The following is a 56540-nucleotide window of genomic DNA, read 5'->3' as shown; positions in this document are numbered from 1 at the left end:
CGGCGGTCACGTGCACGTGGTCGAGCCCGGCGACGTGTACGCCGGCGGCACCAACCGCCCACTCGTCGTGGTGAAACTCGAGATCCCGAACATCGCGCTCGGCAGCGTGGAGCTGCGCGCGGCCTTCGTGCGGGCCGCGACCGAGATCATCCGGTCCTGCGCCGTGCCGGAGCACGAACCCGCGGACACCTGGGTGACCATCTTCAACGCCCCGGACGGCGGCTGGGGCATTGCCGGGCGCGCCTACACCGGCGACGACCTCGTCGCCGAGATCACCGCCGCGGCCTGATCCAGTTCGACGGCGGCGTGGCGGCCTCAGGGTCAGGTCCGGGGAAACGCCCCGATGCGTCTCGGCCGCCGCGCGGGCGAGGCTGACCGGATGATCCTTCCCCGCCTCCCGGCCAGGTCCGGCAGTTCACGGTCCGACCTTTGGGTCCTGGCCGGGTCCGGGATCGCCACCGTCCTGCTGACCCGCTGGTTCCTGGCCACGGCCGGCTACCCGAAGATCGGCGGCGGCGGGCTGCACATCGCCCACGTGTTGTGGGGCGGGCTGCTGCTGGCCGCCGCGCTGGTGATCACGCTGACCTATCCGGGCCGGGCCGCCCGGCGGGTCGCGGCGGCAGTGGGCGGCGCCGGGTTCGGGCTGTTCATCGACGAGGTCGGCAAGTTCGTCACCGAACGCACCGACTACTTCTACCGGCCGGCCGCCGGCATCATCTACCTCAGCTTCGCGGTGCTGGTCGCCTTCGTCGTCCGGCCCCGCGACCCCGGCCGCCGCACCCCGGAGGAGCGCACCGCGGAGGCGCTGCGGCTGGCCCTGGACGGCGTCCCGACCGGCCTCACCGCCGCGCACCGCGCCGAGGCACTACGGCTGCTGACCCCAACCGGACGATCCCCGGCGGACGCGGCGGATGCCGCGGTGCGCGCGTTGGTCACCGCGCTGCCGGACCGCGACGACCCATGGGCGGCCCGCCGGCACGCCCTCGCGGCGCTGGCCCGCCGGCTGGTGACCCGGCCGGTCGTCGCGGTCGCGGTGGCAGGCGTCTACCTCCTGCTGGTGCCACCCCTGGTCGGCGGCGCGGTCGAGGCCGCCATGGGCGACCTGTGGCAGACCCGCGAACTCGGCGCGAGCCTCGCCATGGTCGCCGCCGCGGCCGTCGCCGCCGTCATCGCCGTGCGCGCCGCGTTCCTGCTGCGCGCCGACCGTCCCCGAGCGCTGCGGCTGCTGCGCGCGTCGGTCCTGGTCGACCTGCTCGCCGGGCAGGTCTTCAAGTTCACCGCCCTGCAGTTCGACGCCACCGTCGGCCTCGGGCTGTCGGTGCTGCTGCTCGCCGTCCTCACCGTCGAACTGGACCGGCGGCGCATACCTCTCAATGCCGGCCACACCCCGCCGATGTAGCAGTCGGGTAGCAGAACCATGCGGTGGAGGGTACTCATGGGCGTGTTCGCCAACATCGGCATCGTGCAGAAGATCGGCCTGCTCTGCGCGGCCGGGGTGGTCGTCTCCGCGGTGACCGGCACGACGGGCATCGTCGCGCAGGTGAAGCTGACCGACCAGGCGAGAATCGTACGTGACCTGCAGCAAGCCAGCGGTCTCATGCACCATCTCGACACCCGCGAGGCGGAGCTCAAGGTGGACGCGTACCGGGCCCTCGCCGAGAAGGACATCGCCGCGATCATCGCCGACCTGCCGGGCGACCTCGCCTCGGTCACCGACACCATCGCCGAGCTGGACACGCTCGACCTGCAGGACGCGATCCGCGCGCAGATCGACGACATCAAGGCCGACGCGCTGGCCTTCAACACGTTCATCGACACGTTCGTCCGCGACGCCGCCAAGGATCAGGCGTCCGTCCAGGAGCGCGAGCCCGAGATCGCCGAACGCAACCACGCCGTCGACGACAAGCTCGGCGCGCTGCAGGACGCGATCGACGCGCAGGTGGCGAAGGAACGCGACATCATGACGACGGCCCAGACCACCGTCCGCTGGGCAACCGGCGGCGTGATCGGGATCGGCATCCTGTTCTTCCTGCTGCTGTCGGTCCCGGTGATCCGGGCGATCAGCGGCCCGGTCCGCCGGGTCCGCGACGTCATCGAGGCGCTCGCGAAGGGCGATCTTACCCACCGCTCCGGCGTCACGGGCCGGGACGAGATCGGGCAGATGGCCGTCGCGCTCGACAACGCCATCGACAGCATCCGCGGCTCGATCGCCGAGGTGAACAACAGCTCCGACGCCCTGGCCGGCGCGTCGCGCAACCTCGCGCAGGTCAACGAGGGGATCTCGAACGCCGCCGTGACGTCCAGCGCGCAGATGACCGAGGCCTCCAACGCCTCGGAGGCGGTGTCGCGGCACGTCAACGTGATCGCCGCGGGCGCGGAGGAGATGGGTGTCTCCATTCAGGAGATCGCCCGCAACGCCGCCGACGCGGCCGGCGTCGCCTCCGGCGCGGTCCGCGAGGCCGCCGCCGCCAACAGCACCGTCGACCGGCTGGCGGAGTCGTCGAACGAGATCGGCTCGGTGCTGAAACTCATCACCGCGATCGCCGAGCAGACCAACCTGCTCGCCTTGAACGCGACGATCGAGGCCGCCCGCGCCGGTGAGGCCGGCAAGGGCTTCGCGGTCGTCGCCAACGAGGTCAAGGACCTGGCCCAGGAGACCGCGAAGGCCACCGAGGACATCCGGCAGCGCGTCACCACGATCCAGGCGGACACCGGCGCGGCGTCCGAGGCGATCCGACGGATGTCGGAGGTCGTGGAGGAGATCAACCAGTACCAGGCGACGATCGCCTCCGCGGTCGAGGAGCAGTCGGCCACCACCGCGGAGATGAGCCGCTCCGTCGCCGAGGCCGCCGTCGGCGCGGAGAAGATCGCCGGCAACATCGCCGGGGTCGCGGACGCGGCCACCGTCACCACCGACGGCGTCACCGCCACCCAGCGCGCCGTGTCGGAGCTGGGCTCGACGTCCCAGGACCTGCGCCGCCTCGTGGGCCAGTTCCGCCTGTGAGCCGTCGACCTCGACCCCGGCTCGACCCCGACGTCGAGGCCGCGGCATGCCGGCGACGGCCCGCACCGCGACCGCCTCCGCCACGAGCTGGACCTGGCCGCCGTGTTCCTCCTCATCGGGCGCCGCTCACGCCGTGTGCAGCCGCCCGAACTTGCTGCGGTGGAACACCAGCGGTGACGGATCCGGCAGCTGCGACCGCCCGGCCGCACTGAGCCGCAGCAGGATGATCGTGTGGTCGCCGGCGGGCACCTCGTTGTAGATCGTGGTGTCGAAATGGGCCAGGCCGTCGTCGAGCGTGACCGCGCCCTCGGCCGTCACGATGAGCGGCAGCCCGTCGAACCGCCGCTCGACCGCCCCGGCGAGCTGGCGGGCGACGGTCGAGTGGTGGTCGGCCAGGATCGTGACCCCGAGGTGCGGCGCGCGACGCAGGTCCGGCCACGTCTTGGAGGTGTTGGCGATGCAGAACGACACCAGCGGCGGGTCGAGGCTCACCGAGGTGAACGAGCTCGCCGCCAGGCCGACCGGCACGCCGTCGACCAGCGCCGCGACCGCCACCACCCCGCTGGGAAAGATCCCGAACACCTCGCGCAGCCGGTCCGGGTCGAGGTCCTGGTTGGTCCGCAACGTGGTCACGTCTGCTCCCTGCTGATCGCGGAAAGGAACGTCGTGACGAGAGGCTTCGTCGCCGCCGCTCCGCTGCGCTGCGCGCCGCTCATGACGCCACCCGCGTCCCGAACGGCACCGCCGCGACGGCGTGCCGGCCGGGTGCCGGATGTTGCCACCGCCCGCGCGCCGCCAGCTCCGGCAGGACACCCTCGCCGAAGCGGTACGCCTCCTCCAGGTGCGGGTAGCCGGAGAGCACGAACTCGCTGATGCCGGCCTCGACGTACTGTTCGATGAGGTCGGCGACCTGCTGGTGGCTGCCGACCAGCGCGGTGCCGGCGCCGCCGCGCACCAGCCCGACCCCGGCCCACAGGTTGGGGTGGATCTCCAGGCCGTCCTTGGTCCCGCCGTTGAGTGCGAGCATCCGCTGCTGCCCCTCCGATTCGCTGCGCCGCAGGCCGTCCTGGACCTTGCGGATCTGTTCCTCCGAGATCCCGGCCAGGAGCCGGTCCGCCTCCGCCCAGGCCTCCTCGGCGGTGTCCCGGGCGATGGTGTGCACCCGCAGCCCGAACGCCAGGGTCCGGCCGTGCTCGGCGGCCAGCGAGCGGACCCGGTCGACCTTCGCCGCGACGGCGGACGGCGGCTCGCCCCAGGTGAGGTACACGTCGACGTGGCGGGCGGCGACGTCCAGCGCGGCCGGTGACGACCCGCCGAAGTACACCAGCGGCAACGGATCCGGGATCTGCGCCAGGACCGCGTCGGACAGCTGGAAGTAGGCGCCCTCGAACGTGACGGGCTTGCCGGACCAGAGGTCCCGGACGATCTGCAGGAACTCGCCGCACCGCTCGTAGCGGGCGTCCTTGTCGAGGAAGTCGCCGTACATGCGCTGCTCGTGGCTCTCCCCGCCGGTGACGACGTTGAGCAGCAGCCGGCCACCGGACAGGTTCTGGAAGGTGCCGGCCATCTGCGCGGCGAGGAACGGCGCGGTGAGGCCGGGGCGGAAGGCCACGAGGAACTTCAGCCGTTCGGAGACCGAGGCCAGCATGGCGGTGCTGATCCAGGCGTCCTCGCACCACGCGCCGGTCGGGGTGAGCGCGGCCTCGAAGCCGAGCTGCTCGGCGGAGCGGGCGATCTGGCCGAGGTACGCGACCGAGGCGGGGCGCCCGGCGGCACCGGCGGGGGTGCCGTGGCCGCCGCCGACCACCTGCCGGCCGTCGCCGCCGTTGGTGGGCAGGAACCAGTGGAACTTGAGCGCTGTCATTTACACCTGTCCGTGGTTTGGGGGTGGGGTGCCGTCCACGGCCCAGCGGCCGAGGTGCTGGATCTTCCAGGCCGCCGGGTCGTGCAGGGTGTGGGTGCGGGCGTTGCGCCAGTGCCGGTCGAGGCCGAGGCCGGCGGCGGCCGAGCGGGTGCCGGCCACCTCGAACAGCCGGCTGCCGGCCTCGACCGCGGCCTTGGCGGTGGCCGCCCGCGCCGCGGCGACGGCGAGGGACGCCGTGGCCGCGGTGGCGGCGGTCAGGTCCGCGTCGGCGCGGTCGATCGCCCGGGCGGCCTCCGCGAGCAGCGCCTCGGCGGCCCGGACGGTCAGCTCGATCTCGCCGAACGCCTGCACCACGAGCGGGTCGTCGGCGGCCCGCTCCACCTGCGCGTCCGGGTAGGGCCGGCTGCGCTCACGGACGAACCGGGCCGCTTCGGTGATCGCGGCGCGGGCGATGCCGGCGTCGATCGCCGCGTGCAGCACCTGCGCGAACGCGCCGTAGGTCTGCGGCCCGTCGAAGGTGGCCGCGTACGGGGTGATCAGCTCGTCGGGCACCTCGACGTCGTGCAGGACGACGGAGCCACTGGCGGTGGTCCGCTGCCCGAGGCCGTTCCAGTCGTCGATCACCTCGAGACCCCCGGCGTGCCGGTCGACCCAGGCGACGTGCAGCGGCCCGTCCGGCCCCAGGTGGGCGAGCACCGGGACGCGGTGGGCGAGCAGCGCGCCGGTGGCGTAGAACTTGCGGCCGTTGAGCCGCCAGCGTCCCGGCCCGGCGGCGGTCAGGGTGGTCCGGATGTCGCGGACGTGTTTCGTGCCGGCCTCGGACTGGGCGTTGCCGAAGCGCCGGCCGGCGAGGACCTCGCCGAACAGGTGCCGCTGCTGGGCGTCGGTGCCCTGCAGGCGCAGGTGGTTGACATACGCGAAGTGGCTGTGCGGGATCTGCCCGATGTTGGGGTCGCCGGTGGACAGCAGCCGGATCACCTCGGCCACGACCTCGACGGGCAGGCCGGCGCCGCCGTGCCGGGCGGGGACCGTGATCGCGAGCAGCCCGGATCCGCTGAGCTCGTCGAGTTCGGCGTGCGGGAGGGTCCGTGCGGCGTCGCGGTCGGCGGCGCCGGCAGCGAAGCGGGCGGCGAACCCGGCGGCGGCCGCGACCGCGTCGGCGGCGCCGAGGACCGGGGCGAGCACCTGGGTCACGATTCCTCCCCCACGTCCTCACGCAGCTTCGCGTATGCCGAACTGGGACTGGTGCCGTGCAGGAGGAACTGGCCCACGATCCTGTCACGGTAGATCACCGGGTTGTGCGACGCGAGGGTGCGGGCGTTGCGCCAGTGCCGGTCGAGCCGGAACCGGTCGGTGACGGCGGAGGACCCGCCGACCTCGAACAGTTCGGTGGTGAGGTCCAGCACGAGCCGGGCCACGACGCCCTGCGCGCCGAACACGGCGACGTCGGCCCGGTCCAGCAGGGACTGCCCGGCCGGCTGCGCCCGGAACAGCTCCTCCAGCACGGTTGCCGCGGCCGCCACCGCGGCATCGGCGACGATCGAGGCGCCGCCGATGCGGCCGACGACCTCCTGCACCTGCGGGTCGGTGCCGGGCGCCGGGTGCGCCGGGTTGTGCAGGTTGCGGGTGCGGCCGGCCACGTACGCGACGGTGTCGGCGACCGCGGCCCGCCCGATCCCGGCCAGGGTCGCGAGGTGTACCAGCTGAAAAACGGCGGCGAGCGACGACGGCGCGGCCAGGTCGATGGGCTCCACGTCCTCCGCGGCGACCGGGACGTCGTCGAACAGCGTGGTGCCGCTGCCGGTGAGCCGCTGCCCGAAGCCGTCCCAGTCGTCGATGCGGGTCACGCCCGGCGCGGTGGCGGGGACGAGGACGTTGGCCGTCCCCCCGGCCTCGAGGGACGCCGTCGTCTGGATCCAGTCGGCGAAGAGGCTGCCGGTGGAGTAGAACTTGCGGCCGTTGAGCCTGCCGTCCTTGAGCGTGGCCTCCGGCGCCAGCCACGACGTGCTGGTGCGCTCGCTCTGTGCGTTGCCGACGATGACGCCCGCGCCGATGCGGCGCAGCCACCGCTCGCGCACCTCGGCGTGCGGGTGCGCCAGGCGGCTCTCCACGAAGCCGATGTGCCCGCGCAGCAGCTGGGGCAGGTTCGAGTCGGCCCGTCCCAGCTGGATGAGCAGCTCGATGAACTCGGGGAAGGTGGCGCCGAGCCCGCCGAATTCGCGTGGGACGCGCAGCTTGGTGAACCCGGCCTCCCGCAGCCACTCGACCTCCTCGACCGGGAGCCGGCGGTCGGCCTCGCGCTCCACGGCGCCCTCGGCGATCCGGGCGAAGGTGTCCTTCATGCGGACCCCAGCCGTGGCACCGCGGTGAGCAGTTGCCGGGTGTACGGGTGCTGGGGCCGTTCGAAGACCTCGGTGGCGGTGCCGTGTTCGACGACCCGGCCGTCCTTCATGACCAGGATGCGGTCGCTCACGTGGTGGATCACCCCGAGGTCGTGGGAGATGAACAGGTAGCTGACGCCGAGCTCGTCCTGCAGGTCGGTGAGCAGGTCGAGCACCTGCGCCTGGATGGAGACGTCCAGCGCGGACACCGGTTCGTCGCAGACGATGACCGACGGCTCCGGTGCGAGCGCCCGGGCGATCGCGACCCGCTGCCGCTGCCCGCCGGACAGCCGCAGCGGCGAGGAGGCCAGGTGCGCCCCGGTGAGGCCGACCTGCTCCAGCAGCCGCACCGTGCGCTCCCGGGCCTCGGTCTTCGAGCTCGGCGGGCGCCGTCCGGTGGCCAGGGCGTCGGTCACGATCCGGCCCACGGACCAGCGCGGGTCGAACGAGCTCAGCGGGTCCTGGTAGACGACGCCGACCTGTTTGCGCAGCGGCCGGCGCCGGTCGGTCGACAGCGCCGACCACGGCTCGCCGCGCAGCAGCACCTCCCCCGCCGTGGCTTCCAGGATGGCGAGGGCGATCCGGGCGGTGGTGGTCTTGCCGGAGCCGGACTCGCCGACAATGCCGAGGGTCTCGCCGCCGAACAGTTCGAAGGAGACGTCGTCGACGACGGTCCGGTCGACCTTGTCGGGGCCGCGGAACACCTTGGTGAGGTGTCGCGCCTCGAGGACCGGCCGGCCCCGGTCGACCTGCTTGCGGACCCGCTGCTCCGACGTGGAGGTCCCGCTGAGCCGGGTGCCGCGGGTGTGCTCGGACGGGATCGCCGCCAGCAGCATCCTGGTGTATTCGTGCTGCGGGTCGTGCAGGACCTGCGCGGCGGGGCCGTGCTCGACGATGTGGCCGTCGCGCATGACCGCGACCTCGTCGGCGAGCCGGGCCACCACGGACAGGTCGTGGCTGATCAGGATGATCGACGTGCCCCGTTCCTTGGAAGCGGCGAGCAGGTCGAGCACCTGGGCCTGGACGGTGACGTCGAGCGCGGTCGTCGGCTCGTCGGCGATGAGCAGCGGCGGGTCCAGAGCGATCGCCGAGGCGATGAGGGCGCGCTGGCGCAGGCCGCCGGACAGCTCGTACGGCCGCTGCTGGGCCCGGACCTCGGGCTCGGGCACGCCGACGGACGCGAGGAGCTCGACCGCTTTCGCGGCCCGTTCGGCGCGGTTGCCCCACCGGTGCAGCTTGAGCGGCTCGGCCACCTCGTCGCCGACCCGGCGCAGCTGGTCGAGGGAGACGAGGGCGTCCTGCAGGACGAACCCGATCTGCCGGCCGCGCAGGCCCCGCCAGGCGCGTTCGGTGGTGTGCAGCAGGTCGGCGCCGGCGAGGTCGATCCGGTCGGCGCTGACCCGGGCGCCCGGCCCGGTCAGCCCGACGAGGGTGCGGGCGGTCACGCTCTTGCCGGACCCGGACTCGCCGACGATAGCGAGGCACTGACCGGGCCGGGCGGTGAACGAGATGCCGCTGACGACCTCGGTGCCGCCGAACGACACCCGCAGGTTCTCCACCCGCAGCAGTTGTGTCGCGGTGCCGGACACCTGGTCGGCGCGGCCGACCGGGCGATCGTCCACAGTGGTCATCGGGCCGCTCCTCCGAGTCGGTTCTGCAGGGTTCGGCCCAGCGACGTCACGGAGATCGCCACCAGGACGATGACGACACCGGGCAGGATCTCCAGCCACCAGGAGGTGGTGATGTGCAGGCGGCCCGCGTCGAGCAGGGCCCCCCATTCGGAGCTGGGCGGGGCGACGCCGAGGCCGAGGAACGACAGGGCGGACGCCCACACGATCGACTGGCCGACGCCGAGGGTCGCGACCGCGACGAGCGGCCGCATGGCGTTCGGGAACAGGTGCCGGCGGATGACGGTGAACCGTCGGTGGCCCAGCGCCGCGGCCGCCTCGATGAACCCGGCCTGCCGCACCGCCAGGACCTGGCCGCGGATCATCCGGGCGTACCCGGGTGCCGAGCCGATGCCGACGGCGGCGATCGACGTCGCGAGCGACGGGCCGCGCACCGCGATGACCAGCAGCGCCAGGAGCAGCGCCGGGAACGCGAACGCGACCTCGAGGACGCGGGTGATGGCCGCGTCGACGACACCGCCGGCGAGGGCCGCGGTGAAGCCGAGCCCGATCGCGATCACGAACGCCAGCGCCGTGGCGCCGAGGCCGATGCCGAGGGACTGGCGGGCGCCGTACACGACCCTGGTGAACAGGTCGCGGCCGGCGTCGTCGGTGCCGAACGGATGCGCCCACGACGGCGCTTCCAGGGTGGACTTCAGGTCGATCGCGGTGGGGCTGCCGTCGACCAGCAGCCCCGGGACGAGCGCGGCGGCCACCACGAATACGACGACCAGCAGCGACAGCACCGTCCCGACCTTGGGAAGGCGGACCGCCCGGGGAACCGTCAGCGTGCTCATGCGGCACGCAGCCGCGGGTCGACGAGCGCGTAGGCCAGGTCGACCAGCAGGTTCGCCACCACGTAGATGGCGGCGACCACCAGCACGATCCCGGACACGGTCGGCAGGTCGCGGGTGTTGACCGCGGTGACGAGCACCTGGCCGATCCCGGGCCGGCCGAAGATGTTCTCCGCGATGACGGCGCCGGAGACGAGCGCGCCGAGCGCCCAGCCGGACAGCGTGATCGCCGGGAGGATGGCGTGACGCAGGACGTGTTTCACCCGTACCCCCAGATCCGACATGCCACGGGTGCGGGCGGTCGTCACGAACGGCTGCTGCAGCACCTGCTCGAACTCGTCGCGGGTCACCTGCCCGAGGAACCCCGCGAGCGGGATGGCCAGCGTCAGCACCGGCAGGACGGTGCCCAGGGCGCTGGTGCCCCCGATGATCGGGAACACCCGCAGCTGGACCGCGAAGACCACGAGCAGCACGACACCGACCCAGTAGTGCGGGAGGCTGGCCGTCAGCGCCTCCCAGGTGGTGCCGAGGCTGGTGAGGAGCTTGCCGCGGTTGACGGTCAGCAGGGTGATGCCGAGAGCGAGGACCCAGGCGACCAGCAGCGCCGCGCCGGTCAGGGTCAGGCTCGGCAGCAGTTGCCCGCCGATCACCTCGGTCACCGGCCGTTTCTGGGTGTACGAGGTGCCGAGGTCACCGTGGAACAGCCCGGTGACGTAGTCCAGGTACTGCACGATGACCGGGTCGTCGAACCCGAACCGCTCGTTGAGCGGCGCGAGCTCCTCGGCCGACCACTTCTTGTCCTGCCCGGTCTGCAGGTTCATGAGGGTGTTGGCCCGGTCGCCGGGGACGGCGAGCTGGGCGAAGAAGGTGACGGACGCGGCGGCCACGATCACGACCACCGACGTCACCGCCTTGACCGCGATCCGCCGCACCCGGGCGACCCGTTGCCTGGTCACGACCGCCTCATCCCGTGAAGTACGCGTCGGAGAAGACCGGCTCGCCCTGGCTCTTCTCGAGCCACACGTTCTTGAGGTTCTGGGCGACGGCGTAGGTCGAGTTCTGCGTGTACAGGCCGATGCCCGCCGCGTCGTCCTGGATGATCTTCTGCGCCTGGCCGTAGAGGTCGTTCGCCTTCGTGGCGTCGGGCTCGGAGTTGGCCTGCTGGATGACGGTGGACAGCGTCTCGTTGTTGTAGAAGGACCGGTTGCTGCCGTTGGGCTTCTCAGCGGTGGACGGCCGCCACACGATCCACAGGATCGACGGGGCCGGGCTGGTCCAGTAGGACGGGGTGGCGTCGAACGTGCTCGGGTCGGAGTACTTGCCGCCCCACAGCTCGGCCTGGGTGGCGGGGATCAGCTTGATGTCGAAGCCGATCTGCTTCCACTGCTCCTGCAGCACCTGCAGGACGGTCGCGCCCTCCTGGGTGAAGATGAACCCGGAGCCGTAGACGAGCTTGATGGTGAGCGGCTTGCCGTCCTTGGTGCGCACCTTGTCCGCGTTGCGAGTGCCCCAGCCGGCCTCGTCCAGCAGCTGGTTGGCCTTGGCCGGGTCGTAGGCGTACGCCTTGGCGACCTCGGCGTTGTAGCCCGGGGTGGCCTGGCTGACCGCGGGGTTGCCCTCGTAGGGGATCACGCCGTGGAAGCCGGCCTCGACGGCGGACTTCCGGTCGGCGCCGTACGCGAACGCCTTGCGCACTGCCGCGTCGGTGAACGGGCCGGTCTTGGTGTTGATGTAGAACGACACCGGCTTGCCGGGCGTGATGTAGCGGATCGTCTGGTAACGCGACTGCGCGTCCTTCCAGTTGACCGTCGGCACCTCGTAGACGACGTGCGACTCGCCGGTGCTCAGCGACGCGTAGCGGGACACGCCGTCGGCGACGAACTTCCAGCGGACCTCGTCGACGATCGCGGGGCCCTCGTGCTTCGCGGTGGCCGGCCAGGACGTGTAGCCGGGGTTCTTGGCGAGCACGACCTCCTCGCCGTGCTTCCACTCCTTGACGGTGAAGCCGCCGGAGCCGATCGGCTTCTCGCAGTTCTCCTTCTCGGTGCGGGACTTGAACGCGGTCGGCGACTGGATGCCGAAGTAGCCCTGGGTGATGAGGGTCAGGAACGGCGGGAACGGCTTGTTCAGCTCGATCTCGACGGTGCTCGCGTCGACGGCCTTGGCGGCCTTGTAGTAGGGGTCGATGGACACCTTGGCGGTGCTGTTGCCGCCCTTGTTCTCCCAGAGGTCGAAGTTCCAGGCGATCGCCTCGGCGTCCACCGGCGTGCCGTCGGTGAACTTCACGCCGTCCTTGAGGGTGAACGTGTACTTCGTCCCGTCCGGCGACACCGCCCACTTCGTCGCCAGCCACGGCTTGACGGTGCCGTCCTCGGCGAGGGTCACGAGTCCGTCGAGGACCTGCCGGGAGATGTACGCCTGCTGGATCCAGCCGCCGAAGATGCACGGCGGTTCCTGGACGTGGCCGTAGACGATCGTGCCGCCGGTCTTCGGGGTCCCGCCGCCGGCCGCAGGGTCGCTGCCGCAGGCACTCAGGGCCCCGGTCGCGAGGAGCGCGACGGCGAGGCCGGCCAGGCCGGCACGGTTCGGTCTGGTCATCAGTGTGTGTCCTTCGAATCGGAGGGGTCGGTGATGCCGCTCACCGGGAGATGCGCGCCGCCGCGGTACCTGGTGCCGAAGTGCCGGTCGGGCAGCCGGTCACCGTCGCCGAAGATGCGGTCGCGGAGGGTTTCGCGTTCGTCGTACTCACGGCGCAGCCGGCCACGGTCGCGCAGCACCGGCACGACCAGGTCGATGAAGTCGCGGGCGGTGTCGTGGGAGTGGTACTGCAGCAGGTTGATCCCGTCGATGCCGACCTCGTCGAGCCAGCGTTCGATCTCGTCGGCGACCTGTTCCGGGTCGCCGACCGCGAGCAGCGGCTGGCGGCCGAGATCGCCGAAGCCTTCGAGCAGCTCGCCGACCGTCTGCTCCGGGTCGATGACCCGGAACCGGCTGAGGCGGCCCTCGAGTCCGGTGGCGACGTCGCCGACCTTCGTGTCCGGCGGGAACGCCGTCGGGTCCCAGGGCAGGCTCGCGTGGGCCAGGTAGCCGTCGGCGCTGGCGAGCTCCTGGTAGCGGGCGAACTTCTCCTTCGCCTCGGCCTCCGTCGGCGCCACGACGACGCCGGCGATGGTGATAAACCGGACGTCGTCGGCGCGCCGCCCGGCGGCGACGGCCGCCGCGCGGATGCCCGCGATCGTCTTCTGCAGCGCCTCGGCGGTCGGGCCGCCGGTGAAGACGACCTCGGCGTGCTTACCGGCGAACTTCGTGCCGGCCGCGCTGGCGGTCGCCGTGAACAGCACCGGTGTGCGCTGCCGGCTGGGCGACGGCAGGTGTGGCCCCTCGACCTTGAAGTACTCGCCCTCGTGGTGGATCGGGCGGATCTTCGCGGGGTCGGCGAACCGGTTGCCGTCGCGGTCGGCGACGATCGCGTCCTCGTCCCACGAGCCTTCCCACAGCTTGTAGAGCACGTCGAGGTACTCGTCGGCCCGTTCGAACCGGTTGTCGTGCTCGACCTCGCCGTCGTGGCCGAAGTTGCGGGCCGCGTTGGGCAGGTAGGACGTGACGATGTTCCAGCCGACCCGCCCCTTGGTGAGGTGGTCGAGGGTGCTGAGCCGGCGGGCCCACGCGAACGGCGGCTCGTAGGTCGTGGAGAAGGTGATGCCGAAGCCCAGGTGCTTGGTGACGGCGGCCATGGCCGGCACCACCGAGGCCGGGTCGTTGTTGGGGATCTGCAGGCCCTGCCGGATGGCCGTGGCCGCGGAGCCGCGGAACACGTCGTAGGTGCCGATGACGTCGGCCAGGAAGACCGCGTCGAAGCCGCCCTCCTCCAGCAGCTGCGCGAGCTCCGTCCAGTACTCGATGTCGTTGAACCGCTCGCGGTTGTTGTCCGGCAGCCGCCACAGCCCGTGGGTGATGTGGCTGACGCAGTTCATCTCGAACAGGTTGAGGATGAGCCGCTTCTTGTCGCTCATGACGGGGTCCCGACGGGCTTGAAGGCAGCGAAATGCAGGGGTCGCTCGGGCATACGTCTTCTCCAGTGCGGCGGGACAGAGGGGGTTGGTGCCCTCATCGGGCCGGGCCGGCCGCTGGCCAAGGTGTCATCAGCGACCCCTCGGGTATCTCTGCAAATACTATAGACTTAGTAGGGTATCGACGCGCAAGACCCCGGGTTGAAGGCGTTGTCGATGCCCCCGACGACGACGCCGATCACCTGGGAGTGCGCATGCGCATCGAGCAGCTCACGTACCTCGCCGCCGTGACCAGGCATGGCTCCCTGCGCCGCGCAAGCGAGCAACTGCACGTGTCGCAGCCCGCACTCAGCGAGGCGATCCGCAAGCTCGAACAGGAGCTCGGCGTGGCCCTGCTGGACCGGCACCGCTCCGGCGCCCGCATCAGCGCCGCCGGCCAGGAGCTGCTCCAGCCGATCGTCGACGTCCTGGAGGCGGTCGACCGGCTCAAGGCCGCCGCGGGCAACCAGCGCACCACCCGCCGGACGCTGCGCATCGGCACCGTCAACGCGGGCACCGCCGCGCTGGTCCTGCCCGCCGTGCGCGCCCTGCAGGCCGCCGACAGCGCCGCCGTCGTCGAGGTCCGCAACCTGCAGCAGGACGAGATCCACGTCGCCCTTGCCGAGGGCACCCTCGACCTGGGCCTGGTCAACCTGCTCGACGGCGACGACGTGCCCCCGGATCTGGAGGCGACCCCGCTGCTGGTCGGCAGCCCCGCCGCGGTCCTGCCGGCCGGCCACCCGCTCACCGCCGGCGCCGAGGTCACCGTCGACGACCTGCGCGCCGAACGGTTCGTCGCGATGCGTTCCGGCTATCTCATGTACCGGTTCGCGCACCGCCTCTTCGGCGCCGACCTGCCCACCCGCTGGCACTCCACCGACGGCGCCGAGATGGGCAAGATGATGGTCGCGGAGGGCATCGGCCTCACCCTGCTGCCTGACTACAGCGTGCTCGGCGACCCCCTCGAGCGGGCCGGCCTGATCGTGACGAGACCCATCAAAGGCGACACGACCGTCATCACCATGGCGGCGCTGCACCGCCGGCAGGCCCGCGTCCCACCGGCCGTCCTCGAGCTGCTCGGCCACCTGCGCGACCGCGCGCGGCAGCCGCTCCCGTCCCGGCCGCCGACCTGAATCAGTCACCGTGCGCTTCTATGGCCGCTACGCTCGGCAGCGAACCGGGCGCCTACCGAGCACCGCACGAGCAAATCGCGCATCTGACATGCGCGATTTTACAGCCATCCTGAGCTGCGGTTATCCGATGTCGGTGATCGCCTGGCGACGCCGTGAACGATGTTGCGCGCACCACGGATGGGCGATCGCTGCTAGCGTCTTGCCCTGGGACGGCGCCAAGGCGCATCGGGCAGGCAGCAAAGGGGTTTACGAGGTGTGTGGGATCGTCGCCGCGGTGCCGGACTACAGCGTCCAGCTCGATGAGGTCACCGCAACGCAGCTGCTGGACAGCGTGCCCGAGCCCCCGGCGGCCGACCCGGCCGCTGCGGCGGCGCACGCCGGGCTGACCGGCCTCCTCGGTGTGCTGGTGAAGGACCTGTCGGCGGCGGTGGCGCTGCACACCGAGCCGACCGGGTGCTACCGGCTGACGGTCGACGCGACCCTGCGCACGCGACTGCAGGCCAAGGTCGACGGGCACATCGCGTGGCTCGACGCGCTGGACCGCGGGCTCGACGAGGGCGGGCAGGTCCTGGACCCCGAGCAGCTGGAGTCGGTCCAGCGGCTCGCCGGGCAGGCCCGGGACCTGCTGTGGACCATCACCAACGACCGGATCCAGGTGGCCGAGCGGGTCAGCCGGCTGGCCCGCGGCGGGCTCACCGACGTCAACGTGGGCCGCGCGTGCCTCGCGATCGACGCGACCCTCGAGGCGATCGACCGGCTCGAGGTCCGCGGCCGCGACTCCGCCGGCCTGCAGGTCTGGGTGACCCTCGACGCGGCGGACCGGGCCGCGGCGGCCGGGCTGCACTCCGGGCGCACCGACCCCAGCTATGGCCACACGGCGGTGACGCTGCTGGACACGGGCCTGACGCTGGTCTACAAGCGGGCCTCGATCATCGGCCGGCTCGGCGACAACGTCGCGTTCCTCCGCGCCGCGATCGAGGCCGACGACTTCCTGCACGCGGTGCTCGCCATGCCCAGCGCCCGGGTCACCGTGCTCGCGCACACCCGGTGGGCGAGCGTCGGGCGGATCAGCGAGGCCAACGCGCACCCGGTCGACAGCGCCACCCGCACCCAGGGCGGCCGCGGCTACGCGACGGCCGTGCTGAACGGCGACATCGACAACCACCTCGACCTGCGGGAGACCCTGGACCTGCCGGTCGACGAGGCCGGCATCACCACCGACGCCAAGGTCATCCCGGTGATGCTGCGCCGCGAGCTGGACGCCGGCACCGACCCGATCCAGGCGTTCGCCGCCTCGATCCGCAGGTTCCACGGCTCGTTCGCCATCGCCGCGCAGAGCGACGCCGACCCGGACCGGCTGCTGCTCGCGGTGCGCGGCAGCGGCCAGGGGCTCTACGTCGGCTTCGCACCGGCCTGCTTCATCGTCGCGAGCGAGGTGTACGGGCTGGTCGGCTGGACCGACCGCTACCTGCGCCTGGACGGGGCGGTCGTGGACGGCGACGGCGAGCACGGCACCGTGGTGGCGCTCAGCCGCGCCGGCGCCGGCACCCTCGCGGCCGTGGAGCGGTTCACGGTGCTGGGCCGGCCGGTGCCGGTCACCGAGGAGCACGTGTCGACGGCCGAGATCACCACGCGTGACGTCGCCCGCGGTTCGTTCGAGCACTACCTGGTCAAGGAGATCACCGAGGCGCCGTCGTCGTTCCGGCGCAGCCTCCGCGGCCGGATCGTGACCGGCGGCGAGCACCTGACCACCGTGCTCGGCGAGGCGTCGCTGCCCCGCAAGCTGCGCGACCGCTTCGCCGCCGGGGAGATCACCGAGCTGCTCTTCATCGGTCAGGGGACCGCGGCCGTCGCCTGCCGCGGCATCGCCAACGTGGTCCGCCCGCTGCTGCAGCCGGCGATCGCGGTCGAGGCGATGCCCGCCACCGAGCTGTCGGCGTGGGGCCTGCGGCCCGACATGTCCTCGGTGTGCATCGTGGCGGTCAGCCAGTCCGGTTCCACCACCGACACCAACCGGGCCGTCGACATGGTCCGGGCCCGGGGCGCGTCGGTGCTGGGCATCGTCAACCGGCGCGACAGCGACCTGGCGCACAAGAGCGACGGCGTGCTGTACACCTCCGACGGCCGCGACGTCGAGATGGCGGTCGCCTCGACCAAGGCGTTCTACTCGCAGGTCGCCACCGGCTCGGTGCTGGGCCTGCACCTCGCCCGGGTCTGCGGCCGGCTGGCGGCGGAGCTCGAGGACACCCTGCTGCACGCGCTGCTGGAGATGCCCAACCAGCTCGCCGAGCTGCGCGCCCAGGAGCCCGTGATCGCCCGGATCAGCGAGGTCGCGCTGCGCTATCCGCACTGGGCCGTGGTCGGGTCGGGACCCAACCGGGTCGCCGCCGAGGAGGCCCGGATCAAGCTGTCCGAGCTGTGCTACAAGACCATCTCCACCGACGCGGTGGAGGACAAGAAGCACGTCGACCTCTCCGCCGAGGCGTTCATCCTCATCTGCGCCGCCGGGACCCCGCCCGGCCAGGTGCGCGACCTGGCCAAGGAGGTCGACATCTTCGCCGCGCACCGCAACGCGCCGGTGATCATCGTCGACGAGGGCATGGACGTGCCGTGGGCCACCGAGTGGGTCGTGCGGGTCCCGGCCGCGCACCCGGTGTTCGCCTGGATCCTCAGCACCGCGGCCGGCCACCTCTTCTCGTATCACACCGCGCGGGCGATCGACGCGAAGGCCGATCCGTTGCGCGGCGCGCTCGCGGCCCTGGAACTGTCGGTCGACAGCGGACAGGTCGCCCTGCAGGACCTCGAGCGGGCCTGCACGGATCTGCACCCGTTCCTCGCCGACGCCGCCGAGGGCACGATGCGCGGGGTGCTGTCCAGCGACACCGCGCTGCGCCTGTCCGACACGGCGCTGCTGCTGCGGCACGGCGGTTCGCTGGTCACCGCACCCAGGGTGGCCGCCGACCCGATCGACTTCACCCGGGCCCGGATCACCGGCGCCGTCGACGAGCTGACCCGCTCGATCGACTCCGTCAAGCACCAGGCCAAGACCGTGACCGTCGGCACCTCCCGCGGCGACTCGGACCTGGTGGACAACCCGCTGACCCGGGCGATCGCCGGCGTCGGTGCCGACCCGTCGACGATGAGCTACTCGGTGCTGGTCGCGCTGCGGGCCTTCGCCCGGGTCGTCGACCACGTCGACGGCGCCACCCGGTATCAGCTGGGCTGGTCCCCGCAGCGCACCACCATCCGGGTCGTGCGCCGCTCCGGGGTGTCCGAGGGCCTGCCCAGCCGGGCCGGCAACGGCGCGGACCTGAGCGGCTCGAAGTGGCTGGCGGTGCAGTCGCGGATGGTGCGCCTGGTCCGCGGCGCCCGCGACGGCCGCCTGGTCCTGCTGGTGCCCGAGCTGACCGGCGCCCGGATCAACGCCCTGACGCTGCTGCACGTCGGCCTGCACGACACCGCGGAGGCGGCGCACCTGAGCGAGATCCTCGACGCCACCGGCACCCGCCTCGACGAGATCCAGGCCACGGTGACCGAGCTGGACAGCCGGTTCGACGTCGACTCCCTGGCGAAGCTGCCGGTGGAGACGGTCCTGCTCGCCCCGGTCGACGAGGTGGCCCGCTCGATCGCCGGCTCAGCCTGACCCCTTGACCGGGGCGGTGGTGCCGCGGATCACCAGCTCGGTGGACAGCTCGACGTGCAGTCCTTCGAGCTGGTGACGGTCCAGCAGCCGGATGATCAGGCTCACCGCCATCCGGCCCATCTCCTCCAGGGGTTGCCGGACCGTGGTCAGCGGCGGGGTCGTGGCCTGCGCCAGGTCGATGTCGTCGAAACCGGTGACCGACAGGTCGGCCGGGACCCGGAGGCCGCGGGTGACGGCGGCGGTGAGGACGCCGGTGGCCACCTTGTCGTTGAAGCCGATGATCGCGGTGGGTGGATCGGGTAGTTCGAGCAGTTCACCGGCGGCGTGGTGGCCGAACTGCGCGGTCGGTTCGGCGGCGCGCACCAGCTCGCGGTCGACGAGCCGGCCGACGTCGGCGAGGGCGGAGGCGTGCCCGGCGAGGCGGGCCTTGCCGGCGAGCCAGTTGTCGGGTCCGGCCAGGACGCCGATGCGGCGGTGGCCGAGGCGCAGCAGGTGCTCCGTCACGGCCCGGGCGCCGGCGAAGTGCGCGGCCGAGACCGCCGGGATGTCCCGTGGCGGCCGGGTGCGCGGGTCGACGACGACGAACGGGAACCCGGTGGCGTTGAGCTGTTCCAGCTGCCCGCTCGGCTCCGGCGGCAGGATGAGGATGGCGCCGCCGACGCCGGGCCGCTCGGCGAGGCCCGGCAGCACGTCCTCCTGCTGGGCGAACTGGCCGGCGTCGAGCACTGCGTGCCGGCCGTGCCGCTGCAGCGTCTCCGCGATCGAGGACACGATCAGCCCGAAGTAGTCGGTGAGCTGATACGGGCAGCGCACGAAGACCGCGCGCGGCTGCGCCGGGTCCGCGCGGGAGCCGCCGGCCCGCGGGCGGGGGGCGTGCGGGCCGAGCCGCTCCATCGCCGCCCGGACCAGTTCGCGGGTCTGCGGTGCGACGTGCGCGTAGCCGTTCAGTACGCGGGACACCGTCGCGATCGACAGCCCGGTCTCGGCGGCGACCTCCCGGACCGTCACGCCACGGCTAGCCATTTGTTTCATCCCCTTGTTTCATACGGGGCAATATAGCGCCCTTCTCAGAACCGTTGACAGGGTCAAATCGAGGTGCTTCTCTTGTTTCCCACCCGTTACAGGTGCTGTTACAAACGTTTCAGGACCCCGGTGCCCCGCCAAGGCACGCACACCCCATCGTCAGCCTCGCAGGAGGACGCATGCCCCCTCGTCAGCGCAATTTGTGGCGAAAGCTCACCATTCCCGGGCTGGTGCTCGGCCTCGCCGCCGCCACCACCGCACCCCGCCGGTGACGTCGATCGACCCCGCCGCCTGGTACCAGGTGATCAACACCAACAGCGGCAAGTGCCTCGACGACGCCGACCGCGGCACCGCCAACGGCACCGTCCTGCAGCAGTGGACCTGCGGCGTCCCGGCCGCCGGCAACCAGCAGTGGCAGTTCCGCCCGACCGGCAACGGCTATTACCAGGTCGTCAGCCGGCACGCCACAAACCTCGTCTGGGACGTCAACGGCGGCGCCGGCGCGACCGGCGACGGCACCCAGGTCCACCTGTGGGCCTACGTGGGCGGCACCAACCAGCAGTGGCAGCCCGTCCACCTCGGCAACGGCCTCTACCGGTTCACCGCCCGCAACAGCGGCAAGTGCCTCGACGTCCGCGACGTCTCCACTGCGGACGGCGCCTGGCTGCAGCAGTGGACCTGCACCAGCGGTCCCGCGCAGACGTTCCGCCTGCGGCCGTGACACGCGATGGTGCCGGCCGGAGGTGCATCCGGCCGGCACCGTCCGTCGGCGAGACTCGTGTGGTGGACACCATCGGATTTCTCGTCGCCCCGGAGGCGACCGCCGCAGCGCAGCGCATGCTCGACGAGGACCTCGCCGAGCTCGGGTTCGTCATGAACGTCTCGCGCCTGTGGGGCTACCAGCCGGCCACCATGCAGGGCCTGTTCGACCTCATCGGACAGGCCAACGCGACCGACCGGCTCAGTCTGCGGCAGCGTGGCATCCTCGTCGTCGCCTGCGCGTCGGCGGCCGGTGACTCCTACTGCGCCCTGTCGTGGGGCGGCAAGCTCGCCGGGGTCAGCGACGCGGGGACCGCCGCCGGGGTCATCGCCGGCACCGACGACCGGCTGACCGACGCCGAGCGGGTCATGGCCGACTGGGCGCGCAAGGTCGCCCGCACCCCGAACGCCACCACCGCCGAGGACGTGCAGCGGTTGCGCGACGCCGGGTTCACCGACTCGCAGGTCTTCACCATGACGGTGTTCGTGGCGCTGCGGCTGGCCTTCGCCACCGTCAACGACGCGCTCGGGGCGCGCCCGGACCGCGCCCTGCACGACACCACGCCGCCCGCCGTCCGGGAGGCCATCACCTTCGGCCGCCCGGTCGACGAGGCCTGACCCGGTCACCGGGACGCCGCGGCGCGTCCCGGTGGCGACGTCCGACCGACCTCCCGCAACGCACTGGAAGGCCCTCGCCCACCCTGCCGTGGCGAGGGCCTTCCGCTGCACGGGGGCATGCCGCCAGTGCCGCCGCCATTGACGCCATCCGATCTCCACGGTCGGGACGGGTCATCCGGCGAGCGGCATTGTGCTACGGTGCTAGTTATCTACGAGTTAGGTTGTTCTAGGGGCCGGCATCGCCCGGATCCCGTCCGCTGCGACCCGGTGGCCCACGGCCCGGCACCTGCCGCGTCGACCCGTCGAACCCGCACCGATCCCCTGCACCGATCCCCTGTCCGAGACGACATCGAGAAAGGCCACGAGGGTGCGAGATGACAGCTGTCCTGCGTGCTGACGGACTGACGAAGCGCTACGGACGCCACCCCGGGCTCGTCGAGGCCAACCTGGACATCCCGGCCGGACGGGTCGTCGGCCTGGTCGGGCCGAACGGCGCCGGCAAGTCCACGCTGCTCGGGCTGACCAGCGGCCTGATCGAGCCGACCTCGGGCACCATCGAGGTCCTCGGCAGCCGCCCCGCGGCCAACGGTTCGCAGCTGGCCCGGGTCGGGTTCGTCGCCCAGGACACGCCGGTCTACGCGGGCCTGTCGGTCGGCGACCACCTGCGGCTCGGCGCCCGCCTCAACAAGCGGTGGGACGAGCAGCTCGCCCGCCGGCGGATCACCCAGGTCGGCCTGGACCCCAGCCAGAAGGCCGGCCGGCTCTCCGGCGGGCAGCGGGCCCAGCTCGCGCTGACCATCGCCGCGGCGAAGCGGCCGGAGCTGCTCATCTTCGACGAGCCCGTCGCGGCGCTCGACCCGCTCGCGCGCCGTCAGTTCCTGCAGCACCTCATGGAGTTCGTCAGCGAGCTCGAGGTCACCGTGATCCTGTCGTCGCACCTGCTCAGCGACCTCGAGCGGGTCTGTGACCACCTGGTCCTGCTGGCCTCGGCCCGCGTGCAGCTCGCCGGTGAGGTCGACGACCTGCTCAGCGTGCACTACCGGATCGTCGGGTCGCGCGACGACGTCGCGAACCTGCCGCCCGGGTTCGACGTCATCAGCGCCGAGCACCGCAGCCGGCAGAGCACCCTCGTGGTGCGCCGGACCGGCACCGCGCCGCTCCCGCAGTCGTTCGCCGGCGCGGAGCGGCTCGACCTCGAGGAGATGGTGCTCGCCTACATGACCCGGGCGACCGACCCGTCGGGCGCCTCCTCCCACCACTCGCCGGCCCTGGAGACATTGCGATGATCTGGCTCACCTGGCGTCAGTTCCGTGGCCAGTTCCTGGCCACGGCCGGCCTGCTCGCCGCGCTCGTGGCATACCTGCTGTATCTCGGCGTCACGATCCGCGACGCGTATGACAGCGACATCGTCGGCTGTGTCGCGGCCAAGGGCTGCCTCATCGACGACGCGACGGCCTCGTTCATCCGGGACCACCGCGGGCTCGTGACGATCCCGTCGATCGTGCTCATGGCCCTGCCCGCGGTCATCGGGGTCTTCTGGGGCACGCCGCTGATCACCCGCGAGCTGGAGACCAACACCCACCGGCTGGTGTGGAACCAGAGCGTGACGCGCACCTACTGGCTGGCGATCAAGCTCGGCCTCATCGGCCTGGTGAGCCTGGTGGTGACGGGGACGCTGAGCGTCCTGCTCACCTGGGCGGCCAGCAGGTACGACCTGGTCGGCGGCAACCGCTTCGACCAGATGTCGTTCGCGTCGCGCAACATCGCGCCGCTCGGCTACATCGTGTTCGCGTTCGTCCTCGGCACGTTCCTCGGCATGGTCACCCGCCGCACGGTGCCGGCGATGGCGGTCACCCTGCTCATCATCGGCGTCGTGCAGGTGCTCGCGCCGACCCTGGTCCGGCCCTACCTGCGGGCGCCGGTCACGGTGTCCGTGGCCTACAACGCGGAGACCCGGGCCCGCGGCGGGTCGCTGGACATCCCCAGCAGCAACCCGTTGTCCATCACCGGCTACTCCATCCCGGGCGCCCTCACGCTGACCGGCCGCACGTCGCTGCGCAACGCCGGTGGCACGGAGGTCCGCGCCACGGACGTGCAGGACTGCCTCTCCGACGAGGCGGCGACCTCGGCCGACGGGTGGCAGCAGGTGGAGCGCTGCATCGCCTCGAAGAACCTGCACTTCGACCTGGAGGCGCAGCCCGCCAGCCGGTACTGGTCGTTCCAGTGGATCGAGTTCGGCGCGTTCACCGGGCTCGGCCTGCTCCTGGCGGGGCTGGCGTTCTGGCGGATACGGCACGTGCGGGGCTGACCCGGCGCGGCAACGTCCTTTGTGGAATGTGGGGCGGGCCGTATCAGCTACCATATTAGGTAAATGGTGGTGATGGCTTGATCGACTTCCAACTGGACGTCCGCTCCGGTGTTGCACCGTATGTGCAGCTGGTCCAGCAGGTGAGGCACGCGCTGCGCCTCGGCATGCTGTCCGTCGGAGACCAGTTGCCGACGGTCAAGGAAGTCGTCGCCAGCCTGGCGATCAATCCCAACACGGTGCTCAAGGCCTACCGCGAGCTCGAGCACGAGGGGCTGGTCACCGCCCGCCAGGGCGTCGGCACGTTCGTGACCCGCAGCCTCGTCGACGACTCCCTGCCGGCCCACGAACCGCTGCGGCAGGAGCTGCTGCAGTGGTTCGCGAAGGCCTACAAGGCGGGGCTCGACGCGGAGAACATCGAAGCGCTGTTCAAGACGACGTTCCGCACCGCCCTGGGGGCGAAGCGATGAGCCACGCCGTCGAGGCCGTCGGCCTCGGCCTGCGATACGGGCAGCGCGACGCGCTGGCCGACTGCACCCTGGAGATCCCGGAAGGCAGCGTCGTCGGCCTGGTCGGGCCCAACAGCGCCGGCAAGTCGACCCTGCTATCCCTGATCTGCGGCCTGCTGGAGCCGTCCACCGGCACCATCAGCGTCCTCGGTGCCCGGCCCGGCGTCAGCGCCGCGCACCTGGCCCGCGTCGGCTTCGTCGCGCAGAACACCCCGCTGTACGAGAACCTCACCGTGGCCGAGCACCTGCGGCTCGGCGCCAAGCTCAACCCGCGCTGGGACCAGCGGCTCGCCGACGAGCACCTGCAGCCGCTGCGCGGCGACCTGAAACGCAAGGCCGGCCAGCTCTCCGGCGGCCAGCGGGCCCAGCTCGCCCTGGCACTCGTCGCCGCGAAGCGCCCCGAGCTGCTGGTGCTCGACGAGCCGGTCGCGGCGCTGGATCCGCTGGCCCGGCGGCAGTTCCTGCGGCGGCTGATGCAGCTCGTCGCCGACCTCAAGGCCACGGTCGTGCTGTCCTCGCACCTGATCAGCGACCTGGAGCGGATCTGCGACCAGCTGATCGTCCTGACCCGCGGGCGGGTCCAGCTCGCCGGTCCGGTCGAGGACATCCTCGCCACCCACTACCGGCTGCTGCGCCCGTTCGGCGACCCCGACGGCCTGCCCGACGGCACCGAGATCATCCAGGCGCAGCACACCGACCGCCAGAGCACCCTGACCGTGCGGTCCACGCTGCCGGTCCCGGGCGCCGCACCGCACGTGCAGCGCCTCGACCTGGAGGAGATCACGCTGGCCTACATGGGTCGCGCCCAGCAACCCGACGAGCACGACTGACCGGACCCGCGGCGAAGTGCAACCGGGGCGGCGCCGCAGTCGCACACCGGTCCCCCGCCTGGACCGCTCGACGCCGGCCTTCTCGGCGAGCCGGCGCGCGAACCCGGCGGGGTCCGCGCCGAGCAGCTCTGCCGAGGCGAGACCGTCGGCCTGCGCTGCTTCGAGCTCGGCGCGCAGGTCGGCGCCGAGCGTCAGCCGGTGGACGCCGGTGGACGCCACTGCCGGTCGGCGACAGCAAGGAGGTCGTCAACGGATTCTGCCAACGTGCTCATGCGGAAGTTCCTTTCACGTCGAAGGTGGCGTTGACGACCCCGGCGAACTGGATCCACAGAGCTATGTGCCGCCTAATACCGGCGCCGGGCGATCAGCAGGGACACCGCGAAGACGGTCGCGGCGGTGAGGCTGATCGCCCCGCCGGCCGCGACGTCCCAGGCGCGCGACAGCAGCAGGCCGGCGACGGCGCTGGTGACCGCGACCGCGACGGCGAGCGCGGTCATGGTGCCGATCCGGTCGGTCCACAGCCGGGCCGCGGCGGCCGGGGCGACGACGAGGGCCAGGGTGAGGATGGTGCCGACCGCGGGGACGGCGGTGGCGACGACCACCGAGATCAGCAGCAGGACGCCCAGGTCGATCGCCGCCGTGCGGTACCCCGCCGCCCTGGCCCCGGCGTGGTCGAACGCCGTGTACGTCAGGGCCTTGTGCCCGGCCGCCAGCACCAGGGCCACGGCGGCGGTGACGGCCGCGGCGACGCCGAGGTCCTGGCGGGTGACGGTCAGGATCGAGCCGGTCAGATACGCGGTCAGGTCCTTCGTGAAGCCGGCCTGCGCCGACAGCAGCGCGACGCCCAGCGCGAACGCGGCGGCGAGGGCCACGGCGGTCGCGGTGCTCGGGTCGTGGCCGCGGCGCCGGGACAGGGCAACGACGGCGAGCGCGGCGAGCAGTCCGGCACCGGCGCCGCCGAGGTACAGGTTCACGCCGGCGACCGCCGCCACGACGACACCGGGGAACGTGGCGTGGGTCATGGCCATCGTGAAGAACGACAGGCGCCGCAGCACGACCTGGACGCCGAGCAGCCCGGCCGCCGCGCCGACAAGGACGGCCTCGATGAGGGCACGGTTGAACGCCACGTCAAGCGACGGCATCGGCGTCCCTCCCAGGCCGGCCGAACCGTGCGACGAACCGTGCTGTCAGCGGTGCGATGAACCGCGCGACGAGCAGCGCGAGCAGGTACAGCGCGACGAGGGTGAGCACGACGGTGGCACCGCCGGCCAGTCGCAGCCCGTAGGTGACGGAGGCCCGGTAGCTCACCGCGAGCCCCAGGTAGCCGGCGGCCGCAGCGGCGAGCACACCGACCGCGGTGATGACGGCGAGCCGGTCGGAGAGGAGCCGGCCCGTCGCGGCCGGCAGGACCAGCAACGCGACGACGAGGATCGTGCCGACCGACTGGGCGGCCGCGACCACGACGAACGCGATGCTCAGGTTGAGCACCAGGTCGAGGGCCCACACCCGGTATCCCATGGCGGCGGCGGCCTGCGGGTCGAACGCGCGCAGCCTGAGCTCCTTGGCCAGCAGCCCGAGCGCGGCGAGCACGAGCAGCCCGACGACCGCGGTCTGGGCCAGCTGCGCCGGCGTGACGGCCAGCAACCGGCCGAACAGGAAGGCGGTGAGGTCGGCACGGTACGTCGTGCGCCGCGACACCAGCACCACACCGACCGCGAACATCGCAGCGAGCAGGACGGCCAGCGCGGTGTCGTCGGTGACCCGCTGCGCGCGGGTGAGCAGGGTGAGCAGCACCGCGGTCAGCGCCGCCGCGACGAGCGCCCCGGGGAACACGCCCCCGGCCCCGCCGGCAAGGAATCCGATGACGACGCCCGGGAAGACGGTGTGGGTCACCGTGTCCGCGACGAACCCGAGCCGGCGGATCAGCACGAACGTGCTCACCGGCCCGGCGAGGACGGCCAGCAGGAGCAACTCGGCGAGGGCGCGGAGCATGAACGGCGCGTTCATGACGCGGCGCCGTACGCGGCGAGCAGCAGGTCGGGGGTGAGGATCTCGTCGACCGGTCCGAATCCGTGCATGTGCCGGTTGAGCAGGCAGGCACAGTCGCAGGCCAGGTGCGCCAGGGTCAGGTCGTGGGTGCTGATCAGGACCGCGGCGCCCTGCTGCTTGAGCGCGCCGATCGCGTCCAGCAGCGCGTCCTGGCTGACCGCGTCGACCCCGTTGAACGGCTCGTCCAGCAGGAGCAGCCGCGGCTGCTGGGCGATCGCCCGGGCGAGCAGCACCCGTTGCCGCTGGCCGCCGGAGAGGGTGCCGAACCGCGCGCGAGCCAGGCCGGCGAGGCCGACCCGGTCGAGCGCGTCGGCGGCGATCCGCCGGTCGGCCCGGCCGGGGCGGCGCAGCCAGCCGACCCGGCGGTAGCGGCCCATGAGCACGACCTGCGCCACCGAGATCGGGAACTGCGGGTCGAGGGTGTCGGCCTGCGGGACGTAGGCGACGTCGCGGCGGGCCTCGGCGGGTCGGCGCCCCAGCACGGTGATCGTGCCCGACGCCACCGGGACCAGGCCGAGGGCGGCCTTGATCAGGGTGGACTTGCCGGCGCCGTTCGGGCCGATCAGCGCCACGGTCTCGCCGGCGAGCACCTGCCCGTCGATGTCCTGCAGCACGGTCCGGCCGTCGTAGGCGACCGCGACGCGCTCGATGCGCAGGGCCACGTCAGGCACCCAGGGCTCGCACGATCGTGTCGGTGTTGTGTTCCATCATCTTGAGGTACGTGTCGCCGGCGGAGCCCTCCGGGCCAAGGGTGTCGCCGTACAGGGCGTCCTCACCGGCCACGACCCTGACCCCGGCCTGCCGGGCGATCGCCTCGGCGGTCTTCGGTGGCAGTGAGCTCTCGGAGAACACGGCCTTCGCGCCGGTCTGCCGGATCTTCGCCACGATGTCGTCGACGTCCCGGGCGGACAGCTCGGCGGAGGTGTCGAAGCTGGGGATGATCGAGCCGACGAACTCCAGCTGGTAGCGGTCGATGTAGTACCCGAACGCGTCGTGGTTGGTGACCAGCTTGCGGTTGCCGGCGGGCAGCTTGTCGATCTTCGCGGCGATGTCGGCGTCGAGGGCGTCCAGTTTCGCGCTGTAGTCGGCCAGGTGCTGCGCGAACGTGGCCGCGTCGGCCGATGCGGCGGCGGCGAACGCCTTCTCGATGTTCTGCGCCATGATCTTGGCGTTGCGCGGGTTGTGCCAGATGTGCGGGTCGTCCTCACCCTCGGCCCGGCGGATCGTCACCCCGGTGCTGGCGTCGACGAGGGTGCCCCGGAAGCCGGTCGCCGTGATCGTCGCGTCGAGCCAGTGCTCCACGCCCACGCCGCTCTTGACGAGCACGTCGGCGGCGCCGATGGCGGTCAGGTCGGCCGGGGTGGGCTCGTAGTCGTGCGGGTCGATGTTGGGCTTGAGGATCTGGGTGACGGTGACCCGGTCGCCGCCGATGGTGCGGGCGAAGTCGGCGACCTGGGTCGTGGTCGCCACCACGGAGAGCCTGGTGCCCGTTCCCGCCGGTTGCGCCGCCTCGCCGCAGGCGGCGGTTCCGGACACCAGGCTCATGAGCGTGGCGACTGCCACGAGTGATCGCAGTTTCACGTCGGTACTCCTCAACGTCAGGCCGTTCAGGAGTCAGACTGTAGTGGTTTTCATTTTCAATAACGAGCCAAAGGATCGCTATGTGCGCATGCGCGGGCTCAGCAGTCGCGGAGCTCCGGCGACTGGTTGAGCAGCTGACCGCGGGGCGAGACGAACGCCTGGTAGCGCTCGCCGCCGACCGCCGCCGGGGCGAACGCGGCGACGCGGTGGCAGTTCTGGAACGCCAGGCGCACCCCGAAGTGCCGCTCCAGGCCGCCGCGGATCGCGTCGCTGGCGAGCGCGCGCAGCAGCTGGCCGCGCTCGGCCTCGCTCGGCGGCGGGATCTCATGGTCGGCGAAGTCCGCGCCGGTCGCTTCCACCTGGCCGGCGACGCCGCTGATCACGGTCCAGGCGTACGGCAGCGAGTCGCGCACGCAGGCGACGAACTCGGCGTCGTCGACCGGGCCGGCCTCGGCCCGCTCCAGCAGTGCGGTCGGTACGTCGAGAGACATGTTGCTCCTTTTCGGGGCTTTCAGTGCGCGGCGACGGTCGCCGGGCACAGGACGAAGTCGGGGTCGATCTGGGCGGTGAGGTCGGCGCCGGCCCGGGCGTTGCCCCAGGCGGCCGCGTTGCGGGCGTGGAAGTCGGCGGCCTGCGCCGCGTACCGGACCCAGTCCTTCTCGCAGCCGTCCAGCGCCGCGCGCATCGTGCGCAGCGCGGCGGTGTTGGCCGCCTCCAGGTCACCGACCGGCAGGTGCCGCCCGCGTTCGGCGGCCTTGACGAACCCGGACCGGCCGATCCAGCACAGCAGGTCCGCACCGACCTGCTCGCGCAGGAACGCCACGTCGCCGGCGTCCTCGACCTTGTTGCCGACGACCGCGACCCGCACCCCGTGGTCGCGGGCGTAGCCGACGTACTGCCGGTAGACCCCGACGCTGCGCACCGTCGGCTCGCACACCAGGAACGTCAGGTCGAACCGGGTGAACAGCCCGGACGCGAACGAGTCGGCGCCCGCGGTCATGTCGACCACCACGTATTCACCCGGCCCGTCGACCATGTGGTTGAGCAGCAGCTCGACCGCGCCGACCTTGGAGTGGTAACAGGCGACGCCGAGGTCGTCCTCCGCGAACGGCCCGGTCACCGCCAGCCGCACCCCGCCGACCGGCGCGACGAGGCGATCGTAGATCGGGTTGGCCGCGGCCACCCCGATCACCCGCGAGCCCACCCCGGGCGGGGTCGTCTTCAGCATCGCCGCGGCCCCGGTGATCCGCGGGTTGTCCCCGCGCAGGTAATCCTTGATCAGATCGAGGTGGTCGCCGAGCGCGGGCAGGTCCGCCGCCTCGTCCGGGCCGGCACCGAGCGCCGCCGCCAGGTGCTGGTTGATGTCCGCGTCGATCGCCAGCAGCGCCGGGGGCTCGCTGTCCTCGGCAAGATGTCGGGCGAAGAGGGCGGCGAGCGTGGTCTTGCCACTGCCGCCCTTGCCCACGAAAGCAGTCTTCACGCCTTAGTGGTATCGGTTTTCATTTCCACCGTCAACCGGATCGGCGGAATACACCCGGTCGCGGCTCAGGTGGCGAAGGCCTTGCGGTACGCCCGCGGCGGGATGCCCCGGCGGCGGACGAACTGCTCCCGCAGTGTCGCCGCGGTGCCGAAGCCGACCTGCCGGGCCACCTCCTCGATCGGCAGGTCCGCCGTCTCGAGCAGTTCCTCGGCGCGGTGCAGCCGCTGCGACAGCACCCACGCGTGCGGCGTCGAGCCCGTCGCGGCGGCGAACCGGCGGGCGAACGACCGCTGGCTCATCAGCGCCCGGCCGGCGAGGACCTCCACAGTCAGCGGCAGGTGCAGGTGTTCACGGGCCCAGCCGAGCACCTCCGCCAGCCGCTCGTCGTCGCAGTCGGCCGGCACCGGCGCCGCCACGTACTGCGCCTGCCCGCCGTCGCGGTGCGGCGGCACGACCATGTCCCGGGCGATGCCGTTGGCGACCGCCGCCCCGTACTCCCGGCGCAGCAGGTGCAGGCACATGTCGACCCCGGCGGCCGCACCGGCGCCGGTGACGATGCGCCCCTCGTCCACGTAGAGCACCTCCGGCACCAGCTTCACGTCCGGGAACCGCGCCGCGAAGGCGTCCGCCCAGCGCCAGTGGGTCGTGGCCCGCAGGCCGTCGAGCAGCCCGGCGGCGGCCAGCACGTACGTCCCGGTGCAGTGCCCGGCGATGGTGGCGCCGCGCTCGTACGCCGTCCTGATCGCGGCGAGCGCCTCCGGCGACGGCTCCACGTCGAAGTGCTCCCACGACGTCACCAGCACCAGGTCGGCCTCGGCGAGCCGGTCCAGGCCGTGCTCGACCAGCAACCTGAGCCCGCCGTCGGTGACGACCGGGCCCGGCCGGTCGGTGCACGCGGCGAAGTCGAACCCCGGCAACCCCCGCGCCCGGCGGTCGTAGCCGAAGATCTCGCTGACGATGCCGGCGCCGAACGCCCCGGTGCCCTCATGCAGGTACACGGCGACGTTGCGGAAGGGGTGGTGACTCATCCCGCCATGATGGCAGAAAACCTGCGATCCTGTGCAGGTCTGCCACTGTCGAAACCCGCCCGACCGGACCAGGCTGTAGCCATGTTCGTCATCGACTGCCCCGCCCACGGGTCCCGCGTCCTGCTCTCCGAGCGCCGCATCCGCAACCTGCGCAACACCGACACCGGCGTCCTGCTGGACCTGGAGTGCTACTGCGGCCACATCGAGCAGATCCGCACCGGCCGCCGGCACGCCACCAGACGGGTCACCGTGCCGGAGTGAGCCTCAGTCGCTGACGCCCAGGTGCAGCAGCCACACGCGGCCCTCGACACGCACGACCAGGTCGACGTAGGCGGCCTCGTACCAGTCGCGGGTCCGCACGGTGAGCTCCCACGCCTCGGCGTCGTGCGGCCAGAGCCGCGCCAGCAACGCCACGACCCACCCGGCCAGCGCCTCGGCGAGCACCCGCGGCGCCGCCCCGCGCTCCCACGCCTGCGGCTGCCTGCCCGGGACGAAGAACCCGGGCAGCGCCGCACCGACCGCTTCGGGCCAGTCCGGCACCGGCACGAGCGCGGCGACCTCGCAGCGCTGCGGGAGCATCGCCGCGACGGTCGCGGCCACGCCGTCGACGGTCAGCGGCGCCACGTCGAGGGTGAACGTGCACGCGTGGTCGGCCTCCTCGAGGAGGTCCTCCAGCACCCGCAGCGCGTGCCGCACCATCTCGGGCACCGCGTCGATCCTCGCCTGGCGCGCCGCCGACAGCGTGGCCCACTCGAAGCCCGTCACAGCGGACAGGCTACCGACAAGGCCGGCCACGTCATGCCGTGCAACCGGCCCGCCGGTCCGATCCGACGATGCTCAGAGCATCAGCCGCCAGTTCCGCGTTGCTGCCATGCCGCTTCCTCTCATGCCGACGGAGCGTGACGTCCAGCAATTCGGAGCAGTCACCACCGTGGATGGGCCGACGCTCCCACCCCCGTCCACGTCGCCACGGGACCTCCGGTTCGACGCCGCCAGGAGTTCCCACGCCGGCGGCGGCCGGAGTGTCGATCGCGGGAAACCGAAGGCTGAGGAGAGCTGACGAAGGATCAGCGGCGGTACTGCGCCGCCGACGTCCGGGTCGCGGGGTCCTCGTACGCGCCGGCCCGGCCCCGGTCGACGTGCCAGCTGGTAAGGGTGCTGACGGCGGCGAGCGGGTCGGTGCGGCTGGACACCACCCGGAGCCGGGCCGTCCACCGTTGCGGGGTCACCTCGTAGACGTCGTGGCCGTACCGGTTGCCCTCGAAGTACTGCAGGTGCGGGTTCGCGGCGCCGAGCAGCGGGCCGTTGGTCGCGTTCCACGAGGCCGAGTAGGCGCTGGAGGAGACGGAGTGCGCGACGAACTCGGTGCCGATGACCGGCGCGCCCGCGGCGTCGAAGTCCGGCTTGAGGTCCTGGATGAAGGCGCTGTGCCAGTCGCCGGTGACGGTCACGAAGTCCGGCCCGCCGGCGGTGTGGACGTGCGCGAGCAGCTCGGCGCGCTCGGCCCGGAAGCCGTCCCACTGGTCGGTGAACATGAAGCCGCCCTGTGGGGCGCGCTGCTGGCTGAGGAAGATCGAGTTGATCCAGCACTGCCAGCCGTTGCCGCGCTGCGCGATCCGGTCCTTCAGCCACGTCTTCTGCCGGGCGCCGAGCATCGTGCCGTCGACGAGGTTCTGCTCGGAGCGGTGCTGCCGCAGGTCGAGGATGACCAGTTCGAGGAGGTCGCCCCACTGCCGGCTGCGGTAGATGCGCGGGTCCGGCAGCGCGGTGTCGTCACCCGCGGAGACCTCGAGGCGCAGCGGCATGTGCTCGTACCAGCCCTGGTAGGCCGCGGCCCGCCGGGCGACGAACGTCGCGGCGCCGCGGGAGCCCGAGTAGTCGTTGAAGACGTCGTGGTCGTCCCACGTGAGGTAGAACGGGTGCGCGGCGTGCAGGTCACGCAGCAGCGGATCGCCCTTGTACAGCGCGTGCAGCTTGCGATAGTCGGCCAGGGTGTACGCGGTGCCGAGCTCGGATCCCTCGTAGATGTAGTCGCCGAGGTGGACCACGAAGTCCAGGGCGTCGTCGGCGGCCAGGTCGCGCATGCCGGGGTACTCGCCGGCGCGGTAGTCCTGGCAGTTGAGCGACGCGAACCGCACCTGGCTCACGGAGCCGACCGGGGCCGTTCGGGTGCGCCCGACGCGACTGGTCCTTCCTTGCGCGCTGAAGCGGTACCAGTACCGCCGGCCGGGCTGCAGTCCCTCGGCGACGACGTGGACGCTGTGGCCGAGCAGGACCGAGGCGGCGAGCGAGCCGGACGCGACGACCGTGCTCATCGCGGCGTCGGTGGCCACCGCCCAGTCCACCTGCACGATCTCCGGCAGCGGCTGGGTCTCGGCGAGGGGGTCCGGGGCCAGCCTGGTCCACAGCAGGACGCTGGTGGGCAACGGGTCGCCGGACGCGACGCCGAGCGTGAACGGGGCCGCGTCCCAGGTGGCGCCGAGGGCGGCGGCCGCCGCGTACGCCTCGCCGGGGTCGCGGGTCAGGGGCCAGGCCGCGCTGAACGCACCGGCGCTGATCGCGGCCCGCAGCAGGGTGCGCCGGTCCAGTCCCATCAGGATCCCCCTGGTGTCACGCCGAAGTGGATGGCGTCGGCGTAGCCGTCGTTGGAGGTGCCGCCGGACCGGGTGAACAGCAGCTCCACCCGGACGGTCCGGGCGCCGGCCGGGACCGCGCCGCCGGTGGCGCGCCGCAGCAGCCCGGTCACGTTGCCCCGGTCGGCGGCGGTCACCGGGCCGAGCGAGGCCACGCCGACGGACCCGCCGGTGCTGTTGAGGAACGTGGCCGTGCCGGTCGCCGTGTCGTTCTGGTCGGCGTAGCCACCGAGGTACGCGGCGAACTCGAAGCTGCCCGCGCCGGCCGGCAGGGTCACGGTCTGCGCGAGGCGGCTCCGCGCGACCGAGCCGCCGCCGAAGAAGTTCGCGCCGCGGTCCGGCGGCCCGGGGCTCGTCGGCGTCGGGTAGCCGGCGGTGCCGTACGCGATGACCACCGGCGCTCCCTCGGCCACCGTCCAGCCGCTGGTGCCGTTGTCGGCGCCGGGATTGGCCAGCAGGTTCGCCGTCGGCACCGTCAACACCAACGAGATCGAATCGGCGTATCCGTCGTTGGAGGTGCCGCCGTCGCGGGTGAACAGCAGCACCGTGCGCGCGGCACGGCTGCCCGGCGGAACGACGCCGGACTGGGCGCGGCGCAGCAGGCCGGTGACGTTGCCGCGCTCGGCGGCGGTGACCGGACCCAGCACGCAGACCCCCAGCGGCAGCCCGGCGGCGGAGAGGAACTCCAGCGAGAGCCGCGCGCCGTCGTCCTGGTCGGCGTACCCGCCGAGCCAGCCGGCGAGCTCGAACGTCACCGTGCCCGCGTCGATCTGGGCCGGGAACGGCAGGGTCGCCTGCTGCCGCAGCCGGGTCCTGGCCGTCGTGCCGCCACCCGCGAAGCTGCCGCCACGGTCGGCCGGTCCGGGGCTCGTCGGCGTCGGGTAGCCGGCGGTGCCGTATGCGATCACCGCGGCGGCTCCCTCGACCGTGGTCCAGCCGGAGGTCGACGCCTCGAACGTGCCGTTCACGATCAGGTTCTGCGTCTGCATGCACCCGCCCACCACTACTGTAAATAAAGCGGTCTATATAGTGGACCGTGAATCTCCGCTCGAACAAGACCCGGGACACGGCAAATCCGTGGACATCCGGCAACACCGGCGTGAGGATCAGGTGATGGACCTGCCCGGTGGACTGACCCTGCGCGCGGCCCGGCCCGCCGACCTCGACCAGATCGGTGCGCTGCTCGCCGACCGCGGCGAGGACGCCGATCCGGAGGATCACCGGCTGGTGGTCCAGGACGCCGAGGGCGGGTTCGACGCGTGCGCGGTCGTGGTCGACGGGGACCGGGTCGTGTCCACCGCGACCCTGCTCGACGAGACCGTCGTCCTCGCCGGCCGGCCGATCCCGGCCGGGCAGGTCGAGCTGGTGGCGACCGACCGCGCCTACGAGGGTCGCGGCCTGGTCCGCGCGCTGATGGGCTGGGCGCACGAGCGCTCGGCCGGCCGCGGGCACCTCATGCAGGTGATGATCGGCATCCCCTACTTCTACCGGCAGTTCGGCTACCAGTACGCCATCCCGATCCCGCCGAGCCTCGCGGTGCACGACGTGCCGGCGCGGCCCGACGGCTGCACCGTGCGCGCCGCCGGGCCCGGCGACATCGCCGCGATGGCCGAGCTGCAGGACGCCACCCAGCGGCGGTTCGACCTGAGCATGCCGCACTCGCCGATGTGCTGGCGGGCCGTCGTCGCCCGGTCCGGCAGCACGCAGGTGGTGGTCGAGCGTGACGGGCGCGTCATCGGCACCGGCCGGATCACGCCGCCCGACGAAGGGGTCGTCCTCGGCGAGGTCGCCGTCTCGGCGCCGGAGGGCGTCGCGGCGCTGCTCGCCCACGCCTCGGAGCTGGCCGGCGGCGAACCGTTCCAGGCGAAGGACCGCGCCGGGCTGCTCACGGACCACCTCGCCGCGCCGGAGCCCGACGCCCACAACTACTACGTGCGGGTCCCCGACGTGGCGGCGCTGCTGGAGCACCTGCGACCCGTGCTGTCGGCCCGCCTGGCGCAGCACGACGGTGCCGATGACGTCATCGTGTCCTTCTTTCGCCATCATGTACGGCTTCAGCGCGCGGCCGGCTCCGTGACGTCGGTCGTGGCCGGCGGTCCGATGCAGGGTCCCGCCTCGCTCGGTGGCGCGGGCGTGGCCCCGGATCTGATCGGGCCCCTGCTGTTCGGCCCGCACGGCATCGCCGGTCTCGCCGCGCGGCACGCCGACGTGTACACCGGCCCGAACGCCGACCTGATGCGGGCGCTGTTCCCCCCGGTCAGCGCGGATCTGTTGACGTTCTACCTGCCCTGACGGGTCGCTGCAGTTTCTCCCTGGGAACCGTTCAGGTGCCGCCAGGTTGCGCCGATGGTCTCAGCGTCACACGGACGCGACGAACCACAGGGGGCACGGATGAACAGCACCGCGATCACGAAGGCGCTCACGCTCGCCGGCTTCACCGCCATCGCCGGCCTCAGCACCATGATCGGCTCGAGTGCCGCCCACGCCGCGCACGCCGACCACGACGTCTACGCCCGCGCCGGCGTCATCTACATCCACGACGGCGGCCGCGAGGTGCGGCTCACCGAGGACGAGGTCAACTCGCAGCCCCGCCTCTCCCCCGACGGCACCAGCATCACCTACGTGCACACCAACACCGTCTGGGTCATGGCCGCCGACGGCGTCGACAAGCACCAGGTCAGCGACCGCACCGGCACCGCACCCGCCTGGTCACCGGACAGCACCACGATCACGTACAGAGCCCGGTCCTGCACCGGCGCCCAGGGCACCTTCCGCGTCGGCACCGTCGGTGGCACCACCTCCCAGGTGCTGTCCCCCGCCGCCTGCCGCGACGAGGCCGCTCCGCAGATGGGCTACATCACTGACCAGCCGGGCCAGCCGTCGCTCTGACCGGCCAGGGGTTCCCCACCCGCGTCGAGCGCCGCGTCGAGCCCCTTGCCGGGCCGCCAGCAGCTCCGCGGACCCGGTCACCGACCCGGCACCGCAACGTATCGTCGTGGTGTGCCCACATTGATCGAACCCGACGTCCACCTGCACCGTGCCTGGCTCGAGGCGCACGCGGAATGGGGCCCGGGACAGCACGAGGACGGCTTCGGGATCGCCACCACCGACGACGTCGACACCCCGGCCGGATTCGCCACCTGGGTGGCGCGGCTGGCCCGCCAGGCGGCTCCCAGCCCCGGCCGGCACGGCTGCACGTACCGCTGGATCGTCGAGAACGGGCAGGTGCTCGACGGGATCGCACTCCGGCGGGGCGACGACGACTACGTGCGGTGGGCCGGCAACATCGGCTACGGCATCCGCCCCTCCGCCCGCCGGCGCGGCCTCGCCGCCTGGGCACTGGCCCGCACCCTCGACGAGGCGCGCGCCCTGGGCCTGGACCGGGTCCTGGTGGTCTGCGCCGTCGACAACGCCGCCTCGGCGAAGACCATCGAACGCTGCGGCGGCGCCTTCGAGGGCATCCAGGAGGCCAGGGTCGGCCCGCTGCGCCGGTACTGGTTCGACTGCTGAAGTTGGGCCTCGGTGACAACCATCCGGCGGAGACCTCCGTGGTAGATGGTATGAACACGCGAGGCGGTCCGACGTGAGCGCCGAACCCGTAGGCGCGCCCCCGAGCGTCGAGCTCCGGGCGGCCGGAAGCCAGGACGAGCGGTTCGAGGCATTCGTCGCCGATGTGGGGCCATACCTGCTCCGGGTCGCGGTCCTGCTGTGCGGCGACTGGAGCCAGGCAGAGGATCTGGTCCAGACCACGTTCGAACGCACCTACCGGTCCTGGGACCGGGCCTGCGCCGCCGATCCCCGGGCGTATGCCCGCAAGGTCCTGGTCAACCTGCGGATCGACCGGTGGCGCGGTCGCCGCCGGGAGGTGCTGACGTCGCTGGACACGCTCCCGGACCTCGCGACGCCGAGCCACGCCGACGCGGTCGACAGCCGCAACGAGGTGGTCCGCGCCCTGGCCGACCTGCCACTGGCCCAGCGGCGGGTGGTGGTCCTGCGCCACCTGCTCGACCTCACCGAGGCCGAGACCGCCGCCGAGCTCAGGATCTCCATCGGCACCGTGAAGTCGCACAACGCGCGGGCCCTGGCCCGGTTGCGCATCCTGCTCCTGGAAGGACGGCAGTGATGGACCCCAGCCGCGAGCCGCGGTCCACGGCGGCCCGACCTGCCGACGACGCCGTCGTGGCGTACCTCCGGGACCGTGCCCCCGGCCTGCCCGCCGTGGTGTTCGACCCGGGCTCCGTCACCTCCCGGGCGCGCCGCGCGCTGCGGCTGCGCCGCCGCAGGCGCCGGACCTCCGTGGCGATCGCGGCCGGCGCGATGGCGGCCTACCTGGCGCTGGCGCTCGCCGGGCCGCTGCCCTCGCCCGGCGGCGGCACCATGACGGTGCCGGGCAGTGGCGCCGTGCGCGCCGCCGTCGCCCGGATCGTGCCCGGCGGACCGCCCGGACCCGGCCAGTGGCGCGCGGACGTGGCCGGCCTCGACAAGGAGGTGCTGCCCGTCGTCGAACGGCTGAGGATCTTCTACCTGATCCCCTCGGGACCCTGCCACGTGCTGGAATACCCGCACGGCACCTTCCGCGACGGAGCGCAGGACTGCGGCGGCGACCCGGCGCCGTTCGACGCCCAGGCGCGGGCGGACTACGTCGAGGTGACCCGCGCGGTCAAGCGGTCCGGTGTCGCGGTCGAGCGGATCTACCTCAACCGCGGAGGGATCGTCGTCCAGCTCGAGGACAGGTCCTGGGAGTACAACTGGGCGTACGTCTACCTGCCCGACCGCGACTCGGCACCCGAGCAGTCCCGGCCGGAGGAGCAGTGGACGCACGTCAGCGGACACTGGTGGTTCCACCGGGACCACGACGACTGACTCCCAGAAGGGACATCAACGAGATGCCGGACATGACCGTCGAACACGCGGGGCGTACCGTCGACGTCGACGTCACACCCGAAGGCGCTGCGGTGCCGGCGGGGATGCTCGACGACGTCGCCGGGGCCGATGCGCGGGCGCGGCAGGCCATCCGGGCGGACCTCGACGCCGTGGTCCGTGACTACCTGGACTTCGACGGCGCGGACGACCTCCCGCAGGCGCCGGAGCCGTTCCTGGCGGCGTTGCACCTCGTGCGCATCGGGCTGCACCCGGACGAGCCCGACGCCGTCGCGGTCTTCGACTACACGCTGGGCCGGGACCTGACCGACCACCTCGTGGCGGTGACGTTCGACGGACACGGGACGGTGACCGGCGTCGCCGTGGAGAGCTGATCCTTGACTCTCCCACCGTGGGAGACCTCAGGGTGGACGGTGTGACCTTGTGGAGTATCGGCGACCTGGCGAAACGGACCGGGCTGCCCGTGAAGGTGATCCGGCACTGGTCCGACATCGGCGTGGTGCCGCCGACCGAGCGCAGCGCGACCGGTTACCGGCGCTACGACGCGCGGGCGCTCGCCCGGCTGGAGCTGGCGCGGACCCTGCGGGACCTCGGGCTGGGCATGGCCGCGATCCGCGAGGTCGTCGACCGGGAGCGCAGCCTGCCCGAGGCGGCGGCCATCCACGCCGACGCGCTCGAGGCGCAGATCCGCACGCTGCGGCTGCAACAGGCCGTGCTGAGGTCGGCCGCGCAGGGGACGTCGTTCCAAGGGGCCGAAGAACTCGCCGAGCTGACCCACCTCGCCAGGCTTTCCGCGGCCGAACGGACCGCCGTCGTCCACGAGTTCGTCGCAGAGGCACTCGGCGACCTCGACGTGCCGACGTACCGTGCCGGGCTCCTCGCCGCCACCCCCGACCTGCCCGACCAGCCGACCCCCGAGCAGCTCGACGCGTGGCTCGAACTGGCCGCCCTGGTGCGGACCCCGCAGCTACGGGAGGCGTTGGCGCGGATGGCCGCGTACGCCGCCGAACACGCGCCCGGCGAGCACGACGAGCGGGAGATCGAGGCGCTCCGGGACCTCACCGACCTGTGGACACAACGGGTCACGGCCGCCACCGACGCCGGGATCATGCCGGACTCGCCCGCGGCGGACCCGGTCGTGGCCGGCATCGTCGAGGCGTGGCTGCCCACCCAGACCCGCACCGACCTCAAGGTCGACGGCGACGGCGAGCAGGCCCGGCAGCGGCTGCTGGAGCAGCTGGAGGTCGCGGCGGATGCCGGCGTCGAACGGTACTGGCAGCTGCTGTGCGTCATCAACGGCTGGCCGGTGCGCCCGAGCCTGGCCGGCCCTGGGCAGTGGCTGACGACCGCGCTGCGGGCGAACCCGGCCCCCGGCGCCCGCGCCGCCGCCATCACCGCGATGCTCGACGGTGCCGACTCCGAGCCGGCCGCAATGCTGGCCGCCTGCGAGCGGGTGCTGGCCGAGGTGGAGCTGATCGTCGCCGGCGTGCCACCCACCCGCTTCGGCGACCCCACCCCGTGCGCCGGATGGGACGTGCGCGCGCTGATCGACCACCTGGTGTGGGAGAACCTGCTGTGGACCAGCCTGGCCGAGGGCGCCCCGCGGACCGACTTCGCCGCCGACCACCTCGGTGCCGACCATGTGGCCGCGTTCCGGCTCGCCGCCGCCGCGACCCTCACCGCGTTCCGGCGACCCGGCATGCTGCGGCAACGGTACGGCGACGCGCCCGGCTGGCGGCTGGCCGAACAGGTCGTCATCGAGATGCTGGTGCACGGCTGGGACCTCGCCAGGGCAACCGGCCAGCCGACCGATCTCGCCCCGGAGGTCGCCGAGACCGTGCTGCCGGCCGTGCGGGCGATGTACGGCGCCCTCCCCCGCACCCCCGGCGGATCGTTCGGCCCGGAACAGCCGGCGCCGGCCGGGGCGACCGCCGCGGACCGGCTCGCGGCATACCTAGGGCGTCACTGATCTCCGTCGATCACCAGGATCAGGGACTCACCGGCCGGCACCCGCTTGACCCAGGCGGCCAGCAGGTCGAGGTGCTCGGCCAGTTCCTCGCGGGCGTCGTCGAGGTCGTCGAGGGGGTCACCGTCGATGTCGACCAGCAGCTCGTCCGGCGGGGCCGCCCGCCAGACGGTCTCCGCTGCGAACTCGGCGGCGGCCGCGGCCACGGCGGCGGGCGGCAGCTCCGTCACGATCGGCCAGGTCGACCTGGGATCGGTGCCGCGCGGCCACGGCCATGCGACGTTCGACGTCTCCCACAGGCCCGCGAGCGTCCGCAGGCCGAGCGCGTCGAAGACCGGCCCCCACGCCAGGTACATCGTTTCCTGGAGCCAGATCGCCTGCTGGTCGTACACCGGGATCCCGACAACACTCAGCACCGGCACCAGCAGGCGGGTCACGTCATCGGCGTGCCGCTCGTCAAGCCGCCCGGCGAACACGTCGGCGGCGAGCCGCGCCGTGGTCATGCCCGGCCAGGTGTGCGCCAGGTGATAGTCGAGGTCCGCTGCCGCCCCGGCCTCCTTGCCGAGCAGCTCGTCGGCGTCCTGCCCGGACCCGACGAGCGCCCACAACCGGTCCACGTCGACGCTGAACCCGAGGACTTCCCGTTCCGACATCCGCTCAGGCTAGGACGGCCTGTTCCAGCGCGGCGACGGGGGTCCGCCACTGCTCCGGGTCGTCATAGTTCCCCGCGGTGACGGCGACCGCGAGGCCCAGCTCCGGCACCACGGCGAGGCGCTGCCCGCCGTTGCCCGCGGCGAGCACCATCCGCTGGCCGGCGATGGTCTCCAGGTACCAGTGGAAGCCGTACCCGGCGCCCCAGTCCGTCCGCAGCCGCGGCTGGACCATCGTGCGGATCCATTCGGCGGGCACCACCCGGCGGCCGTCCCACTCCCCCTCCGCCAGCACCAGCTCACCGATCCGCGCCAGGTCCCGCGGCGTCAGCCGCAGCCCGGACGCCGCGGACGCGACCCCGTCGGTGCCGGCCATCCACTCGACGGTCTCGATGCCCAGCGGGTCGAACAGCGCGGTGCGGCCGTAGCGTTCGAGGGGTTGCCCGGTCCCGTCGGCGATGAGCTTCCCGAGCAGCGCGGTGGCGCCGCCGCTGTAGCTCCACCGGGTGCCGGGCGGCTCGGCCACCGGCCGTTCGAGCACATACCGGTACCGGTCGGCGGCCAGCTCCATCGCGATCTCGGCGTTGGCCGGGCTGTCGTACGGGATGTCCTCCCGCCATTCGAGCCCCAGCGACATCGTCAGCGCGTGCTCGACGGTGAGCCGCGCCCGGTCCGGCTCGGCCGCCAGGTCCGGGTACTGCGGGAAGTACCGCATCAGCGGCTCTTCCGGGGCCGGCACGCGACCTTCGCCGAGCGCGATGCCGTACAGCAGCGCCGTCACGCTCTTCGTCACCGACCGGAGGTCGTGCAGCGTGTCCGGCCCGAACCGCACGACCCCCAGCGACCGGTTCCAGGAGCGGTCCTCGCCCTCGCCGTAGTGCTCCAGCACCGTCTTCCCGCCGCGGATCGCCACGACCGCGTGCAACCCTTCAAGCTCGCGCATCCATGCCCCTTCGTCTCGATGCGGCAATGTTGTGCAGAACGTCCACACGATCTTCGCAAATCTCCCCCGGCGCCGCCTCTACGCTCGCTCCATGATCAAGTTCAGCGGCTTCTGGGCCCTCCTCACCGGAGGCGCGGCGATCGCGGTGCTCCTCGCCGTCCTCGACCCGATCACGCGTCCGGAAGACTGCGCCAACTACGGCGGAAACGGCAACGCGAGCGCGTTCGACAACCCCGGCTGGGATCTGGGATTTTCGCTGGTACTGGTGTGCTGGCTGGCCGCGATCGCGGTGGAACAGACGCTGCCGGTGACCCGCCGGCACCGTGGCGGCGTCGAGGTCGCGGCCCGCGCGCTGGGCGCCCTCACCCTCGCCGTGGTCGCCTCGTGCTACCTGTTCCTGCAGGTGGCGGTGTTGTGTCACTGAGTCCTGAACCCATGGCGGAGTCCGTGGCAGGCTGGAGGGGATGAGAAGCGGATCCGGGGTCGTCGGGGCGTTCGCCGCGGTTGGCGTGCTGTGCGTGGCGGTCTCCGTCGTCCTGTTCGGCGTGCTGCACGTGGTGCCGCCGTCGGCGGGGCTGGACTGGAGCAGCCGGACGATCAGCCAGTACGCGCTGCTGTCCAACGGCTGGGTGTTCGACGTGGCGACGCTGCTGCTGGCCGCGGGCTCCTTCGCGGTGCTGGTCGCGCTGCACCGCGCCGCGCTGGTGAGCCGGGCCGCCGCGGCCGCGCTGCTGCTGTGGGTCGCCGGCCTGATCGGCGTGGTCTGGTTCGAGAAGCACAACTGGGCAGCCGGCCCGTCGATGAGCGGCGACATCCACCGCGCCGCCAGCCTGGTCGCGTTCCTCAGCCTGCCGGCGGGTGCCCTGCTGGCCGCCCTGCCCTGGCTGCGCGCCGAGCGCACCCGACCGGCCGCGCGGCTGGTGGCCCTCGGCGGGGTCGTGTCCCTGCTGTGCTTCGCCCCGATCCTGTGGGCGCTGCTGTCCGAGCCGTGGACGGGCGTGCGCTGGTGGCGGGCGATCCCGCTCGGCGGGGTGGAGCGCCTGCTCGGCCTCGCCGAGGTGGCGACGGTGCTGCTGCTGGCCTGGTGGGCGGTGCGCACCACCCGCCGTCCTGCCGGTGACGTCGACGCCTGACCCATTGCACCGTCGGCAGGGTCGACGCCGGGCCGTGCCCCGTTGGCCTCCACGATCATCGAACTATACGGACCGCGACGGGCTCGTGCTGCCCCGTGACGGCGGGTTAGGTCGGGCCATCGGGGGTAGGCCTCTTCGCCGTCGAGTTCCAGGACGTCGAGAGGACACCCTCGTGACTCACACCGACCGCGGCACGATCATGATCGCCGACTCCGACTTCGGCGACACCGAGCTCGAGCGGACCATCGTGGAGGAGGCCGGGTTCACCCTTCGCGCGTACCAGTGCAGGTCGGAGGACGAGGTGATCCGCCACGGGCAGGACGCCGACGGCATCCTCACCCAGTACGCCCGGATCGGCGCGACCGCGATGGACCGGCTCCCGCGCTGCCAGGTCATCGCCCGCTACGGCACCGGCGTGGACGGCGTCGACGTCGATGCCGCGACCCTGCACGGCATCCAGGTCACCAGCGCGCCCGACGACTGGTGCGCCGAGGAGGTCGCCGACCACGCGATCGCGCTCTGGCTCAGTGCGGCCCGCCGGATCACCGAGTACGACACCGCCACCCGGCACGGCGAATGGCGCTGGCGAACCGGCGCGCCGATTCAACGGCTGCGCGGACGGGTGTTCGGGCTGCTCGGCTTCGGCCCGATCGCCAGGCTCATCGCCGACCGCGCCCACCCCTTCGGCGTCCACATCGTCAGCCACGACCCGTTCGTCGACGACGAGGACATCCGGGCCTACGGCGTCCGCCCGGTCACCTTCGATCACCTCGTCGCGGACTCCGACTACCTCATCGTCCAGGCGCCGCTGACACCGGAGACCCACCACCTGTTCGACACGGCCACGCTGGCCCACATGAAACCGGACGCGATCCTCGTGAGCACCGCCCACGGCTCCATCATCGAGGACGCCGCCCTGGCCGGCGCGCTCGAGCGCGGCACCATCGCCGGCGCCGCCCTGGACGACCTGGAGGAGGGGCCGGGCAACCCGCTGCTGACCCTGCCGAACGTCATCGTGACCCCGCGCGCCGCCTGCTACTCGGAGCAGTCAGTTGAAACCATCCGGTCGATCGCGGCGGAGGAAGCCGTCCGCGTCCTCAACGGCCACGCACCGCTGTCACCGGTGAACCAGCCCGCCCTCATCTGATCATTCGGCCCGCGGGTCCGCCCCGGTGCCGGAGAACGCCCGCAGTCGCAGGCGGGCCGCCGTCTCCGCGACGAACCAGACGGTGAAGCCGTCGTCCGGGGCGAGACCGGCACGGGCGGTGTCGCACCAGTCCTGCCGGTCCAGCACGGCGAGGTACTGCCGCACCAATCCGTCCCGCTGCTCAGGCGTGCAGCCGTTGCGCTCCGGCGGCCGCTTCGCCAGGTGGTCGGCGATGGTCGCGGCGGTGACGTACCGGTGCACGGTGGGCGCGAGCCGGCCGAGGTGACCGGCGTGCGCGGTGAGCACGGCCGCCGCCGACGGGTAGTGCTCCAGCGTCGAGCCCATGCCGCTGCAGTCGGCCATGGTGCTCAGGATCCTGCCGGTGTGGTCGATCAGTGCCTCGTCGGCGTCGGGATCGACGATCGCCGGGTGCAGCTGCGCCGCGATTGCCACCTTGCCGGCGTAGTAGCCGGCGAGGAAGTCGCCGTCACAGGCATGGCGCAGCAGCCAGTCCCGGGATGATCCGTGGACGCCCCGGCGGCACATCGCCTCGATGACGTAGACCCGGCCCCAGCCCGCGGTCCGCTGCGCCAGCCACAGCAGCGCCGGCCCGCCGTCGCGGCGGCGTTGGAGCGCCTCGGCGGCGAGCGCACCGAAGTGCTCCGACAGCAGCCCGATGGTCTGGATCAGCGGGATGTCCCGATCGTCGTGGTCCGTGGCGAGCAGTGCCAGCCCGACGGTCACCGAGCAGCGGTCGGTGCTGTGCCGCACCAGCCAACGGCCGGTCCGGCGGACCCGCTTGCGTCCGGCGCGCAGGGCGGCGGCCGCGATGTGGTCGTTGCGGTGGATCGGCACGTACACGTCGTGGAACGCGTCGACCAGGTCGGCCGGCGTCGCGTCGGCGTCGGCGAAGTGGGCGTCCAGGACGGCGGCGGCGCCGGCACCCTTGCGGCGCGGGCCTTCGCGCGTCCGCGCGGGTTGCCGGTCGGGGTGTGCCGCCTCGTCGGGGAACGGCTCACCGTCCCGCGGCAGGGGTGTGTCGGGATGCAGTTGCTGCAGGCGCAGCGCGTGGTCGAACAGGGCGGTGCTCACCGGCGGCCGGAAGGCTCGATTCTGTCGGTCATGCCGGCAATGATGCCACAGCCGGGCGCGGGGACCGCCGACGATCCCCGCGCCCTTGTGCTCAGCTGTAGACCTCGAACTCCAGCAGTGAGTAGCCCCACGCCGTGCCACGGGTGGTGCCGTTGATGCGGACGTAGCGGCCGGTCGCGGCCAGCGCGGTGTTGTCATCCACGCCACCGTCACCGCCGGTCACCGAGCGCACCGTCGTCCAGGTGGTGCCGTCCGCCGACGTCTGGATCTGATACGCCGAACCGTACGCCGCCTCCCACGTCAGCTTGACGCGGCCGATCGCGTAGGACTGCCCGAGGTCGACGCGGATCCACTGTGGATCCGCGAACGCACTCGACCACCGGGTCGTCAACGAGCCGTCCACGGCCCCCGACGCCGGGGTGCCGGCGTTCTCGACGCTGGACGCCGTCGCGGGCTTGTTCAGGGCCAGGTTCCCGGCCGGGGGCTGGGTCGTGCCGCCCCCGTACACCTCGAACTCCCACAGCGAATAGCCGTATGCGGTGCCACGGGCGGTGCCGTTGATCCGCACGTAACGGCCGGTCGCGGCCAGCCCGGTGTTGTCGTCGACGCCGCCGTCACCGCCGGTCACCGAGCGCACCGTCGTCCAGGTGGTGCCGTCCGCCGACGTCTGGATCTGATACGCCGAACCGTACGCCGCCTCCCACGTCAGCTTGACCCGGTCGATGGCGTAGGACTGGCCGAGGTCGACCCGGATCCACTGTGGATCCGCGGCCGCGCTCGACCACCGGGTGGTCAGCGAACCGTCCACGGCCGCCGACGCCGGGGTGCCGGCGTTCTCGGTGCTGGACACCGTCACCGGCTTGTTCAACGCCAGGTTCGCCGACGGCGGTTGCGTGGTGCCGGAGGTGAACGTGAAGTCGTCGATGTCGAACAACGATCCGGTGGCGGCGCCGGTGAACACCAGGTACAGCTGGTGCGTGCCGGCCGGTGGGCTGATCGTCCCGGTGACGTCGACCCAGGTCTCCCAGCCGCCGGTCGAGGTGACCTGCACCGTGCCGGCCACCGGGCCGGTCGGTGAGTCGGTCCGCACCGAGATGGTGCCGCCGACGCCGGCCGAGGCGACCCGCGCCTTGAAACCGGTGACACCGGCCAGGTTGTACGTGTTGAAGGCGATCCAGTCGCCGTTCTCGATGTACCCGACGGCGTTGCCACCGTGCGCACTGGCCTTGGCGGCGAGCTGGACGCCGTTCATGGTGTTGTAGTGCTCGGCCTGCCGGGTCCGCGGCTGCAGCTGGTGCTGGTCCTGGACCGCGGTCCCGCTGACCGGGGTGTACACGGCGGCCATGACCCCGAAGATGTTCGAGCTGGGGTCGTGTTCACCGTCCACTGTGGTCTGGATCGACCCGGTGCAGCCGGTCTTGCTGGTGATCGGGTGACCGTGACTGTCGTGGCCCAGGACGTAGTTGACCACGACCCGGTTGCAGTCGATGGTGCCGGCGTTCGGGTCGGTGACCCGCACCTCGAACGGCACCAGGTCCCCGAACTGGAACACCGAGCCGTCGGCCGGGGTGATGAGCTGGATCGTCGGCCGGCCGACCCCGACGACGACACTTGCCGTCGCGGTTCTGCCGCCGGTGTCGCGCACCGTCAGCGTCGCGGTGTACTCGCCGTTCGTGGGGTACGTGAACGTCGGGTTGGCCGCGGTGGAGTCGGTGCTGCCGTTGGTGGTGAAGTCCCAGGCGTACGTGATGGCGTCGCCGTCCGGGTCGTTGGTGCCGGCCGAGCTGAACTGCACGGTCAGCGGCGCCGCCCCGGAGGACGGGGTCGCGGCGGCCTGCGCGATCGGAGCCCGGTTGCCACCGCTGTTGTACTCGATCCGGTACAGGGCCGAGTTGGCGTCGCCGCCGAACCAGGTGGTGCCGTAGTCGAGGACGTACAGGGCGCCGTCCGGCCCGAACTCCATGTCCATGATCGCGGTGCCGGTCCACGGGATCGAGTCGATCGCGCCGGCCGTACCGTTGGCGTTGATCGTGGCCGCCTTGATCCAGCGGCTGGTGAACTCGCCGAGGAACGCCCTGCCGTTGTACGAGGCCGGGAACTTCACGTCCGAGACCAGGTTCGGGTTGAAGTTGTAGACCGGGCCGCCCATGGGGCCGCCGCCGCCGAGCTCGGGCCGCCACGGACCCTGGCCGCCGTAGGGCAACCAGGCGGCCTGCGACGCCGGCAGGTTGGTGATGCCGGTGTTGTTCCGCGAGTTGTTCGTCGGCCCGCCGGCACAGTTGTACGCGCCGGCCGACGGCCCGGTCGGGAACGTGTACTCCTGGTACGGGGTGTTGTAGTTGGAGCAGTACGGCCAGCCGAAGAAGCCCGGCTGGGTGATCCGCTCGAACGAAACCGTTCCCGCCGGCCCGCGCTGCGGGTCGGCGGAGCCGGCGTCGGGGCCGTAGTCACCGAGGTAGACGACCCCGGTGGCCTTGTCCACGCTCATCCGGAACGGGTTGCGGAAGCCCATGGCGTACACCTCGGGCCTGGTGTTCGCCGTGCCAGGGGCGAACATGTTGCCGGCGGGGATGGTGTAGCCGCCGGTCGCGCCCGGCTTGATCCGCAGGACCTTGCCCCGCAGGTCGTTGCTGTTGCCCGCGGTGCGCTGCGCGTCGTAGGCGGGGTTGTGGTCGGCCCGCTCGTCGAGCGGCGCGTAACCGCCGGAGTCGAACGGGTTGGTGTCGTCGCCGGTGGACAGGTACAGGTTGCCGGCCGCGTCGAAATCGATGTCGCCGCCGACGTGGCAGCACAACCCGCGGCTGGTCGGCACGTCGAGGATCGTCACCATCGAGGCCGGGTCAATCGTGTAGTCGTCCCGCACGGTGAACCGGGCCAGCTTGTTGGATCCGTTGAACGGGGCGAACTGCGCCGCCGTGCCGGTGGCCGGGGCGTCGCCGCCGGGCGTGCTGAGCGGTGGCGCGTAGTAGGCGTACACCCATTTGTTCGTGGCGAAGTTCGGGTCGGCCTTGATGCTCTGCAGACCCTCCTCGTCGTGGGTGTAGACCTGCAGCGTCAGGGCGACCTTGGTGTTGCCGTTGACGTCGGTGTAGCGGATGACGCCGTCGCGCGAGGTGTGCAGCACGCCCCGGTTCGGCAGCACGGTGAGACCCATCGGCTCGCCGGTCTCCGCCACGCCCTTGGCCAGGTTGACCTGGTTGAACGTGCCGACGGCGGACTGCACCGAGCAGTTGCCGATGTTCTGCGCGGCGTACTTGATACCGCCGAGCAGGTGGGTGCGGAAGTTCGCCTCGGTGTAGCTCTCCTGGGTGTGGCCGAGGCCGGTGTACCAGGAGCGGCCACCGTCATACGCGCGGCACCACGAGATCGGGTGGTCGCCGTTCATGGTGCCGCCGGTGTACGTGGCCTCGTTGAGGTTCGCGAGGACGTGCACCTGCGAGCGCGGGTTGGTGCGGTAGTTGTACAGCTCGTCGGTGCGGTTCCAGTTCGTCGGGATGCCCGCGTTGGAGGGGTGTGCGGGGTCCTCGATGCGGACCGTGACCGGCTGGATCGCGGGGTGGCTGGAGAAGTAGGCTCCGACGAGGTTGCCGTACCAGGGCCAGTCGTACTCGGTGTCGGCCGCGGCGTGCACGCCGACGTAGCCACCGCCCGCCCGGATGTAGCGCTCGAACGCGGCCTGCTGGTTCGCGTCGAGCACGTCGGCGGTCGTGGACAGCCAGATGACCGCCTTGAACCGGGCCAGGTTCGTGTCGTTGAACTGGCTCGCGTCCTCGGTGGCCTCGACGGTGAAGTTGTTCTGCGTGCCCAGTTGCTGGATCGCGGCGATCCCTGCCGGGATCGCGTCGTGCCGGAACCCCGCGGTCTTGCTGAAGATCAGCACCGTGAAGTCGGCCGCGAATGCCGGAGCGATGTTGAAGGCCGCTCCGGCCAGCACCATGGCGACGCAGAGCAGCACTCTGCGAATCATGATCGGTTGCACCTCTCCTGTGAATGCAGCAGCGTCGAACGACGTGCGCCGATCACGTCAGCTCTCAGGCCGCGATCAGGTGATCCGCGGGCACCGATGCCGCGCGGATGTGCGGCACGTCGCGCCTCGCCGAAGGCCGCGTGGTGCCGTAACAGTGTTGAATTCGTTGCAGCCCGGCACCGTTGGCGGCGGCAACCGGGCGTCTCTCCTTCCACCCCGACCCGCACTCCAGAGAGCGCTCTCTCACCGAGGTGCCGATTAGTTAAGCAGACTCACAAGCCCCTGGCAACGGTTCATCGATTACCGTTTATCAGCGACAGCGCGCGCCCCGTCGAGCTCGTCGTTCCTGGCTCCGTCCGGTCCAGCGGGCCGGCGGTGAAGACCGAGCAGGTTCAGCAGCGGGCCGGTCATGGCGGTGGCGACCGGGACCATGACGACGAAGATGGCGAGCGTTCGGTCGCCTACCGCGAGCGTCGGGTCTTACCCGTCCGCTTCCAGGGATTCGGCGCGGTTCCCTCATTGCGGAGCAGGCTGATCCACTCAACCGCCACCTGGCGCGGCACCGCATAGTGCGCAGCTATCTTGGTGGCGGAGCCGAGTCGCCAGAACACCACGGCGAGGTCGGACGGCATGCCGATCTCACCCGGAGACTTCGACCGCAACCGGTCGCGGCCGCCGTCGTCCTGCGCCCGGGGCGTCACGGGCTCAGTGGCTTCCTGGACCGACGCGGCCCTCGCCCCGGCGTCCGGCTCGACCCGGCTGGACTCCTGCGCGGCCGTGGCCGGCAGCCGCCCTTCCGACATGATCGCCGCGTCCCGCATCAGCTGCGCGAAATCGATCGTGGCGAGCTCGGCGGGCAGCGGTGTGCCGTCCTCAGCGAGGCGCACGGCAACCTGCTCCACGACGACACCAGCTGGGCTGAGCCGGACGTGCACGGTCACAACGCCCCCGGCCACGTCCGCTGACGCCACCGTAACCGTGTAGACGGACACTACGGAACTATGCCTTCGCCTTGCGGGCGCGGCCCATCCATCCTTGCGCGGTGTGCCGCGGAACGCCGTAATGCTCGGCGAGTCCCGTGACGCTGCCGATCTCGCCGAACGTCGCCAGCAGCTCGGCGACGTCGGGCATCCGGCGGTAGGCCCGCCCGGCGCTGCCGGCCTGTTTGCTCTCCCGCTTCGTCCGGGAAGAGGTGGCCGCTGCCCGCGGCGATGCGGCGGATCGCGGAGTCGCCGCCCGCGGCGATGCCGTAGCTCGCGGAGCGGCCGGCGACACGTGCTCCGCAGCGTCGGTGTCCGGTTCGGGATCCGTCGTCTCTGTGACGCCGTCGAGGGCGCCGGATGCCAGCGCACGTCCGATCAGCGCGAGGTCGATCTGAGGCAACCGCTGCAGTGACAGCCCGGCTGGCGACGACGACCGGACGATCATCTCCACGATCCGGGCCGTGTTCCCAGTGGTCTCCACCCGGACGCTGACGAACGCGTCCGACTCGACGGCACCGGTGGCGTCGGGTGCCGGTGCAATGGAAACGAGATAGGCGCTCAACCCGACTCCCCAGGCGTTGCCGCGATACGACCCAACACGATACGACACTCTACACGGCGGGAATCACCGCACGGCGCGTCTTTGATCGTTTCCCAGCCTGTCAATGCCACACCAAAACACAACGCTTGACGTCATCGTCGTGGTGGATGTGACGGTTTTCCGTGACGTCGCCTGCTCGGCGCGCGCGCCGAGCAGGCGACGTGCTCAGCCTTCCACCCAGCCGTGCTTACGGGCGATGCCGACGAACCTGTCCCGGATCTCAGCGATCTGGCCGCCGGTCAGCGAGGGCAGGTGCTGGATCAGCATCTCGGTGACTTCGCCGACGAGATCGCCAGCAGCCAACACATCGCACAGACCGTCGTCATCCACGGCCCTGTCATGCGGCGCAGCCACCCGGACCGTCGGCTGGACGGCCGCGTCGTCGAGGATGCGGACCGACGCCACCTTCAGCCCCCGGTCGCCCTCGGCACACTCATACTCCACACGAAGCCCGGGACGCACGAGATGCCTCGCCTCACCGAAGTCATTCGCGTGGACGAAGACATCCTCGCCGCCCGCCGCCGGAGCGATGAACCCATATCCACGGGTGTCATCAAACCTCAGAACTCTTCCCACCGAACCCACAGCAACCACCTCAACCGACCGAACCAACAATGTCCGGCGCGAACCGGAGCTTCGTTCGCACCGTTCTGCGGCCAACGCTACAGCAGCACCCGTGTACCGCAAACCGTTGCCCGCCCGGTCCGAGCCACGCCGGCCTGGCTCACGTTCGTGAACTTCGGGTCGGCAGGCCATCCGCCGCGGCAGCTTCGCCGGCGCCACCGACCTGATCGGCACGATCCGCGCGTTCATCGACGGCTCCATCTGTACCGGCCGCCGGCCCGCGACCGCGCCCGTGCCGCCGTTCGCAAGGGCAGCCGGTCTTCTGGCAGGTCGTCGGTGGCGACCCGCCCGTCGGCGGCCAGCACGGCGGCGACCGCGGCCTTCGCATCGTCACCAGCGTTCGCCTGGAGCATCTTCGGCACCGATACCGCGAGCACGTCAACCAGCGCGCGCTCGGCGTCCGCCGCGTTGTCCGGCACCGGCACGTCATGCAGGGCCGTACGCAGCAGATCACCGACGGCTGTCGGCACCATCATCCGTCCGGTGAGTGCACCCAGCTCCGTGGCCGCCAGCGCGTGCTCCTGCCCCCGGAGCGCCGGAACCGCGCAACATCGCCGCCCGCCCCAGGAACGCCACCGCCTCCACGAGCGGCGCCCCGCTGCGGTTGCCCTGGTGGTACGCCAACGTCTGGACCCACCAACGTTCCGCCTGCGGCACCGAGCCCACCGCACCGCGTACCACCTCGCCCAGGACGTGGTCGGCGAGACTGACCCGCATCCGCGACACCACCCGATGGCCCCGCACCAGACGCGACTGCCAGCCGCCACGCTCGTACTCGTCGGCGATGAGGAAGGCGTATCCGGCGGGTTCACCGACGCCCACTCGACCGGTGCGGCCGAACATCTGCTGGATGGTGGCGCCGTCGAAGCTGTCCAGGCCGACCTGCGTGTCACGGACCACGACCGCGCGAGCCGGCAGGTTCACACCGGCCGCGACCGTCGCCGTGGCGACCAGGATGTCGGTGCGCCGCTCCCGGAAGTCGGTCTCTGCCTCATGCTTCTCCGTGGTGGCCACCCACAGGCCTGAGGGTCTTGCGGCAGCAGCGCACGGACGTCCTGATCGGCGGAGAACGCAGGAAGCGTCGCGTCGGCGTCGGCGATCTTCAGGTAGAGGCGCGGCCGGCTCCGGTCCCCGCGTTGCATGTGCCCCCAACCACAGCCCGTCAACCCCGCAAGACCGTCGCATGCTACGGCACGGGCGCCGTTGTGGCTTCGTCCGTGACTTCGGGGTTCTGTCCCGCGAAGAGTGATTGATCTTCGGGTCGAGGACTGGTTAAGGCGGCCGGGTGTCTACAAGTCATGCACATAGAGCCGCAGCGTTGCCGGGGTTCCATCGGGTTGCTTGTCAGTGCCGGACGTGATGTCGTGGACGTAAATGAAGCCGCTCTTCTCGGCGACACGGACGGATGCGAGGTTTCTCCAACTTCTCCGGCCACGGCTTCGACCTCGACGGCCACCGGTGGACGACCTCCGAGCATTATTTCCAGGCCCAGAAGTTCCCCGGCACCCGCCACGCCGAACTCATCCGGCGGACGGCGACCCCGTTGCGGGCCGCCGAGCTGGGCCGCGACCGTTCCCTGCCGCTGCGCCGCGACTGGGAACGGGTCAAAGACGACGTGATGCGCCGGGCAGCTACTTTCCCCCGCGACAAGAGCCTGCGCACGTTCGACCTCGACGCCAACCCGCACGTTGACCCAACAGACCGTGGTCTGCGCCCGCAGCCGACTGGCCGAACCTGGCCTGGCGATCCATCACAGCTCGTTGTCGATAAAGGCGAAGATCTCATCGGCGGTGGCTGATTTGAGCTTCTCCGCGACGTTCGCACCACCGGTGTCCGGTGTGTGGCTGAATTTGGCGAGGAGGGCCTCAAGGCGCGATGCGATGCTCGAAAGATCGGCGGGGTTCGCCGCCGACATGACGGCTTCGAGCCGATCGAGCTCGGCGGACGCTGAGCCACCCTCGGCCGTCCCAGCGACCTGCTTGGTCAGGTAGGCGGCCAGCGCGGTGGGGTTCGGGTGGTCGAACACCAACGTGGTCGGTAGCCGTAGCCCGGTGACGGTCCCGAGTCGGTTGCGCAGTTCGACGGCAGTCAGTGAGTCGAACCCGGCCTCGGTGAACGCCCGGTCCGGGTCCACGGCGGTGGGGTTGGTGTGGCCCAGCACGGCGGCGATCTCGCCGCGGAGCACGTCCAGGACCACCGCCTGCCGTTCTGTCGCGGGTATCCCGGTCAGGCGCCGGGCCAGCGTCGACTCGCCCGCAGACGCGGTGGCCTGCATCCGGCGAACCGGCCGCCGTACCAGCGCGCGCAGCAGTGCCGGGACCGGGCCTGTCCCCCGCAGAGCTTTGACATCCAGCAACGCCGGTACCAGGTGCGCTGGTGCGGACAGCCCGGCCAGCACCGCAGTGTCGAACAGTTCCAGACCCTGTTCTGCGCTCAACGCCGTCACGCCTGAGCGGCTCATCCGGGCCAGGTCGGTGTCGCTGAGATGGCCGGCCATCCCGCTGGGCTGCTGCCACAACCCCCACGCCAACGACACCCCGGGCAGACCCGCCGCCCGACGGGTCTGCGCCAGCCCGTCCAGGAACGTGTTCGCCGCGGCGTAGTTCCCCTGACCTGCGGCCCCGAGCGTGCCCGCCACCGAAGAGAACAACACAAACGCCGACAGATCCATGTCCCGGGTCAGCTCGTGCAGATGCCACGCCCCGTCAGCCTTCGGACGCAGTACCGCATCGATCCGCTGTGGGGTCAGCGCCGAGACCACCCCGTCGTCCAACACCCCAGCCGCGTGGACCACCGCCGTCAACGGCCGATCCCCCACCACGCCGGCCAACAGACCCGCGACCGCATCCCGGTCAGCGACGTCACAGGCCACGACCTGCACGTGCGCACCCAACCCGGACAGTTCCTCCTGCAGCTGCACCGCGCCGGGGGCTTCCAGACCGCGGCGGCTGGTCAGCACCAGATGCCGCACCCCGTGCCGGGCCACCAGGTGCCGGGCCACCAACGCCCCGATACCCCCGGTCCCCCCAGTCACCAACACCATCCCGGAACCGAAACCAGCGCTGACATCCGTGTCAGGCCGGGGTACCAGTCCGGTCCGCACCAGCCGAGGAGCGACGGCACTACCGTCACGGATCGCCAACTGCGGCTCATCCCCACCCAACACCGTCGGCAACACCCGCCACGACGCCGGACGGCCATCCACATCCACCAACACGATCCGGTCAGGATGCTCCGACTGCGCCGCACGCACCAAACCCCACACCGGCGCCAGCACCACATCAACACCATCACCGGCGTTGACAGCGACCGCGTCCCGGGTCAGGACCACCAACCGGGCCGCACCCCACCGGTCATCAGCCAGCCACGACTGCACCAACTCCAACACCCAACCCGTCACCGCCCGCACCCGCACACCGACCTCACCATCAGCAGGCACCGGGATGTCAGCGGCCAACACCAGATCAGGCACCGGAGCGCCATCAGCGACCGCCTGCCGCAACGCCGCCAAGTCTGGATACTGCTGCACCCCCGACCCGACGGACTGCAACGCCCCGACCAACCCCGACCCGTCCGGACCGAGCACCGCCCATCGCGCCGAAGCCGACACCGACCCGGTACCGGTCGGCGCCACCCAATCGATCTGGAACAGGTGATCTGCCAGAACCCTGCCGCCACCGGTTGCGTTGGTGAGCTGCTCGGTGCTGACCGGGCGGGCCAACAGCGATTCCACCATCGCCGCCGGCATACCGGCCCCGTCAGCCACTTCCACGGCGAGTCCGTCGTCGCCTGCCCGGGTCAACCGCACCCGCAGCATCCCGGCCCCGGCAGCGAACAACGACACCCCCGACCACGCGAACGGCAACCGCAACCCGTCATCGCCACCGAGCAGACCAGCGTCGAGCAGGGCCGGGTGCAAGGCCGCGTCCAGCAGGGCCGGATGTATCCCGAACAGGCCGGCCTCCTGCGCAGCCGGCTCCGGCAGGACAACCTCGGCGAACACCTCCCCGTCACGACGCCACACGGCCTGCAAACCCTGGAACACCGGCCCGTAGCCGAACCCGGTCTCAGCCAACCGCTCATACAAGCCGTCGATGTCCACCGCCACCGCACCCTGCGGAGGCCACACCGTCAGATCAAACGACGGCGCCGACATCGTCGGGGACAGCACACCGGTGGCATGCCGCACCCACACATCGCCCGCGTCATCACCGTGCTCCGGGCGGGAGTAGATGTTGACCGGTCGCCGACCCGACTCCTCCTGCGGTCCACCAACCCACACCTGCACCTGCACCGCACCATCCGGCGGCAGGACCAACGGCGCCTGCAACGTCAACTCCTCCAGCGCACCGCACCCAGTCTCCTGCCCGGCGCATACTGCCAGTTCCACAAACCCGGTCCCAGGGAACAACACCGCACCAGCCACCACATGATCAGCCAGCCACGGATGCGTACGCACCGACAGCCGACCCGTCCACAACACCCCCTCACCCTCAGCCAACGCCGTCACCGCACCCAACAACGGATGCCCCGCCGCCCCAAGACCCGCCGCCGTAACATCGCCGACAGACGACATCGCCGGCTGCAACCAGAACCGCTCCCGCTGGAACGCATACGTCGGCAGGTCGACCCGGGTAGCGGGAACGCCGGCGAACACCGCCGGCCACCGCACCCCCACCCCCGCGGTGAACGCCTGCGCCACCGCCAGCAGCAACGACTCGACCTCAGCACCTTCACGACGCAACCCAGCCACGAACACCGACCGCTCCACCGCTGTCTCGGGCAGGTTTTCCTGGACCATCGCGGTCAACGCCGCACCCGGACCCAACTCCACGAACACCCGCACACCCTGCTCATGCAAGCAGCGGACCCCATCACCGAACCGGACCGCCGCACGCACATGCCGCACCCAATACTCCGCCGTACACACCTCATCCCCAGCCAGCAACCCGGTCACATTCGACACCACCGGCACCGCCGGCGCGTTGAACGACAACCCCCGCACCACCCGCTCGAACTCAGCCAGCATCGGCTCCATCAACACCGAATGAAACGCATGCGACACCCGCAACCGCCGCGTCGCCCGTCCCATCGCAGCCAGCCGCTGCGCCAAGTCCAGCACCGGCGCCTCGGCACCAGAGATCACCACCGCGGCCGGGCCGTTCACCGCGGCGATCTCCACCCCGGCACCCAACAGCGGCAG

53 protein-coding genes (1 of these 53 running past the window's edge) are annotated in these 56540 nt (G+C 71.8%); 23 read left to right on the top strand and 30 right to left on the bottom strand.

Annotated features, from left to right (window positions below; genetic code table 11):
- From ACFPIJ_RS09100 to ACFPIJ_RS09090, 3 genes are all read left to right on the top strand, one after another.
- Window positions 1–289, top strand: the 3' portion of a protein-coding gene (locus tag ACFPIJ_RS09100; protein ID WP_380114239.1) for a tautomerase family protein. It extends 131 nt beyond the left edge of the window; the window shows 289 of its 420 coding nt (coding positions 132–420); the start codon falls outside the window, past its left edge; it ends in the stop codon at window positions 287–289.
- 90 nt (window positions 290–379) lie between these two features.
- Window positions 380–1399 carry a hypothetical protein gene (locus ACFPIJ_RS09095; protein ID WP_380114238.1) on the top strand — a complete coding sequence of 340 codons (1020 nt, stop codon included), beginning with the start codon at window positions 380–382 and terminating at the stop codon, window positions 1397–1399.
- Between the two features lie 36 nt (window positions 1400–1435).
- A complete protein-coding gene (locus tag ACFPIJ_RS09090; RefSeq protein ID WP_380114237.1) occupies window positions 1436–3004 on the top strand; it encodes a methyl-accepting chemotaxis protein in 1569 nt (522 codons plus the stop codon).
- 126 nt (window positions 3005–3130) lie between these two features.
- Here the strand turns inward: ACFPIJ_RS09090 and ACFPIJ_RS09085 are convergent, their stop codons facing one another.
- The 9 genes from ACFPIJ_RS09085 to ACFPIJ_RS09045 all read right to left on the bottom strand — a co-directional run bounded on the left by ACFPIJ_RS09085 (window position 3131) and on the right by ACFPIJ_RS09045 (window position 13723).
- Window positions 3131–3637 carry a flavin reductase family protein gene (locus tag ACFPIJ_RS09085; protein WP_380114236.1) on the bottom strand — a complete coding sequence of 169 codons (507 nt, stop codon included), beginning with the start codon at window positions 3635–3637 and terminating at the stop codon, window positions 3131–3133.
- Window positions 3638–3716: 79 nt separating this feature from the next.
- The gene (locus ACFPIJ_RS09080) at window positions 3717–4868 is read right to left on the bottom strand and encodes an LLM class flavin-dependent oxidoreductase (RefSeq protein WP_380114235.1); all 1152 of its coding nucleotides are present in this window, start codon (window positions 4866–4868) and stop codon (window positions 3717–3719) included.
- Window positions 4869–6062 (bottom strand): SfnB family sulfur acquisition oxidoreductase, encoded by a 1194-nt coding sequence (locus ACFPIJ_RS09075; protein ID WP_380114234.1) that lies wholly within the window; start codon window positions 6060–6062, stop codon window positions 4869–4871.
- The gene (locus ACFPIJ_RS09070; RefSeq protein ID WP_380114233.1) at window positions 6059–7210 is read right to left on the bottom strand and encodes an acyl-CoA dehydrogenase family protein; all 1152 of its coding nucleotides are present in this window, start codon (window positions 7208–7210) and stop codon (window positions 6059–6061) included. Before ACFPIJ_RS09070 ends, ACFPIJ_RS09075 begins: the two co-directional genes overlap by 4 nt.
- Window positions 7207–8880, bottom strand: coding sequence for a dipeptide ABC transporter ATP-binding protein (locus ACFPIJ_RS09065; protein ID WP_380114232.1), 1674 nt, complete (start codon window positions 8878–8880; stop codon window positions 7207–7209). Before ACFPIJ_RS09065 ends, ACFPIJ_RS09070 begins: the two co-directional genes overlap by 4 nt.
- Entirely contained in the window at window positions 8877–9713 is an 837-nt protein-coding gene (locus ACFPIJ_RS09060) for an ABC transporter permease (protein WP_380114231.1), read from the bottom strand. The genes ACFPIJ_RS09065 and ACFPIJ_RS09060 overlap by 4 nt, the downstream gene beginning before the upstream one ends.
- Window positions 9710–10666 carry an ABC transporter permease gene (locus ACFPIJ_RS09055; RefSeq protein WP_380114230.1) on the bottom strand — a complete coding sequence of 319 codons (957 nt, stop codon included), beginning with the start codon at window positions 10664–10666 and terminating at the stop codon, window positions 9710–9712. The genes ACFPIJ_RS09060 and ACFPIJ_RS09055 overlap by 4 nt, the downstream gene beginning before the upstream one ends.
- 7 nt (window positions 10667–10673) lie before the next feature.
- Window positions 10674–12308, bottom strand: a complete 1635-nt coding sequence (locus tag ACFPIJ_RS09050; protein ID WP_380114229.1) for an ABC transporter substrate-binding protein — start codon at window positions 12306–12308, stop codon at window positions 10674–10676.
- Window positions 12308–13723, bottom strand: coding sequence for an LLM class flavin-dependent oxidoreductase (locus ACFPIJ_RS09045; RefSeq protein WP_380114228.1), 1416 nt, complete (start codon window positions 13721–13723; stop codon window positions 12308–12310). The genes ACFPIJ_RS09050 and ACFPIJ_RS09045 overlap by 1 nt, the downstream gene beginning before the upstream one ends.
- Before the next feature lie 251 nt (window positions 13724–13974).
- On the opposite strand from ACFPIJ_RS09045, the gene ACFPIJ_RS09040 reads away from it, so the two are divergent.
- Window positions 13975–14892, top strand: coding sequence for a LysR family transcriptional regulator (locus tag ACFPIJ_RS09040; protein ID WP_380114227.1), 918 nt, complete (start codon window positions 13975–13977; stop codon window positions 14890–14892).
- Between the two features lie 253 nt (window positions 14893–15145).
- Window positions 15146–18535 (top strand): SIS domain-containing protein, encoded by a 3390-nt coding sequence (locus ACFPIJ_RS09035; RefSeq protein WP_380114226.1) that lies wholly within the window; start codon window positions 15146–15148, stop codon window positions 18533–18535.
- Here the strand turns inward: ACFPIJ_RS09035 and ACFPIJ_RS09030 are convergent.
- The gene (locus tag ACFPIJ_RS09030; protein WP_380114225.1) at window positions 18527–19558 is read right to left on the bottom strand and encodes a LacI family DNA-binding transcriptional regulator; all 1032 of its coding nucleotides are present in this window, start codon (window positions 19556–19558) and stop codon (window positions 18527–18529) included. The genes ACFPIJ_RS09035 and ACFPIJ_RS09030 overlap by 9 nt on opposite strands.
- Before the next feature lie 268 nt (window positions 19559–19826).
- Between ACFPIJ_RS09030 and ACFPIJ_RS09025 the strand changes: the two genes are divergently transcribed.
- The 6 genes from ACFPIJ_RS09025 (at window position 19827) to ACFPIJ_RS09000 (ending at window position 24579) form a co-directional block, all read left to right on the top strand.
- On the top strand, window positions 19827–20279 hold the full coding sequence (locus ACFPIJ_RS09025; RefSeq protein WP_380114224.1) for an RICIN domain-containing protein: 453 nt from the start codon (window positions 19827–19829) through the stop codon (window positions 20277–20279).
- A gap of 62 nt (window positions 20280–20341) precedes the next feature.
- Window positions 20342–20935, top strand: coding sequence for a carboxymuconolactone decarboxylase family protein (locus tag ACFPIJ_RS09020; protein ID WP_380114223.1), 594 nt, complete (start codon window positions 20342–20344; stop codon window positions 20933–20935).
- Between the two features lie 374 nt (window positions 20936–21309).
- Window positions 21310–22221, top strand: coding sequence for an ABC transporter ATP-binding protein (locus ACFPIJ_RS09015; protein WP_380114222.1), 912 nt, complete (start codon window positions 21310–21312; stop codon window positions 22219–22221).
- Window positions 22218–23243 carry a transmembrane transport protein gene (locus ACFPIJ_RS09010; RefSeq protein ID WP_380114221.1) on the top strand — a complete coding sequence of 342 codons (1026 nt, stop codon included), beginning with the start codon at window positions 22218–22220 and terminating at the stop codon, window positions 23241–23243. Before ACFPIJ_RS09015 ends, ACFPIJ_RS09010 begins: the two co-directional genes overlap by 4 nt.
- 77 nt (window positions 23244–23320) lie before the next feature.
- On the top strand, window positions 23321–23710 hold the full coding sequence (locus ACFPIJ_RS09005; RefSeq protein ID WP_380114220.1) for a GntR family transcriptional regulator: 390 nt from the start codon (window positions 23321–23323) through the stop codon (window positions 23708–23710).
- Window positions 23707–24579, top strand: coding sequence for an ABC transporter ATP-binding protein (locus tag ACFPIJ_RS09000; protein WP_380114219.1), 873 nt, complete (start codon window positions 23707–23709; stop codon window positions 24577–24579). The genes ACFPIJ_RS09005 and ACFPIJ_RS09000 overlap by 4 nt, the downstream gene beginning before the upstream one ends.
- A gap of 344 nt (window positions 24580–24923) precedes the next feature.
- Here the strand turns inward: ACFPIJ_RS09000 and ACFPIJ_RS08995 are convergent, their stop codons facing one another.
- The 7 genes from ACFPIJ_RS08995 to ACFPIJ_RS08965 all read right to left on the bottom strand — a co-directional run bounded on the left by ACFPIJ_RS08995 (window position 24924) and on the right by ACFPIJ_RS08965 (window position 30717).
- Complete coding sequence (locus ACFPIJ_RS08995) at window positions 24924–25721, bottom strand: metal ABC transporter permease (protein ID WP_380114218.1); 798 nt, start codon at window positions 25719–25721, stop codon at window positions 24924–24926.
- Window positions 25708–26586 (bottom strand): metal ABC transporter permease, encoded by an 879-nt coding sequence (locus ACFPIJ_RS08990; RefSeq protein ID WP_380114217.1) that lies wholly within the window; start codon window positions 26584–26586, stop codon window positions 25708–25710. The genes ACFPIJ_RS08995 and ACFPIJ_RS08990 overlap by 14 nt, the downstream gene beginning before the upstream one ends.
- A complete protein-coding gene (locus tag ACFPIJ_RS08985) occupies window positions 26583–27299 on the bottom strand; it encodes a metal ABC transporter ATP-binding protein (RefSeq protein WP_380114216.1) in 717 nt (238 codons plus the stop codon). Before ACFPIJ_RS08985 ends, ACFPIJ_RS08990 begins: the two co-directional genes overlap by 4 nt.
- Window positions 27292–28209, bottom strand: a complete 918-nt coding sequence (locus tag ACFPIJ_RS08980) for a metal ABC transporter substrate-binding protein (RefSeq protein WP_380114215.1) — start codon at window positions 28207–28209, stop codon at window positions 27292–27294. The genes ACFPIJ_RS08985 and ACFPIJ_RS08980 overlap by 8 nt, the downstream gene beginning before the upstream one ends.
- 98 nt (window positions 28210–28307) lie before the next feature.
- Window positions 28308–28700 (bottom strand): SCO5389 family protein, encoded by a 393-nt coding sequence (locus tag ACFPIJ_RS08975; RefSeq protein ID WP_380114214.1) that lies wholly within the window; start codon window positions 28698–28700, stop codon window positions 28308–28310.
- 20 nt (window positions 28701–28720) lie between these two features.
- Complete coding sequence (locus tag ACFPIJ_RS08970) at window positions 28721–29689, bottom strand: ATP-binding protein (RefSeq protein WP_380114213.1); 969 nt, start codon at window positions 29687–29689, stop codon at window positions 28721–28723.
- Between the two features lie 65 nt (window positions 29690–29754).
- A complete protein-coding gene (locus tag ACFPIJ_RS08965; RefSeq protein WP_380114212.1) occupies window positions 29755–30717 on the bottom strand; it encodes a GlxA family transcriptional regulator in 963 nt (320 codons plus the stop codon).
- A gap of 81 nt (window positions 30718–30798) precedes the next feature.
- On the opposite strand from ACFPIJ_RS08965, the gene ACFPIJ_RS08960 reads away from it, so the two are divergent.
- The gene (locus ACFPIJ_RS08960; protein WP_380114211.1) at window positions 30799–30978 is read left to right on the top strand and encodes a hypothetical protein; all 180 of its coding nucleotides are present in this window, start codon (window positions 30799–30801) and stop codon (window positions 30976–30978) included.
- A gap of 3 nt (window positions 30979–30981) precedes the next feature.
- On the opposite strand, the gene ACFPIJ_RS08955 is transcribed toward ACFPIJ_RS08960, so the two are convergent.
- From ACFPIJ_RS08955 to ACFPIJ_RS08945, 3 genes are all read right to left on the bottom strand, one after another.
- Window positions 30982–31482 (bottom strand): hypothetical protein, encoded by a 501-nt coding sequence (locus tag ACFPIJ_RS08955; protein ID WP_380114210.1) that lies wholly within the window; start codon window positions 31480–31482, stop codon window positions 30982–30984.
- A gap of 302 nt (window positions 31483–31784) precedes the next feature.
- Complete coding sequence (locus ACFPIJ_RS08950; protein ID WP_380114209.1) at window positions 31785–33311, bottom strand: alkaline phosphatase D family protein; 1527 nt, start codon at window positions 33309–33311, stop codon at window positions 31785–31787.
- Complete coding sequence (locus tag ACFPIJ_RS08945; protein WP_380114208.1) at window positions 33311–34339, bottom strand: hypothetical protein; 1029 nt, start codon at window positions 34337–34339, stop codon at window positions 33311–33313. The genes ACFPIJ_RS08950 and ACFPIJ_RS08945 overlap by 1 nt, the downstream gene beginning before the upstream one ends.
- A 124-nt stretch (window positions 34340–34463) precedes the next feature.
- Between ACFPIJ_RS08945 and ACFPIJ_RS08940 the strand changes: the two genes are divergently transcribed.
- From ACFPIJ_RS08940 to ACFPIJ_RS08910, 7 genes are all read left to right on the top strand, one after another.
- Window positions 34464–35642: a GNAT family N-acetyltransferase gene (locus ACFPIJ_RS08940; protein WP_380114207.1), complete on the top strand. Its 1179-nt coding sequence runs from the start codon at window positions 34464–34466 to the stop codon at window positions 35640–35642.
- Between the two features lie 99 nt (window positions 35643–35741).
- Window positions 35742–36239 (top strand): TolB family protein, encoded by a 498-nt coding sequence (locus tag ACFPIJ_RS08935; protein WP_380114206.1) that lies wholly within the window; start codon window positions 35742–35744, stop codon window positions 36237–36239.
- 111 nt (window positions 36240–36350) lie between these two features.
- Window positions 36351–36860 carry a GNAT family N-acetyltransferase gene (locus ACFPIJ_RS08930; RefSeq protein ID WP_380114205.1) on the top strand — a complete coding sequence of 170 codons (510 nt, stop codon included), beginning with the start codon at window positions 36351–36353 and terminating at the stop codon, window positions 36858–36860.
- Between the two features lie 73 nt (window positions 36861–36933).
- Window positions 36934–37473 (top strand): SigE family RNA polymerase sigma factor, encoded by a 540-nt coding sequence (locus ACFPIJ_RS08925; protein WP_380114204.1) that lies wholly within the window; start codon window positions 36934–36936, stop codon window positions 37471–37473.
- A complete protein-coding gene (locus tag ACFPIJ_RS08920; protein WP_380114203.1) occupies window positions 37473–38213 on the top strand; it encodes a hypothetical protein in 741 nt (246 codons plus the stop codon). Before ACFPIJ_RS08925 ends, ACFPIJ_RS08920 begins: the two co-directional genes overlap by 1 nt.
- Before the next feature lie 32 nt (window positions 38214–38245).
- The gene (locus ACFPIJ_RS08915) at window positions 38246–38605 is read left to right on the top strand and encodes a DUF2004 domain-containing protein (RefSeq protein ID WP_380114202.1); all 360 of its coding nucleotides are present in this window, start codon (window positions 38246–38248) and stop codon (window positions 38603–38605) included.
- 41 nt (window positions 38606–38646) lie between these two features.
- Complete coding sequence (locus ACFPIJ_RS08910; RefSeq protein ID WP_380114201.1) at window positions 38647–40200, top strand: TIGR03086 family metal-binding protein; 1554 nt, start codon at window positions 38647–38649, stop codon at window positions 40198–40200.
- Here ACFPIJ_RS08910 and ACFPIJ_RS08905 read toward each other — a convergent pair.
- Both ACFPIJ_RS08905 and ACFPIJ_RS08900 read right to left on the bottom strand, forming a co-directional pair.
- Window positions 40194–40850, bottom strand: a complete 657-nt coding sequence (locus ACFPIJ_RS08905; protein WP_380114200.1) for a hypothetical protein — start codon at window positions 40848–40850, stop codon at window positions 40194–40196. The two genes, ACFPIJ_RS08910 and ACFPIJ_RS08905, sit on opposite strands and share 7 nt — an antisense overlap.
- 4 nt (window positions 40851–40854) lie before the next feature.
- The gene (locus ACFPIJ_RS08900) at window positions 40855–41790 is read right to left on the bottom strand and encodes a serine hydrolase domain-containing protein (protein ID WP_380114199.1); all 936 of its coding nucleotides are present in this window, start codon (window positions 41788–41790) and stop codon (window positions 40855–40857) included.
- A 91-nt stretch (window positions 41791–41881) separates the two neighbouring features.
- Between ACFPIJ_RS08900 and ACFPIJ_RS08895 the strand changes: the two genes are divergently transcribed.
- The 3 genes from ACFPIJ_RS08895 to ACFPIJ_RS08885 all read left to right on the top strand — a co-directional run bounded on the left by ACFPIJ_RS08895 (window position 41882) and on the right by ACFPIJ_RS08885 (window position 44070).
- Window positions 41882–42214, top strand: a complete 333-nt coding sequence (locus ACFPIJ_RS08895; RefSeq protein ID WP_380114198.1) for a hypothetical protein — start codon at window positions 41882–41884, stop codon at window positions 42212–42214.
- 40 nt (window positions 42215–42254) lie between these two features.
- Window positions 42255–42923, top strand: coding sequence for a DUF998 domain-containing protein (locus ACFPIJ_RS08890; RefSeq protein WP_380114197.1), 669 nt, complete (start codon window positions 42255–42257; stop codon window positions 42921–42923).
- A 172-nt stretch (window positions 42924–43095) separates the two neighbouring features.
- Complete coding sequence (locus ACFPIJ_RS08885) at window positions 43096–44070, top strand: C-terminal binding protein (RefSeq protein ID WP_380114196.1); 975 nt, start codon at window positions 43096–43098, stop codon at window positions 44068–44070.
- Here the strand turns inward: ACFPIJ_RS08885 and ACFPIJ_RS08880 are convergent, their stop codons facing one another.
- From ACFPIJ_RS08880 to ACFPIJ_RS08850, 7 genes are all read right to left on the bottom strand, one after another.
- On the bottom strand, window positions 44071–45162 hold the full coding sequence (locus tag ACFPIJ_RS08880) for a hypothetical protein (protein ID WP_380114195.1): 1092 nt from the start codon (window positions 45160–45162) through the stop codon (window positions 44071–44073).
- Between the two features lie 91 nt (window positions 45163–45253).
- Window positions 45254–49129 (bottom strand): ThuA domain-containing protein, encoded by a 3876-nt coding sequence (locus tag ACFPIJ_RS08875; RefSeq protein WP_380114194.1) that lies wholly within the window; start codon window positions 49127–49129, stop codon window positions 45254–45256.
- A gap of 461 nt (window positions 49130–49590) precedes the next feature.
- Window positions 49591–50085, bottom strand: a complete 495-nt coding sequence (locus ACFPIJ_RS08870; protein ID WP_380114193.1) for a hypothetical protein — start codon at window positions 50083–50085, stop codon at window positions 49591–49593.
- A gap of 43 nt (window positions 50086–50128) precedes the next feature.
- Complete coding sequence (locus tag ACFPIJ_RS08865; protein WP_380114192.1) at window positions 50129–50674, bottom strand: hypothetical protein; 546 nt, start codon at window positions 50672–50674, stop codon at window positions 50129–50131.
- 204 nt (window positions 50675–50878) lie between these two features.
- A complete protein-coding gene (locus ACFPIJ_RS08860) occupies window positions 50879–51289 on the bottom strand; it encodes a cold-shock protein (protein WP_380114757.1) in 411 nt (136 codons plus the stop codon).
- Between the two features lie 233 nt (window positions 51290–51522).
- Window positions 51523–51813 carry a hypothetical protein gene (locus ACFPIJ_RS08855; protein ID WP_380114191.1) on the bottom strand — a complete coding sequence of 97 codons (291 nt, stop codon included), beginning with the start codon at window positions 51811–51813 and terminating at the stop codon, window positions 51523–51525.
- Window positions 51788–52351 (bottom strand): helicase-related protein, encoded by a 564-nt coding sequence (locus ACFPIJ_RS08850; protein WP_380114190.1) that lies wholly within the window; start codon window positions 52349–52351, stop codon window positions 51788–51790. Before ACFPIJ_RS08850 ends, ACFPIJ_RS08855 begins: the two co-directional genes overlap by 26 nt.
- Before the next feature lie 391 nt (window positions 52352–52742).
- Here ACFPIJ_RS08850 and ACFPIJ_RS08845 point away from each other — a divergent pair, with 391 nt between their 5' ends.
- Complete coding sequence (locus ACFPIJ_RS08845; protein WP_380114189.1) at window positions 52743–53135, top strand: NADAR family protein; 393 nt, start codon at window positions 52743–52745, stop codon at window positions 53133–53135.
- Here ACFPIJ_RS08845 and ACFPIJ_RS08840 read toward each other — a convergent pair.
- Window positions 53088–56540: type I polyketide synthase (locus ACFPIJ_RS08840; RefSeq protein ID WP_380114188.1), on the bottom strand; the 3453-nt coding region annotated here is incomplete at its 5' end. The two genes, ACFPIJ_RS08845 and ACFPIJ_RS08840, sit on opposite strands and share 48 nt — an antisense overlap.

Source organism: Dactylosporangium cerinum, assembly GCF_042653625.1.
GTDB lineage: Bacteria > Actinomycetota > Actinomycetes > Mycobacteriales > Micromonosporaceae > Dactylosporangium > Dactylosporangium cerinum.
This window is presented reverse-complemented; position numbering and strand designations above follow the sequence as displayed.

Bases quoted from the DNA above. Each gene is read 5' to 3' on its own strand.
- ACFPIJ_RS09030 (WP_380114225.1), bottom strand. From the start codon at position 19,558: ATGGCTAGCCGTGGCGTGACGGTCCGGGAGGTCGCCGCCGAGACCGGG.
- ACFPIJ_RS08895 (WP_380114198.1), top strand. From the start codon at position 41,882: ATGATCAAGTTCAGCGGCTTCTGGGCCCTCCTCACCGGAGGCGCGGCG.
- ACFPIJ_RS09060 (WP_380114231.1), bottom strand. From the start codon at position 9,713: ATGAGCACGCTGACGGTTCCCCGGGCGGTCCGCCTTCCCAAGGTCGGG.
- ACFPIJ_RS09070 (WP_380114233.1), bottom strand. From the start codon at position 7,210: ATGAAGGACACCTTCGCCCGGATCGCCGAGGGCGCCGTGGAGCGCGAG.
- ACFPIJ_RS09090 (WP_380114237.1), top strand. From the start codon at position 1,436: ATGGGCGTGTTCGCCAACATCGGCATCGTGCAGAAGATCGGCCTGCTC.
- ACFPIJ_RS08890 (WP_380114197.1), top strand. From the start codon at position 42,255: ATGAGAAGCGGATCCGGGGTCGTCGGGGCGTTCGCCGCGGTTGGCGTG.
- ACFPIJ_RS09095 (WP_380114238.1), top strand. From the start codon at position 380: ATGATCCTTCCCCGCCTCCCGGCCAGGTCCGGCAGTTCACGGTCCGAC.
- ACFPIJ_RS09015 (WP_380114222.1), top strand. From the start codon at position 21,310: ATGACAGCTGTCCTGCGTGCTGACGGACTGACGAAGCGCTACGGACGC.
- ACFPIJ_RS09065 (WP_380114232.1), bottom strand. From the start codon at position 8,880: ATGACCACTGTGGACGATCGCCCGGTCGGCCGCGCCGACCAGGTGTCC.
- ACFPIJ_RS09040 (WP_380114227.1), top strand. From the start codon at position 13,975: ATGCGCATCGAGCAGCTCACGTACCTCGCCGCCGTGACCAGGCATGGC.
- ACFPIJ_RS09080 (WP_380114235.1), bottom strand. From the start codon at position 4,868: ATGACAGCGCTCAAGTTCCACTGGTTCCTGCCCACCAACGGCGGCGAC.
- ACFPIJ_RS08905 (WP_380114200.1), bottom strand. From the start codon at position 40,850: ATGTCGGAACGGGAAGTCCTCGGGTTCAGCGTCGACGTGGACCGGTTG.
- ACFPIJ_RS09050 (WP_380114229.1), bottom strand. From the start codon at position 12,308: ATGACCAGACCGAACCGTGCCGGCCTGGCCGGCCTCGCCGTCGCGCTC.
- ACFPIJ_RS08855 (WP_380114191.1), bottom strand. From the start codon at position 51,813: ATGATGGTGCCGACAGCCGTCGGTGATCTGCTGCGTACGGCCCTGCAT.
- ACFPIJ_RS08875 (WP_380114194.1), bottom strand. From the start codon at position 49,129: ATGATTCGCAGAGTGCTGCTCTGCGTCGCCATGGTGCTGGCCGGAGCG.
- ACFPIJ_RS08915 (WP_380114202.1), top strand. From the start codon at position 38,246: ATGACCGTCGAACACGCGGGGCGTACCGTCGACGTCGACGTCACACCC.
- ACFPIJ_RS08920 (WP_380114203.1), top strand. From the start codon at position 37,473: ATGGACCCCAGCCGCGAGCCGCGGTCCACGGCGGCCCGACCTGCCGAC.
- ACFPIJ_RS08995 (WP_380114218.1), bottom strand. From the start codon at position 25,721: ATGCCGTCGCTTGACGTGGCGTTCAACCGTGCCCTCATCGAGGCCGTC.
- ACFPIJ_RS08975 (WP_380114214.1), bottom strand. From the start codon at position 28,700: ATGTCTCTCGACGTACCGACCGCACTGCTGGAGCGGGCCGAGGCCGGC.
- ACFPIJ_RS08950 (WP_380114209.1), bottom strand. From the start codon at position 33,311: ATGGGACTGGACCGGCGCACCCTGCTGCGGGCCGCGATCAGCGCCGGT.
- ACFPIJ_RS08965 (WP_380114212.1), bottom strand. From the start codon at position 30,717: ATGAGTCACCACCCCTTCCGCAACGTCGCCGTGTACCTGCATGAGGGC.
- ACFPIJ_RS09010 (WP_380114221.1), top strand. From the start codon at position 22,218: ATGATCTGGCTCACCTGGCGTCAGTTCCGTGGCCAGTTCCTGGCCACG.
- ACFPIJ_RS08900 (WP_380114199.1), bottom strand. From the start codon at position 41,790: ATGCGCGAGCTTGAAGGGTTGCACGCGGTCGTGGCGATCCGCGGCGGG.
- ACFPIJ_RS08940 (WP_380114207.1), top strand. From the start codon at position 34,464: ATGGACCTGCCCGGTGGACTGACCCTGCGCGCGGCCCGGCCCGCCGAC.
- ACFPIJ_RS08960 (WP_380114211.1), top strand. From the start codon at position 30,799: ATGTTCGTCATCGACTGCCCCGCCCACGGGTCCCGCGTCCTGCTCTCC.
- ACFPIJ_RS08990 (WP_380114217.1), bottom strand. From the start codon at position 26,586: ATGAACGCGCCGTTCATGCTCCGCGCCCTCGCCGAGTTGCTCCTGCTG.
- ACFPIJ_RS08935 (WP_380114206.1), top strand. From the start codon at position 35,742: ATGAACAGCACCGCGATCACGAAGGCGCTCACGCTCGCCGGCTTCACC.
- ACFPIJ_RS08845 (WP_380114189.1), top strand. From the start codon at position 52,743: ATGCGAGGTTTCTCCAACTTCTCCGGCCACGGCTTCGACCTCGACGGC.
- ACFPIJ_RS09000 (WP_380114219.1), top strand. From the start codon at position 23,707: ATGAGCCACGCCGTCGAGGCCGTCGGCCTCGGCCTGCGATACGGGCAG.
- ACFPIJ_RS08945 (WP_380114208.1), bottom strand. From the start codon at position 34,339: ATGCAGACGCAGAACCTGATCGTGAACGGCACGTTCGAGGCGTCGACC.
- ACFPIJ_RS09045 (WP_380114228.1), bottom strand. From the start codon at position 13,723: ATGAGCGACAAGAAGCGGCTCATCCTCAACCTGTTCGAGATGAACTGC.